This is a genomic window from Paenibacillus praedii, assembly GCF_049725345.1.
GTDB lineage: Bacteria > Bacillota > Bacilli > Paenibacillales > Paenibacillaceae > Pristimantibacillus.
In genome coordinates this window covers 113,890-171,560 of the sequence record NZ_JBMWAM010000007.1, presented here as the reverse complement: position 1 = coordinate 171,560, position 57,671 = coordinate 113,890, and the positions used below count along the sequence as shown (strand labels likewise).

Annotated in this window: 54 protein-coding genes, 3 pseudogenes and 2 riboswitches (2 of these 59 only partly in view); of the genes and pseudogenes, 19 read left to right on the top strand and 38 right to left on the bottom strand. The window is 49.2% G+C overall.

Annotation, left to right across the window (positions count from 1 at the left end; all coding sequences use genetic code 11):
- The 8 genes from ACO9K6_RS09240 to ACO9K6_RS09205 form a co-directional block, all read right to left on the bottom strand.
- Positions 1-893: the 5' portion of an RluA family pseudouridine synthase gene (locus ACO9K6_RS09240; RefSeq protein ID WP_424767264.1), read on the bottom strand. Its footprint begins 73 nt before the window's first position; 893 of the gene's 966 nt are visible here — the first part of the coding sequence; the start codon lies at positions 891-893; its stop codon lies beyond the left edge, outside the window.
- Complete coding sequence (locus ACO9K6_RS09235; protein ID WP_424767263.1) at positions 890-1,462, bottom strand: cob(I)yrinic acid a,c-diamide adenosyltransferase; 573 nt, start codon at positions 1,460-1,462, stop codon at positions 890-892. Before ACO9K6_RS09235 ends, ACO9K6_RS09240 begins: the two co-directional genes overlap by 4 nt.
- A gap of 91 nt (positions 1,463-1,553) precedes the next feature.
- Positions 1,554-2,771: an aminotransferase class I/II-fold pyridoxal phosphate-dependent enzyme gene (locus tag ACO9K6_RS09230; RefSeq protein ID WP_424767262.1), complete on the bottom strand. Its 1,218-nt coding sequence runs from the start codon at positions 2,769-2,771 to the stop codon at positions 1,554-1,556.
- A 16-nt stretch (positions 2,772-2,787) separates the two neighbouring features.
- Positions 2,788-3,279, bottom strand: coding sequence for an Lrp/AsnC family transcriptional regulator (locus ACO9K6_RS09225; RefSeq protein ID WP_424767261.1), 492 nt, complete (start codon positions 3,277-3,279; stop codon positions 2,788-2,790).
- A 106-nt stretch (positions 3,280-3,385) separates the two neighbouring features.
- Complete coding sequence (locus tag ACO9K6_RS09220) at positions 3,386-3,784, bottom strand: spore coat protein (protein WP_424767260.1); 399 nt, start codon at positions 3,782-3,784, stop codon at positions 3,386-3,388.
- Positions 3,785-3,848: 64 nt separating this feature from the next.
- The gene (locus ACO9K6_RS09215; protein ID WP_424767259.1) at positions 3,849-4,073 is read right to left on the bottom strand and encodes a hypothetical protein; all 225 of its coding nucleotides are present in this window, start codon (positions 4,071-4,073) and stop codon (positions 3,849-3,851) included.
- A 230-nt stretch (positions 4,074-4,303) separates the two neighbouring features.
- Entirely contained in the window at positions 4,304-4,969 is a 666-nt protein-coding gene (locus ACO9K6_RS09210; RefSeq protein WP_424767258.1) for a DUF2642 domain-containing protein, read from the bottom strand.
- 71 nt (positions 4,970-5,040) lie between these two features.
- Positions 5,041-5,859, bottom strand: a complete 819-nt coding sequence (locus ACO9K6_RS09205; protein WP_424767257.1) for a DUF2642 domain-containing protein — start codon at positions 5,857-5,859, stop codon at positions 5,041-5,043.
- Positions 5,860-6,295: 436 nt separating this feature from the next.
- Here ACO9K6_RS09205 and ACO9K6_RS09200 point away from each other — a divergent pair, with 436 nt between their 5' ends.
- Positions 6,296-7,366: a CotH kinase family protein gene (locus ACO9K6_RS09200; protein ID WP_424767256.1), complete on the top strand. Its 1,071-nt coding sequence runs from the start codon at positions 6,296-6,298 to the stop codon at positions 7,364-7,366.
- Positions 7,367-7,384: 18 nt separating this feature from the next.
- Here ACO9K6_RS09200 and cysK read toward each other — a convergent pair whose 3' ends face one another.
- The 5 genes from cysK to ACO9K6_RS09175 all read right to left on the bottom strand — a co-directional run bounded on the left by cysK (position 7,385) and on the right by ACO9K6_RS09175 (position 13,242).
- On the bottom strand, positions 7,385-8,302 hold the full coding sequence (gene cysK, locus ACO9K6_RS09195; RefSeq protein ID WP_424767255.1) for a cysteine synthase A: 918 nt from the start codon (positions 8,300-8,302) through the stop codon (positions 7,385-7,387).
- 21 nt (positions 8,303-8,323) lie between these two features.
- Positions 8,324-9,532: an MFS transporter gene (locus ACO9K6_RS09190; RefSeq protein WP_424767254.1), complete on the bottom strand. Its 1,209-nt coding sequence runs from the start codon at positions 9,530-9,532 to the stop codon at positions 8,324-8,326.
- A gap of 132 nt (positions 9,533-9,664) precedes the next feature.
- Positions 9,665-10,294 (bottom strand): hypothetical protein, encoded by a 630-nt coding sequence (locus ACO9K6_RS09185; RefSeq protein WP_424767253.1) that lies wholly within the window; start codon positions 10,292-10,294, stop codon positions 9,665-9,667.
- A gap of 110 nt (positions 10,295-10,404) precedes the next feature.
- Complete coding sequence (locus tag ACO9K6_RS09180; RefSeq protein WP_424767252.1) at positions 10,405-10,827, bottom strand: DUF350 domain-containing protein; 423 nt, start codon at positions 10,825-10,827, stop codon at positions 10,405-10,407.
- Between the two features lie 48 nt (positions 10,828-10,875).
- Complete coding sequence (locus ACO9K6_RS09175; protein ID WP_424767251.1) at positions 10,876-13,242, bottom strand: endonuclease MutS2; 2,367 nt, start codon at positions 13,240-13,242, stop codon at positions 10,876-10,878.
- Positions 13,243-13,421: 179 nt separating this feature from the next.
- Here ACO9K6_RS09175 and ACO9K6_RS09170 point away from each other — a divergent pair, with 179 nt between their 5' ends.
- The 3 genes from ACO9K6_RS09170 to ACO9K6_RS09160 all read left to right on the top strand — a co-directional run bounded on the left by ACO9K6_RS09170 (position 13,422) and on the right by ACO9K6_RS09160 (position 15,226).
- A complete protein-coding gene (locus tag ACO9K6_RS09170) occupies positions 13,422-13,781 on the top strand; it encodes a phage holin family protein (RefSeq protein ID WP_424767250.1) in 360 nt (119 codons plus the stop codon).
- 177 nt (positions 13,782-13,958) lie between these two features.
- Entirely contained in the window at positions 13,959-14,348 is a 390-nt protein-coding gene (locus ACO9K6_RS09165) for a cupredoxin domain-containing protein (protein WP_424767249.1), read from the top strand.
- A gap of 197 nt (positions 14,349-14,545) precedes the next feature.
- Positions 14,546-15,226 carry an SDR family NAD(P)-dependent oxidoreductase gene (locus tag ACO9K6_RS09160; RefSeq protein ID WP_424767248.1) on the top strand — a complete coding sequence of 227 codons (681 nt, stop codon included), beginning with the start codon at positions 14,546-14,548 and terminating at the stop codon, positions 15,224-15,226.
- A gap of 141 nt (positions 15,227-15,367) precedes the next feature.
- On the opposite strand, the gene ACO9K6_RS09155 is transcribed toward ACO9K6_RS09160, so the two are convergent.
- Together ACO9K6_RS09155 and ACO9K6_RS09150 are read right to left on the bottom strand one after the other, a co-directional pair.
- Complete coding sequence (locus ACO9K6_RS09155) at positions 15,368-15,688, bottom strand: winged helix-turn-helix transcriptional regulator (RefSeq protein WP_424767306.1); 321 nt, start codon at positions 15,686-15,688, stop codon at positions 15,368-15,370.
- 33 nt (positions 15,689-15,721) lie between these two features.
- Positions 15,722-16,033 (bottom strand): annotated as a pseudogene (locus tag ACO9K6_RS09150) (winged helix-turn-helix transcriptional regulator); the annotation flags it as partial.
- A 213-nt stretch (positions 16,034-16,246) separates the two neighbouring features.
- Between ACO9K6_RS09150 and ACO9K6_RS09145 the strand changes: the two are divergent.
- Positions 16,247-17,413: an iron-containing alcohol dehydrogenase gene (locus ACO9K6_RS09145; protein WP_424767247.1), complete on the top strand. Its 1,167-nt coding sequence runs from the start codon at positions 16,247-16,249 to the stop codon at positions 17,411-17,413.
- Positions 17,414-17,599: 186 nt separating this feature from the next.
- On the opposite strand, the gene zapA is transcribed toward ACO9K6_RS09145, so the two are convergent.
- From zapA to ACO9K6_RS09125, 4 genes are all read right to left on the bottom strand, one after another.
- Positions 17,600-20,206: a cell division protein ZapA gene (zapA, locus tag ACO9K6_RS09140; RefSeq protein WP_424767246.1), complete on the bottom strand. Its 2,607-nt coding sequence runs from the start codon at positions 20,204-20,206 to the stop codon at positions 17,600-17,602.
- A 92-nt stretch (positions 20,207-20,298) separates the two neighbouring features.
- Complete coding sequence (pheT, locus tag ACO9K6_RS09135; RefSeq protein WP_424767245.1) at positions 20,299-22,740, bottom strand: phenylalanine--tRNA ligase subunit beta; 2,442 nt, start codon at positions 22,738-22,740, stop codon at positions 20,299-20,301.
- Positions 22,741-22,764: 24 nt separating this feature from the next.
- Complete coding sequence (gene pheS, locus ACO9K6_RS09130; protein WP_424767244.1) at positions 22,765-23,799, bottom strand: phenylalanine--tRNA ligase subunit alpha; 1,035 nt, start codon at positions 23,797-23,799, stop codon at positions 22,765-22,767.
- Positions 23,800-24,323: 524 nt separating this feature from the next.
- Entirely contained in the window at positions 24,324-25,736 is a 1,413-nt protein-coding gene (locus ACO9K6_RS09125; protein ID WP_424767243.1) for a copper resistance D family protein, read from the bottom strand.
- A gap of 338 nt (positions 25,737-26,074) precedes the next feature.
- Between ACO9K6_RS09125 and ACO9K6_RS09120 the strand changes: the two genes are divergently transcribed.
- Complete coding sequence (locus tag ACO9K6_RS09120; RefSeq protein ID WP_424767242.1) at positions 26,075-27,454, top strand: Glu/Leu/Phe/Val family dehydrogenase; 1,380 nt, start codon at positions 26,075-26,077, stop codon at positions 27,452-27,454.
- A 148-nt stretch (positions 27,455-27,602) separates the two neighbouring features.
- On the opposite strand, the gene ACO9K6_RS09115 is transcribed toward ACO9K6_RS09120, so the two are convergent.
- Positions 27,603-28,916 (bottom strand): vWA domain-containing protein, encoded by a 1,314-nt coding sequence (locus ACO9K6_RS09115; protein WP_424767241.1) that lies wholly within the window; start codon positions 28,914-28,916, stop codon positions 27,603-27,605.
- A 152-nt stretch (positions 28,917-29,068) separates the two neighbouring features.
- Here ACO9K6_RS09115 and ACO9K6_RS09110 point away from each other — a divergent pair, with 152 nt between their 5' ends.
- Positions 29,069-29,371, top strand: a complete 303-nt coding sequence (locus ACO9K6_RS09110) for a hypothetical protein (RefSeq protein ID WP_424767240.1) — start codon at positions 29,069-29,071, stop codon at positions 29,369-29,371.
- Between the two features lie 142 nt (positions 29,372-29,513).
- On the opposite strand, the gene ACO9K6_RS09105 is transcribed toward ACO9K6_RS09110, so the two are convergent.
- The 3 genes from ACO9K6_RS09105 to ACO9K6_RS09095 all read right to left on the bottom strand — a co-directional run bounded on the left by ACO9K6_RS09105 (position 29,514) and on the right by ACO9K6_RS09095 (position 32,134).
- The gene (locus tag ACO9K6_RS09105; RefSeq protein ID WP_424767239.1) at positions 29,514-30,476 is read right to left on the bottom strand and encodes an aldolase catalytic domain-containing protein; all 963 of its coding nucleotides are present in this window, start codon (positions 30,474-30,476) and stop codon (positions 29,514-29,516) included.
- A gap of 115 nt (positions 30,477-30,591) precedes the next feature.
- Positions 30,592-31,338 carry a GTP cyclohydrolase II gene (locus ACO9K6_RS09100; protein WP_424767238.1) on the bottom strand — a complete coding sequence of 249 codons (747 nt, stop codon included), beginning with the start codon at positions 31,336-31,338 and terminating at the stop codon, positions 30,592-30,594.
- A gap of 31 nt (positions 31,339-31,369) precedes the next feature.
- On the bottom strand, positions 31,370-32,134 hold the full coding sequence (locus tag ACO9K6_RS09095) for a DODA-type extradiol aromatic ring-opening family dioxygenase (protein ID WP_424767237.1): 765 nt from the start codon (positions 32,132-32,134) through the stop codon (positions 31,370-31,372).
- 149 nt (positions 32,135-32,283) lie between these two features.
- Between ACO9K6_RS09095 and ACO9K6_RS09090 the strand changes: the two genes are divergently transcribed.
- Both ACO9K6_RS09090 and ACO9K6_RS09085 read left to right on the top strand, forming a co-directional pair.
- Positions 32,284-32,616 carry a winged helix-turn-helix transcriptional regulator gene (locus ACO9K6_RS09090; RefSeq protein ID WP_424767236.1) on the top strand — a complete coding sequence of 111 codons (333 nt, stop codon included), beginning with the start codon at positions 32,284-32,286 and terminating at the stop codon, positions 32,614-32,616.
- Positions 32,617-32,741: 125 nt separating this feature from the next.
- Positions 32,742-32,904, top strand: a riboswitch (cyclic di-AMP (ydaO/yuaA leader).
- A gap of 6 nt (positions 32,905-32,910) precedes the next feature.
- Positions 32,911-33,336, top strand: coding sequence for a hypothetical protein (locus ACO9K6_RS09085; RefSeq protein ID WP_424767235.1), 426 nt, complete (start codon positions 32,911-32,913; stop codon positions 33,334-33,336).
- A gap of 65 nt (positions 33,337-33,401) precedes the next feature.
- On the opposite strand, the gene metE is transcribed toward ACO9K6_RS09085, so the two are convergent.
- The 4 genes and pseudogenes from metE to ACO9K6_RS09065 form a co-directional block, all read right to left on the bottom strand.
- Positions 33,402-35,714: a 5-methyltetrahydropteroyltriglutamate--homocysteine S-methyltransferase gene (metE, locus tag ACO9K6_RS09080; RefSeq protein ID WP_424767234.1), complete on the bottom strand. Its 2,313-nt coding sequence runs from the start codon at positions 35,712-35,714 to the stop codon at positions 33,402-33,404.
- 194 nt (positions 35,715-35,908) lie between these two features.
- Positions 35,909-36,104: riboswitch (cobalamin riboswitch) on the bottom strand.
- Between the two features lie 209 nt (positions 36,105-36,313).
- A pseudogene (locus tag ACO9K6_RS09075) lies at positions 36,314-36,463 on the bottom strand (SDR family oxidoreductase); the annotation flags it as partial.
- 11 nt (positions 36,464-36,474) lie between these two features.
- Complete coding sequence (locus ACO9K6_RS09070; protein WP_424767233.1) at positions 36,475-37,269, bottom strand: DeoR/GlpR family DNA-binding transcription regulator; 795 nt, start codon at positions 37,267-37,269, stop codon at positions 36,475-36,477.
- Positions 37,236-37,616, bottom strand: coding sequence for a hypothetical protein (locus ACO9K6_RS09065; protein WP_424767232.1), 381 nt, complete (start codon positions 37,614-37,616; stop codon positions 37,236-37,238). The genes ACO9K6_RS09070 and ACO9K6_RS09065 overlap by 34 nt, the downstream gene beginning before the upstream one ends.
- Positions 37,617-37,797: 181 nt before the next feature.
- On the opposite strand from ACO9K6_RS09065, the gene ACO9K6_RS09060 reads away from it, so the two are divergent.
- On the top strand, positions 37,798-38,076 hold the full coding sequence (locus ACO9K6_RS09060) for a DUF2277 domain-containing protein (protein WP_424767231.1): 279 nt from the start codon (positions 37,798-37,800) through the stop codon (positions 38,074-38,076).
- 260 nt (positions 38,077-38,336) lie between these two features.
- Here the strand turns inward: ACO9K6_RS09060 and ACO9K6_RS09055 are convergent, their stop codons facing one another.
- Positions 38,337-40,310: a glycoside hydrolase family 127 protein gene (locus ACO9K6_RS09055; RefSeq protein ID WP_424767230.1), complete on the bottom strand. Its 1,974-nt coding sequence runs from the start codon at positions 40,308-40,310 to the stop codon at positions 38,337-38,339.
- Positions 40,311-40,447: 137 nt separating this feature from the next.
- On the opposite strand from ACO9K6_RS09055, the gene ACO9K6_RS09050 reads away from it, so the two are divergent.
- Positions 40,448-41,317 (top strand): AraC family transcriptional regulator, encoded by an 870-nt coding sequence (locus ACO9K6_RS09050; RefSeq protein WP_424767229.1) that lies wholly within the window; start codon positions 40,448-40,450, stop codon positions 41,315-41,317.
- 196 nt (positions 41,318-41,513) lie between these two features.
- On the opposite strand, the gene ACO9K6_RS09045 is transcribed toward ACO9K6_RS09050, so the two are convergent.
- Complete coding sequence (locus ACO9K6_RS09045) at positions 41,514-42,545, bottom strand: dienelactone hydrolase family protein (protein WP_424767228.1); 1,032 nt, start codon at positions 42,543-42,545, stop codon at positions 41,514-41,516.
- A gap of 194 nt (positions 42,546-42,739) precedes the next feature.
- Here ACO9K6_RS09045 and ACO9K6_RS09040 point away from each other — a divergent pair, with 194 nt between their 5' ends.
- Positions 42,740-43,954, top strand: coding sequence for an aspartate aminotransferase family protein (locus ACO9K6_RS09040; RefSeq protein ID WP_424767227.1), 1,215 nt, complete (start codon positions 42,740-42,742; stop codon positions 43,952-43,954).
- A gap of 237 nt (positions 43,955-44,191) precedes the next feature.
- A complete protein-coding gene (locus ACO9K6_RS09035) occupies positions 44,192-44,464 on the top strand; it encodes a hypothetical protein (protein WP_424767226.1) in 273 nt (90 codons plus the stop codon).
- A 3-nt stretch (positions 44,465-44,467) separates the two neighbouring features.
- Here ACO9K6_RS09035 and uxaC read toward each other — a convergent pair whose 3' ends face one another.
- The 3 genes and pseudogenes from uxaC to ACO9K6_RS09020 form a co-directional block, all read right to left on the bottom strand.
- Positions 44,468-45,874 carry a glucuronate isomerase gene (gene uxaC, locus ACO9K6_RS09030; RefSeq protein ID WP_424767225.1) on the bottom strand — a complete coding sequence of 469 codons (1,407 nt, stop codon included), beginning with the start codon at positions 45,872-45,874 and terminating at the stop codon, positions 44,468-44,470.
- A gap of 20 nt (positions 45,875-45,894) precedes the next feature.
- Positions 45,895-46,589, bottom strand: a pseudogene (locus tag ACO9K6_RS09025) (Gfo/Idh/MocA family oxidoreductase); the annotation flags it as partial.
- Positions 46,590-46,592: 3 nt separating this feature from the next.
- Positions 46,593-46,769: a hypothetical protein gene (locus ACO9K6_RS09020; protein WP_424767224.1), complete on the bottom strand. Its 177-nt coding sequence runs from the start codon at positions 46,767-46,769 to the stop codon at positions 46,593-46,595.
- 29 nt (positions 46,770-46,798) lie between these two features.
- Here ACO9K6_RS09020 and ACO9K6_RS09015 point away from each other — a divergent pair, with 29 nt between their 5' ends.
- From ACO9K6_RS09015 to ACO9K6_RS08990, 6 genes are all read left to right on the top strand, one after another.
- The gene (locus tag ACO9K6_RS09015; RefSeq protein ID WP_424767223.1) at positions 46,799-47,005 is read left to right on the top strand and encodes an AraC family transcriptional regulator; all 207 of its coding nucleotides are present in this window, start codon (positions 46,799-46,801) and stop codon (positions 47,003-47,005) included.
- Positions 47,006-47,153: 148 nt separating this feature from the next.
- Positions 47,154-48,158 carry a Gfo/Idh/MocA family protein gene (locus ACO9K6_RS09010; RefSeq protein WP_424767222.1) on the top strand — a complete coding sequence of 335 codons (1,005 nt, stop codon included), beginning with the start codon at positions 47,154-47,156 and terminating at the stop codon, positions 48,156-48,158.
- Positions 48,159-48,197: 39 nt separating this feature from the next.
- Positions 48,198-49,145, top strand: a complete 948-nt coding sequence (locus ACO9K6_RS09005; RefSeq protein ID WP_424767221.1) for a helix-turn-helix domain-containing protein — start codon at positions 48,198-48,200, stop codon at positions 49,143-49,145.
- 32 nt (positions 49,146-49,177) lie between these two features.
- Positions 49,178-50,257 carry a Gfo/Idh/MocA family protein gene (locus tag ACO9K6_RS09000; RefSeq protein WP_424767220.1) on the top strand — a complete coding sequence of 360 codons (1,080 nt, stop codon included), beginning with the start codon at positions 49,178-49,180 and terminating at the stop codon, positions 50,255-50,257.
- Positions 50,258-50,677: 420 nt separating this feature from the next.
- Entirely contained in the window at positions 50,678-51,313 is a 636-nt protein-coding gene (locus ACO9K6_RS08995; protein ID WP_424767219.1) for an FMN-dependent NADH-azoreductase, read from the top strand.
- 234 nt (positions 51,314-51,547) lie between these two features.
- A complete protein-coding gene (locus ACO9K6_RS08990; protein ID WP_424767218.1) occupies positions 51,548-51,721 on the top strand; it encodes a hypothetical protein in 174 nt (57 codons plus the stop codon).
- A gap of 232 nt (positions 51,722-51,953) precedes the next feature.
- Here the strand turns inward: ACO9K6_RS08990 and ACO9K6_RS08985 are convergent, their stop codons facing one another.
- From ACO9K6_RS08985 to ACO9K6_RS08960, 6 genes are all read right to left on the bottom strand, one after another.
- Positions 51,954-53,714: a glycoside hydrolase family 9 protein gene (locus tag ACO9K6_RS08985; RefSeq protein WP_424767217.1), complete on the bottom strand. Its 1,761-nt coding sequence runs from the start codon at positions 53,712-53,714 to the stop codon at positions 51,954-51,956.
- Complete coding sequence (locus ACO9K6_RS08980) at positions 53,707-54,660, bottom strand: aldo/keto reductase family protein (protein ID WP_424767216.1); 954 nt, start codon at positions 54,658-54,660, stop codon at positions 53,707-53,709. Before ACO9K6_RS08980 ends, ACO9K6_RS08985 begins: the two co-directional genes overlap by 8 nt.
- A gap of 88 nt (positions 54,661-54,748) precedes the next feature.
- Positions 54,749-55,450 carry an SDR family oxidoreductase gene (locus ACO9K6_RS08975; RefSeq protein ID WP_424767215.1) on the bottom strand — a complete coding sequence of 234 codons (702 nt, stop codon included), beginning with the start codon at positions 55,448-55,450 and terminating at the stop codon, positions 54,749-54,751.
- A gap of 31 nt (positions 55,451-55,481) precedes the next feature.
- A complete protein-coding gene (locus ACO9K6_RS08970; protein ID WP_424767214.1) occupies positions 55,482-55,937 on the bottom strand; it encodes a VOC family protein in 456 nt (151 codons plus the stop codon).
- A 216-nt stretch (positions 55,938-56,153) separates the two neighbouring features.
- Complete coding sequence (locus ACO9K6_RS08965) at positions 56,154-57,203, bottom strand: LacI family DNA-binding transcriptional regulator (protein ID WP_424767213.1); 1,050 nt, start codon at positions 57,201-57,203, stop codon at positions 56,154-56,156.
- Between the two features lie 137 nt (positions 57,204-57,340).
- Positions 57,341-57,671: the final stretch of an ABC transporter ATP-binding protein gene (locus tag ACO9K6_RS08960; RefSeq protein WP_424767212.1), read on the bottom strand. The gene runs 449 nt beyond the window's last position; only the last 331 of its 780 coding nucleotides appear in the window; its start codon lies beyond the right edge, outside the window; the stop codon is at positions 57,341-57,343.

Genomic DNA, 57,671 nt, shown 5'->3' with positions numbered 1-57,671 from the left:
CGCGTTATCGGATGTGTAAAGCCGAGTATCTCGGCATGGAGCGCCTGACGGCCCGCCGTTTCCTCCCACTCTATAACCGCGCCCTGCTTCGGACCATACATTTTGTCCCCAATCAAGGGACAGCCGATATGCTGCATATGCACCCGGATTTGATGGGTCCTTCCTGTCTCCAGCTTTAAGAGGACTGCAGCAGCAAGAGGCCTCTGCTCATCAGCCCTGATAAAGCTCATCAATGCTGTATAATGAGTTACTGATGGATAACCATCAGGCGTTACGATTCGAATGTGCGGCTCATCCGGATCACGGTCAATCGGCGCATCAACGGTACCGCTTGCCGGTTCAGGGCAACCGTACACATAGGCCCGATACTGCTTCAAAAAGCCGTTTGCCTGCATCTGCTCGGAAAGCTGCTGGTGAACATATGAGGTTTTTGCAATCGCTACGATTCCTGACGTATCCTCATCGAGGCGGTGAACGGGCCTGAAGCGTACCCGCTCTCCTTTCTGCTGCCAATGATAGACGACTCCATTAGCGAGTGTCCCCGTGTAGTGGCCATGCGTGGGATGCACGATCATCCCGGCCGGCTTATTCACGATCAGCAGCTCCTCATCCTCATACACAATCTCGATTGGAATCGGCTGAGGCAAAATATCCTCCGATATTTCCCGCTCCATCCGTAAACGAATGACATCGCCCTGAGAGACCGGCGCTGTTGTATAGGTTCTCTTCTCATTCACCGTGAGACCATGCTCCGTCAGCTTGACCTGCGACAGCAGCTTGCGGGATACACCCAGCTGCCGCTCCAGCACAGTCCGTACGGTCTTGCCGTGCTCGGCTTCGCTAACGATAGCAATAAGCGGCTTATAGTACTGCTGATCCATCGAATCCGTCATTTCCTCCGCTTCCGGAATACTTCCCCACTCCGTACATACTCCGTATCCGGCACGCCCAGCTTAGCATTCGCGACTCTTGCGGCAGCGAAGAAAAAGTCGGACAGACGGTTCAAATAGATGAGCACCTCCATATTAATCGCGTGCTCCTCTGCAAGCGTGACAACGCGGCGCTCGGCTCTGCGGCATACCGTTCTGCATACATGCAGCAGCGCAGATACGGAGCTTCCCCCCGGTAAAATAAACCGGGTAATCTCAGGCGCCTCCGTAATATAGCGATCGATCCAGCCTTCTAATCGCGATGCCGGCTCCGCATTGATTTTCAGCGGTGCGCCTTCCCGTGCATAGGCTAGATCTGATCCGCAATCGAACAACTCTTGCTGAATGTCAATGAGCCATTCCGCCATTTCCTCCAGCTGCTCATGCTTCGCAGCTTCTGCAGCGGCTTGTCCGACAAAGCAGTTCAGCTCATCGATCGTTCCATAAGCCTCCACCCGAATATCGTCCTTGCGTACTCGCCCGCCTATCAGCGAAGTCTGACCGCTGTCTCCTGTACGTGTATACAATCTCATTCTATTACCCCTTCCATTCTCTTTATTCATAGAAACAGCAGGCCGGATATACTCCTGACCTGCTGTTTGTTTCTGGCAAGCACCAATTATCCTAGCCCTGCTTCAATTTATATACGAACTGCCCAATACGATCGAGCGCTTCCGCCAAATTTGTAACCGAGGTTGCATAGGAACAGCGCAAATGACCTTCACCGCCAAGACCGAATACATCGCCCGGCACCGCTGCTACATTTGCTTCATCAAGCAGACGCTGCGCAAACTGCTCGCTTGTTAATCCTGTTGACGCAACAGAAGGGAACGCATAGAACGCGCCCTGCGGCTCATGACAGTCCAGTCCAATCTCTCGAAAGCCCTTTACGACAAGTCGGCGACGCTGATTATATGCCTCAACCATTTTATCCTTCTCTTCCAATCCATGCTGAAGCGCTTCAAGAGCCGCATATTGGGCCATGATCGGCGCGCACATCACAGTATATTGATGAATTTTGAGCATGGCTGCGATCAAATCCTGATGACCGCAAGCATAGCCCATCCTCCAGCCAGTCATTGCGAACGCTTTGGAGAAGCCGCTGACGAGAATGGTGCGATCCTTCATCCCCGGCATAGCAGCAAAGCTTACATGCTTCGTGCCATAAGAAAGCTCTGCGTATATTTCATCCGAAATCACGATAAGATCGTGCTCTTCAACGAGCTTTGCGATCGGAAGCCAATCCTCGTACGTCATCGTCCCGCCAGTCGGATTGCTTGGATAACATAAAATAAGTACCTTTGAACGTGGTGTAATAGCCGCTTTAAGCGACTCTGCCTTCAGCTTGAATTGATCCTTCGCATACGTCTCGATGCCTACCGGCTTCCCCCCACTTAGCGCAGTAATTGGCGAATAGGAGATATAACATGGCTCAGGTATCAATATTTCATCGCCTGGAGCGATTAAAGCGCGAAGCGCAAGGTCGATCGCCTCGCTGCCGCCAACGGTTACAACAATCTCACTCCCAGGATTGTATTCCACAGCGAATTGATCATTCAAATACTGACCGATCGCTTCACGCAGCTCGGGCATGCCTGCATTGGATGTATATTGCGTTTTACCGGTTTCCAGCGCATATACCGCCGCTTCACGAACATGCCAAGGTGTCACAAAGTCGGGCTCGCCTACTCCTAGAGTGATTACATCCCTGCGTGTACTGACCAAATCAAAAAACCGACGGATACCCGACGGTTTAATGCCCCGGACGAGCGGGGACAAATAATCAGCCATCGATTGATGTTGCACAGGTGTGGAGGGTTGTTTATGTTCGTCTTTAATCATTGCCATCACCCTTTATTTACGGCGAAACCATCAGCCGATGGTCACCTTCATGCTCCTCGAAGATAATGCCGTCTTGTTTGTATTTTTTCAATATGAAAAATGTTTTGGTTGATAATACCGCATCAATCGGTGACAGCTTGTTTGAAACAAATGAAGCAACCTCTTTCAGGTTGTTGCCTTGCACCTCTACGAGAAGATCATACGCTCCCGACATAAGATATACCGATTTCACTTCCGGATATAAATAAATGCGCTCCGCGATTCCTTCAAATCCGCGACCGCGCTCTGGTGTTATTTGAACCTCGATTAATGCCGTCACCTTCTGATCGTCAATCTTGCTCCAATTCACAACCGTAGCATATTTCACGATAACATGCTCATTCTCAAGCTCTGCGATCGCCTGCTTTACTTCCTGGGCCGGAACGGCCAGCATCGTTGCGATGAGATCAGCATCCCTACGAGCATCTTCTTTCAGCAGCTCTAGCACCTTCAACTGTAATTCGTTCATCGTCTAACTCCTTCCAGTAACGCCTGCGATTATAAAGAACATTTTACACCGAATTTATTGTTCCTGCAAAGAAAAAAACGAAAGACCCCGAAGGGTCTTAGACTCTTTACATATAATACGGCTGGCTGCCTTGCTGGTGCTGACCGGATGGCTGCTGCATAGACGGCGTATACATCGATTGTCCCTGCCGCTGTCCCAGATTTTGCTGCACGAACTGCATCGTTTTTTGTTTTGTTTGCTGATACTGCTTCACCTGCTTGTCCAGATCCTGACGAAGCGCCTGTGATGACGTGTTATACATATTTGCCTGCTGCATCACTTGAAACAGCTGGCCTTGCAGCGTCAGTGCGCTGTTGGTCAGCTTGGTGAACATCTGACGAATATCCTGACAAGTCGATTCTGTTGCGGCTGTTGCATATTCGCGGACGATCCGTTTCAAATCAGCAAGGATTGTGCCCGCCAAATCCTCTTCTGTCAATATAGAATGAGACTGCTGCTGATACATCGTTAAGCCCTCCTCAATGAATAGTGAATCCTGGTGATTCGTAAGTAATTAGCGACTGCTGCAATTATTGCTGCGGCTGTGTTGGAGCGATTTGCTGATGGTGCTGCAAAGCATGCATTAGCGAATCATAGTGCTGCTGATGCGTCTGCAGCATTTGCATGCTTAACTGCTGCAGGGCCGGTGTTGTTCCCGTTACCGCCAATGCGGTGCACTGCTTGATCAACAAATCCTCGTTAGACATCGAGTCTGCAATGTACTCGAGCTCTTTTGCGGTCAGTGGTTGAATCATCTGTCACCCTCCTAATAGGCTAGCTTTTCCTTTTTTCGTGCCAACCGTATTATGACCATATTTCCTTTATTTATGCGCCTAATTCCAGTCCTATTTTCCATTTTGAATAAGCTCAAACTGTATGTTACCCCGATAACCTGCTTTGAATGTTTGTTTTTGCATTTCTTAATCGTAACAAACAAAAAGACTGTCTCAAACCGCATTGCCGGCTAAGAGAACAGTCTCCCTGGTTATGGGATATGCACCGTCTTCACATGATCAAAGTGCAAAAATACAGCATCGCCGCTTGCTGTTGCCAGCTCAATCATGCTTTGATTCACGTTTTTCAGCACTCCGATTTTGTTCGAATTTTCACCTAGATCCAGAACAACAAACTCACCGATTAATTTGCGCAGCTGTTGATCGAACGTCCTTGCAAGCGTTATAGGCGAGGGCTTAAGGGGAAATTGCTCCGGCGTTAACGTGTACGGCGTGACGTTCGGATTGTAAGGAATTAAATACTTCAAATGCTGGAGCGAAATGATGACTGTATGATAGACTGGGGAATAAAAAACAAAAAAATCGTTCATAACGGACGTCAAATAACCGTGTATGGACTGATTTCCTGTGATATAAATTTCGGAAAACATGCCCTTCGCGTTCATTAATATTTTACGGTAAGAGATCGGTTCACTATAAGGCTCAAAAGGCATGTCAGGAACTTCAAATACTTCTTCTTCTTGTTTCGAAATACGCAGCTGCTGCAGATGAATAAGTGGTACATACAAAAATTGCATGCCATTATGAAGCACTAAAATGTCTTGACCAAACTCGATCATTTTGCCACGTATGGGTGCCACTTTCCCTGATATCATCAATTCGACCTGCCGATCCAGCAGCGGATGACGGTTTTTCATATGATCAACCTCCTTTCATCCGAATAGGTAGTAAAACCGGGCAACGGTCTTCACCTTTGCCCGGAAAACGCTTAACCTTTTTTAGTCGAACGTCGAGTCGTTCCTTGTGCTTGTGTTCTAGAGTTGGCATTGGAACGGCCTCTTCCGCCGTTACGATTTCTGCTGGTATGCTTGTCACCCGTGCGGTTGCCGCCAGAGCGGTTGCCGCCAGAGCGGTTGCCTCCTGTCCGGTTTCCTTGCGTTTTGTTTTTGTCATTGTTGTCGTTTTTGTCATTTTTTTCGTTTTTGTTGTTGTTTCCACCAGATTTATTACCGCCTGCTGCTTTAATCGTTTTAATATGATCGTTTTGAATTTGCAGCGCTTCTTTGCCTGCAACAAGCAGGATGGATTGATTGCCAACTTGTGCAAGGAAGCCCTCCACCTTCTCTGGGCCGCCTGAGTTTATTTGTACGAAGGTTTGGTTCATGGCACGAACTACACCCATAAAGTTGTTGGCGTTAATAAAGTCTGAATCACGTTTTCCGCTTTTATTACCACTTTTATTACCACTTTTATTACCGTTTTTATTATTGTCTTTACCGCCTTGCATCTCGGTTACGCTTTTCACATGGCTGCTAGCAATATAGACAACGCCTGCGTTTGTGCTTAATACTAAGTGATCGCTTTTGATAGCCAGCAATTTGCCTTGAAGCGATTCTGGACCGCCGCGGTTAATTTTAACCTGTTTACCTAACAGACTAGCTAGAAAATCGTCTTTGCTTTTGTGGCTCTTATGATGCTGGTTGCTTTGGCTGCTTCTGTTACTCTTATGATGCCGGTTGCTTTTCTGGCGGCCATCACTTAGATCCATCTGACCAGCAACATTATCACTGTTATACCAGTAATTCATAAATAAATCCCTCCGATAATTTCGTTAGTAAAAAAACGTATCATCACATCCGACGCCTTGACTTAAACACCAGCATAATGATTTAACTGTGGCGAGCATCCCTCCAATACTTGTTTCACCTTCATCTATCATGAGAGATGATATGTAATATATTTATATGTATCCCCTATACCTGAGGTACTAGATTACTATCTATTTATTAAAGATTAAGCATATTACCCGTTCCGGCTCATAGAGTCGATTCATAATTTATACTATCTTCATTTCGAGAGGCATACGTTCAGATCCGGCAGCACAAGAAAAAGGCAAAGCTTAGCTCTAATGATGTATGAGAAAGTTTGTTGTGACCATCTAGGCATGAGCTGAATAAGGTAAATAAGATCAAAAGCCTATCGACTAACGGTAGGCTTTATCTTTTGCCTTGGGAGATGGTGGAATGGCTACGACAACATTACCTGTCCGCTCAATACGTATTGATGATTTCGATCTTCAGGAAATCCAAGCGAATGCTTGGGGAAGAGAATTTAAGCCAGCGGAACTGGAAGCAGAGGGACAATCCTTTAAGGCAGAGCTTGGACTGCGGGGCGGTCATACGCGCAATTATTCCAAGAAATCCTATGAGATCCGTCTGAAAGATGGAAGAACGTTTCATTGGAACGCTGAATATGACGATCCTTCCATGATGAGAAACGCGCTTTCGTTCTATTTTTTCAATAAAATCGGGGTTCCTTCGCCGGAAACGGATCACTTTTGGCTAATCATTAACGACGTGCCGCAAGGTGTTTACTTAGAAATCGAAGCGGTTGATCGGTTGTTTTTTGCGAAGCGACGCATTAATTATCGATCGCTTTTTTATGCGGTTAACGACAGCGCAGATTTCAGTCTGATAGATCCCCTATCGAAAAACAGCAAGTCTTCCTTATTTGACGGGTACGAGCTGATGCACGGTAAATCCGGATCGAAAAAAAAATTAGTTTCATTCGTACGAAATCTGAATACAATGTCGGGCAAAAATCTCGTTTCCTTCACCGCCCGGAGGCTCGACATTTCCCAATATTTATTGTGGCTTGCAGGCGCAGTACTAACTGGTAACTATGATGGTTTTGATCAGAATTATGCGCTCTACGAGCACCAGACAAGTGGAAAATATCGAATTATCCCTTGGGATTATGAAGGCACTTGGGGAAGGAACTGCTATGGTAAGCCGTGTGGCAGCGATCTTGTGCGTTTTCAGGGCTATAACAATCTGACCAAAAAACTATTTATGTTCTCAGCCTGCCGCAGGCAGTATCAGAGTATTATGAGAGGGCTGTTGCAAGCTTCCTTTACCGTCCAAAAGCTGGAACCAATAATTGAAGACATGTTTCTTCGACTGTCACCGGCAATCCGCAATGATTATACAAGAAAAGCCAGCTACGATAGCTTTCTATCAGAGCCGGCCTTCATTCGAAATTATATTGTGGAAAGACGTCAAATTATAAAACAATCGCTGCGGGAATGGGTATAAATCATTCCCGCGCTTTGCTCAAAAAATATCCATGCTCATATAACGCTCACCCGTATCCGGAGCAATGCAAAGAACGCGCTTGCCAGCGCCAAGCCGCTTTGCGACTTGCATAGCCGCCCATACCGAAGCGCCCGATGACGGGCCGAGCAGCAGGCCCTCCTGTCTCGCCAAATTCCTCATCGTTGTTAAGGCATGCTCATCCGATACTTGTATGATTTCATCATATACTTTTGTGTTAAGAATTGCGGGTACAAAGCCTGGGCTCGTGCCAACAAGCTTATGAGGTCCTGGCTGTCCGCCGGATAATACCGGCGAACCCATTGGCTCCACTACCGCTACATAGAGCTGAGGAATAAGCTCCTTCAGCACCTCACCCGTTCCGGTTATCGTTCCCCCAGTTCCTGCTGTAGCAATGAAGGCGTCCAGTCGCCCATCCGTCTGTCTCATAATTTCTTGCGCTGTTGTCAATCTATGAATATTGGGATTGGCCTCGTTCTCAAACTGATTAGGAATATAGCTTCCCGGACGCTCCGCTTGCAGCTCCTGCGCTTTCCGAATCGCTCCAGGCATACGCTCGGCAGCCGGCGTCAGCACAACCTCTGCTCCATAAGCCTGCAGCAGCTTTATTCGCTCTGCCGTCATATTATCGGGCATAACCAATATCATTTTATAGCCTTTAGCCGCCGCATTCATCGCAAGTCCGATGCCTGTGTTTCCGCTCGTAGGCTCGATAATCGTATCGCCGGGACGGATTAAGCCACGATTCTCCGCATCCTGTATAAGTGAGAAAGCAGCCCGGTCTTTCACACTCCCGCTTGGATTAAACCTCTCAAGCTTTACGCACACCTCAGCGCTGCCCGCTTCAGGAAGCCGATTCAACCGAACGACCGGTGTTTCTCCGATGAGCTGTGTGATATCCGATACAATTCTAGGCATAATAATGCCTCCTTTTCAAATCTAAGTTGCCTGACGCTGCTGCTGCTTCAAGAAAGGCCTGATAAACCACCACCCAGCTATTGGCACAACGCCAACCGCAAACAACAGCCACGTTATAGCAACCGCTGAATGATTCAGCGGCAACACAATCAAATATGAGGATAAGCCGATTATTCTGCCAATGACTAGCCCTGCTTCGCGAAGCACGATCAACTCCTCGCGCTTCTTTGCGCTTTCCTCCGTCCGTCCAATGAGATCGAATACAGTGGAGGTCATTGGAATAATGTACAGAGGTATAAATAAAGAAGTGCCTATGCCGAATAGAAGCAGCGTCGTATACGTTACTTCCCAAAATAAAGGCAGTATGACAAGTGCAATCATCATGACTCCGATCAGCATAGCTAGCTTTCGATAGTTTTTTTTCAACGATTTGCCGACGATCCAAAAGCTGATTAACGCAACCAGTGAGGTTATAAGCGAATAGGTTCCCAGCTTGCTTTCGTTCTGAGTCGCAACATATACAGTTAGTCCGACCAGAAACATGAAAACACCCTCGCGCACTCCTTGTGCCGCTATAGCCGGAATTATTCGGCGCCATGGATTTCCTTTCTGCATAAGCTGCTGGAAGCCATAACTCCAGTTGTAGCTTCCTTGCCCATGCCTTTTCTTCAGCCAAAAGCTTAAAACAACACTTATTGAGAAAATGATCATGGACAGGGTGAATATAAGCCTATAGCCTTTTTCTCCAGCCATTGAAGTAATAAGCAAGCCCGAAACCCACGGGGCGACGATGCCTGCCGCAGCGCCAAGAAGTCCGGCCCAGCCGTTAAAGCGGTCCCGAGTATCAGGTTCTGTTACTTCAAAATAAACGACATTAAATGCGAGCCAGAAAAATCCGAGCGCCATACCATTCAAAATACCAAGCGGTACGCCATACGTCTTCGCTTGCTGCCCAAGCAGCAGCACCGTGCAATAAAACAAGCCGGATAACACGATGCCTATGCGGAGACTAATCATTTTATTATGCTCCTTGACCCATTTTCCAGCAATCCAAAACGTTAATCCACTCATGATATATTGGCCTAACGTAAACCAGCCGATCAACATATAGGACTGGCTGGCCTTCCATAAGTACACCGGCACAAAGGTTCCGGACAACACATTCGCCACGCCATACAGCGCTTGAACAACTAGCAGCAGCACAGCCTGTCCGCCTAAAGCTTTTACCAAAACGATTCCTCCTGTTCTATGGAGCAACACGCCTAAGCATGTATATCCATGCACACGGTTAGAATTACGTTTTGTAAGATACCCTTATAGCTGGCATGCCATGCCCGGCCATTATTGCCAGCTTTTTGATCGTTATTCGCCTGGCGTTAGACGCTTAATCATTCGCTCGCGATCCTTGCTGCTGAGCAAGGCTGACGTGTGGAAGCATGCGGGACATACATATAGGCTAAGCTCAAAAGGAGCGGTCAGCACTGGTCCGTTCAGAGAAGGAGCTATACGAGCTTTGAATTGCTGCTCGTTAAACGTATGCGTACCCGTCTCAACCATATACTCACGGCAGGCCGGGCATTCCGGCACTTCGTCCTGATCATCAGTAATTCGCTGAACCGTATCTTGAACAGCGAACCATGAGCTGTCAGCGCTGCGATAACCGCCCTCTTCCTCCTCAAGCCAACGCTTATTTTTCGAGCTCTCGGCATCATCATCGTCGTCATCCTCTTCATCCTCTTCATCTGACCAATTAGATGATTGCGATGCTGCCGTGTGATGTACATATCCAGCGGCTATATTCGTACTTGAAGGTTTGATGATCTGAGCCTCTTGCTCGTATGATTCCGAATCTTCCTCTTCATCAATACCGAGCTCTATTGTCCGATAAGCGCTGAGCTCATTGCCGCAATGCGGGCAATGCTTCTCCGGTCCAATTTCCTCATCCCACACAATATCCGTCAGACACCAAGGACAAACCAAATGATTTTCCATTCTCTTTCTTCCCCTCTAATTGTTCATTAAATAAACGATGCCAAACACAAAAAACAGCACAGATATGACAGCTAACACTTTCCATAAATATTTCATAATAACTTCCTCCGCTATATAATGACCGTTGCACCGATAACATAAGAAAGCGATATTGAAATGATCATCGCGATAAGCCCGACTGCACGGTTATCGCGAGCTATTTCATCATCAATGCGAAATACAGGCGTTAAAAACTCGAATAAAAAGTAGGCTGCTAATAAGATGACAAATCCGAACGCTCCCCAAATCAAGCTTTGGTAGACCGATTCATTAGCCTCAATTGAAAAGCGGAATATATTGCAAATACCGAATATTTTTCCGCTTGTAGCCATCGCTACGGCTACGTTGCCTTTTTTGATTTCAGTCCAGCATTTATATTTGGTAACCAACTCAAATAACGACAGAAAAACGATGAGAGACAGCACAGTAACCGATACGTATACGAGCGACGCCGCGTATGGGTTGCTTAGAAGCATGTCGACTTCATGATTCATTCACTAAAAACCTCCATCATCCAGCATTTTCATTGGCGGCGTAAAAACCTATTTAAGCTCTGCAACCGTCACTCCGACGCCGCCCTCGCCATAATTTCCTAAGCGAAAGCTTTTCACATGACTGTGCTTACGCAAATATTGCTGAATGCCAGCCCGCAGCACCCCCGTACCCTTTCCGTGGATAATAGAGACTTGACCAAGGCCCGATAAGAAGGCCTCATCAAGGAAGCGGTCGACCTCAAGTATGGCTTCCTCTAAATTCTCTCCGCGCAGATCAAGCTCCATCTTCATGCTCTCATCACGCGATCGCTTTAGGCTGGCCGCTTGCTTTGGCTGCTGTTGCTTGACGGCCGATGTTGATTTGAGCAGCTCCAAATCATCCAGCGCTACCTTCATTTTCATAATGCCGAGCTGCACCGTCGCATCCGAGCCATGAAGCTCAACAACCGTCCCCTTCTGATTCAGGCTGTATACCGTTACCTCATCGCCAGCCTCGATTTTGACAGGTTTACTTGAAGCTTTGGCTCCGCCGCGCTTTGCCTTCTGAAGTTCGGGAGCTGCGTCCTCCAGCTTCCGGCGCGCCTCAATGAGCTTATGCTCCTTAACCGAGGCGCCTTCCTCCAGCGCAAGCCTGCGGAGATCAGCAATGATCTGCTCCGCTTCACGCTTTGCCTTCGTTACAGCCTCGTGAGCTTCCTCCTGCGCCTTAAGCAGCAGCTTTTCCTTCTGCTCCTCAAACCGCTTGCGCTCTGCCTCCTGACGGGCTCTCAGCGTCTCAAGTTCGCGCCTTAGCGTTTCAGCTGTCTGCCGCTCGTTCTCCGCGCCAAGACGATTTGCTTCTAAGGAAGCGATCATGTTCTCTACACGCTGATCCTCTTCGCTTACCTCACCCCGCGCATGATCTATAATCGAACGAGGCAGTCCGAGACGCTCCGCAATTGCGAAGGCATTGCTTCGCCCCGGAACACCGACAAGGAGCCGATAGGTTGGGCTCAAGGTCGCTACATCAAACTCCATGCTGGCATTAATGACACCCTTCCGATTATAGGCATACGCCTTAAGCTCACTGTAATGAGTAGTGGCGATAATTCGGCTCTCCATGGCATGCACATGCTCCAATATCGCGATGGCTAATGCCGAGCCCTCTGCCGGATCCGTTCCCGCTCCAAGCTCATCAAGCAGCACCAAGCTTTTTGAGGTCATCGTACCTAATATGCGAATGATGTTTTTCAGATGGCTGGAAAATGTGCTGAGGCTTTGCTCTATGCTTTGTTCGTCTCCGATGTCGGCATAGATCGCGTCAAAAACGCATAGCTGGCTGCCATCCTCGGCAGGGACGAATAAGCCCGACATGGCCATCAGGCTAAGCAGTCCGATCGTTTTGAGCGATACTGTTTTACCGCCTGTATTAGGACCTGTCACGATAATCGCCGTATAATTGTTGCCAAGCTCAACGTCAATCGGCACGACCATTTCAGCGGCGATCAAAGGATGGCGTCCACGCTTAAGCTTAAGGAACCCCCGGTCATTCATGCGCGGCAAGGCTGCCTTCATTTCATGTCCAAGCCGTGCCTTGGCATAGGCAAAATCGATTTGCCCGATCAAATCGAGGTTGAACACAAGATCCTCAACATGATCAGAAGTAATCGCGGTTAGCTTTTGCAAAATTTTCTCAATTTCCCGAAGCTCTGCCGCCTTAAGCTCACGAAGCTTATTGTTCATAGCGACGATTGTCTCCGGCTCAATGAACAAAGTCGCCCCAGAGCCGGATTGATCATGCACGATACCGCCAAAATGAGACCGGTATTCCTGCTTCACAGGAATGACATACCGATCGTTGCGGATGGTTATGATCGCGTCCTGCAGCATTTTCTGGACGGATGAAGAACGTATCATCTGTTCCAGCTTCTCGCGAATTCGTGATTCGCCGCTGCGCAGCTCGCGTCGAATTGAAGCTAATTCAGAGCTTGCACTGTCCATCACCTCTGCTTGGTCGTCGATGCAATCAAAGATTGCATCCTCCAGCGGCTTATGCTCACTAATCTGTTCAGCCGTCTGCTGCAGCATAGGTATCGGATGATCATCATGCAGAACGCTAATATGCTTCTTGACGCGGCGGCCGCCGCGGGCAGTTGCTGCAATCTCAAGCAGCTCAGCAGGATTAAGCGTGCCGCCGATGCGGGCGCGGTGCAAGGATGCTTTGATATCTACTATTCCGCCGAAAGGCGCGCTCCCCTTCAGCCGATCCGCCGCATAGGCTTCATCCGTAATCTGCAGCATTCGCTTAACCAAATCAAGATCAGAAACCGGCTGCAAGGCCTCCGCAGCCGCTTTGCCTAATGATGTCGCCGCATGCTGCGTTAATCTATTTATAATTTTTGGATATTCAAGTGTTGTCAAAATTTTCGTATCCAAGCCTGAACACTCCTCTCGCCCTCCTATTATATCCGAACCGCATCCGTGATGCACGAGCGAAGCGGTGGATTCATACATAAATGATGCTCACTTGGTCACAATATAAACGATAGAACCGCCTTACAAGGTCACTTTTGCACAAAATAATAAAAAAGTTTACGCTAAGGAGGGTTTACGTTATGTCTTTTTTGGGCCACGCAGTGCGCTTTATCGTTGCAGCGCTTGTATTAATGCTAGTCGGGCTTATTGTCCCCCAATTTAGTGTAGGAGGGTTCTGGAGCGCATTATTTCTCGCTCTTGTGATTGCCGCACTCGGTTGGATTATTGAAGGTATTTTTGGCAAAAGAGTCACTCCTTTTGGCCGCGGTATTGTCGGCTTTATTGCCAGCGCTGCAGTCATTTGGATCGCTCAATTTATTGTCGGCGGTGTGCACACAACAATCCTCGGTGCTATATTGGCCGCTCTTGTGATTGGGATCATTGACCTGTTCATCCCGGTCAGCACCCCGTATGAAGCAGGCAGAAAAAACCGCGATTAAAAGCATGCTGCTATCAGCCCTTGATTGCCCGAAATGGCTGTCAAGGGCTGTTTATTGCTGCCTTCACAGCATATTCATCAGTTTGTCATACGCTTGTCACTGATTTAATGAAAAAAAAGAGTTACAATAAAAACCGTTAATAATAAAGTTGTACGATAGAAAGGGGCAGCTATACTTATGAAAAAATGGTTATTATTCGCAAGCGCCATGTGCCTTGTGATTGTGCTTGCAGCATGCGGCGCAAACAGCAATACGAACAAGGAGACGGGCAACACGGATACGACGGTTACGGATGGCGGCACAGCTACCTCAGATTTGGTCATTACAGCTTCCAATTGGAAGTTTGACCAAGAGGAATACAAAATTAAAGCCGGAGAAACGGTTAACCTGAAGCTTGATTCCATCGAAGGTATGCATGGTGTACAAATTCAAAAGACCAAATATCTCATTGCTAACAACAAAACTGTGCCTGTAAACTTTAGCGAGCCTGGCACATATGAGATGATCTGCAGTGTGCCTTGCGGAGCAGGCCATAGAGAAATGAAAGCAACACTTGTTGTTGAGTAATACAAATCAGTTTATAAAAAGGCTGCTCTGGCAGGTACAACCGTACCTGGAGCAGCTTTATTTTTTGAGACAGCTGAATTCAAACCTATAATAATTCTTTACTAATTAGGTAAAAAAGTCTGATGATTGAACCACTTCCCCTGCCGCTCCGCCTCTGATAAGATATGTACAACACAATCTGGAATGGAGGAATGGTGATGGGAGCGTTGCATAATCGAGTCGCCATTATTAGCGGAGCAGGTACGGGACTGGGGCGCGCAGCTGCAATAGCCTTTGCCCTGGAAGGCGCTGAAGTCGTGCTTCTGGGCAGACGCAAAGCGAAGCTGGAGGAAACGGCTCTGCTCGTAAAGGAACGCGCAAGCAAGGAAGCGCTTATATTGCAGGTCGATGTGTCCAATGAGCAGCAGGTGAAGGAGAGTGTCGCCACGGTTCTTCAGAGCTTGGGACGTATTGATATCATGCTGAATAACGCAGCCGTATTCGAGCCGGGGACGGTATTTGAATTAACGGCGGATGAATGGCAAAATCAGATCGCAGTCAATTTGACCGGTCCGTTCTTGCTGACCAAGGCCGTTCTGCCGGCAATGCGCAAGGAGAAATATGGGCGTATTATCAACATAACCTCTGGACTGTCCTGGAACGGAGCAGGCGGCTACGCTGCATACAGTGCAGCAAAGGCGGGGCTGGAATCATTAACCCGCACATTGGCAGATGAAGAGCATGAACATGGCATTCTCGTTAATCTCTACAACCCTGGCACGTTGCGTACCGAAATGCATGCTACTGGAAAAGACCCTGAGATTGTAACTCCTGATCTGATCCGTCTAGCCAGCCTGCCTGTTGGCGGTCCAACCGGAACGATAGTTTCCTATGGTTAGGTATTGAAGCTAACCTCAATAGAAATCTAATACCGCAGTATGAGACATTTCTCGGCCTTATATCCGCATATTTCGGAAAATTGATCCGATTTAGCGATATATGGTCTTCTTTTTCTCCGCTATACGTGTCCAGTCCCGATATTAGTTACTTTCTTTCGATATTTGCTCAAAATATTTCTTCCCCCACTCCTCCAGCATCTCCAGGATCGGCAATAAGCTTTTCCCTTTTACTGTCAAGGAATATTCAACTTTTGGAGGGACAACAGGATATGCCTCCCGATGAATCAACCCATCTTCCTCTAGCTCCCTTAGCTGATTCGTTAACATTTTTTGAGTAATGCCAGGGACTAAATTTTTAAGCTCCGTAAACCGCTTTGTCCCTTTTAATCCTAATTGACACAGAATGATTAATTTCCATTTTCCTTCTATAACAGACAAGGTTAGTTCTTTTTCGCAATGAATGTCCGGACTCTTTTCATGGCTTGGCTTAAGATTGCTCTTGCCCCATCCATTCAAAATTTCCAAGATAGGGAGTAAGCTAATCCCTAGTTCTGTTAGAGAATATTCTACTTTAGGAGGAGAAAAGGGATAAACCTCCCGATGCACCAGTCCATATTTCTCGAATTCCTTAAGTTGATTGGTTAACATTTGTTGCGTAATGGCAGGGATTAAATTTTTAAGTTCCGTAAACCGCTTTGTCCCTTTCAACCCTAGATGGCATAAAATGATTAGCTTCCATTTCCCCTCTAGGACAGCCAATGTCAATTTTTTTTCGAGATAAAGGTCTTTGCCAGTTTCACTGCACATCGTATTCATCACCCGCTTCCTTAGTATCATTTATGATACTATAACAAAAATAAGTGCCTACTTACAAAATGAATGGTTAGTATATATTATAGACTACATAGGCAACCCGCGCAGTATGAAATAAAAATAAAGCCTTTAGGCAAGCCTATATAAAAACTTCATCATTTCTGATGCAGAAAACCCATCATTTCAAACAAAAAGGAGATTATGCACATGAACCGTTTTACGATTCCTAGAGATATTTACTACGGAGAAGGATCGCTGGAAATATTGAAAACCCTTGAAGGAAATAAAGCCATGATTGTTATTGGAGGCCAATCCATTAAAAAGTCAGGATATCTAAATAAAATCGAGTCCTATTTGCAAGAAGCCGGCTTTGAAACCCAACTTTATGAAGGGGTTGAAAACGATCCTTCTGTCACTACCGTACAAAACGGCGCTAGAGCAATGGAGCAATTTCAACCAGACTGGATTATCGCAGTAGGCGGTGGTTCACCGATCGATGCTGCTAAGGCCATGTGGGTTTTATATGAGCACCCTGAATTAACATTTGAACAAATTAAAGCTCCAAATCCTTTGCCCGTATTACGGAATAAAGCTCGTTTTGCGGCGATTTCTACTACAAGCGGAACAGGTACCGATGTATCGCCTTTTTCCGTCATTACCGATCGTGAAGTCGATGTTAAATATCCGGTTTTCGGTTATGAGATCACGCCAGATATTGCGATTGTAGATGCGGAGCTAACGTACTCCATGCCGCCTAATATTGTAGCGTATACCGGAATGGACACTTTAACTCACGGACTCGAAGCATATGTCTCAACCATGCATAACCCATTTACTGATCCTTTAGCTCTGCAATCGATTAAAATGACAGTGGACAACATTGAAAAGTCATACGCAGGAGATAAAAAAGCTAGAGGGGAAATGCACATTGCACAAAGTATAGCTGGCATAGCGTTCTCAAACGGATTTTTAGGAATCGTGCACAGCTTGGCTCATAAGAGCGGCGCCATCTTCCATATTCCTCATGGCTTGGCTAATGCTCTTTATCTGCCATACGTAATAGATTTTAATAAAAAGGCTGACGGCTCACGTTTTGCAGATATTGCAAGATTCCTTGGGCTTTCCGGAAGCACAGAAGATGAGCTGATCGATTCCTTAACGAGTCTGATTCGCCGTTTAAATCAAGCGATGGATATCCCATTAACACTGAAGGATTACGGCATCAACGAGAGCGAATTCGAAAAACATTTAGATAAAATGGCAGCTGGGGCTGTAGAAGATCCTTGTACACCTGCCAACCCGCGAGAAGTATCTGTGGAGCAAATGAAACAAATTTACATCGCTGCATTTAAGGGCGAGAAAATAACCTTTTAATAAAGCCCCGACACTTACACTAGACAAAAAAGCCGCTCGATGTGAGCGGCTTTTTTGTGTTCTCATTCACTGCTTCTTTTCCTTTACGTCCTTCGAATACACGAAAAAAAACCGCAGCTGCAAGCTGTGGCATTGGTACCAAAGTCTTGATGCTGCGGTGTTTGATTGGATTTAATTACGTTGGGATCAGCTCTGCTCGATCAGCTCAATCCACTCATTGTATTCGGTCTGCAGCTTGGAGTACTCGTTCTTCAGTTTATGGTGCTGCTCGAGCAGCTGCTTATGATCCTCTGCAAGCCGCTCTGCTGATCGAGCCGTTTCTTCACGCTCATAAGCGAGCGATTCAGCCGCGCTGGCTGCCTCATCGCGTTCATTGGCTAATTGTTCAGCTCTTCGCGCTGCCTCATCACGCTCCATCGCCAGCTTCGAGGTGTACACGTTCAGCTCGTCCTTCAGCTCTGCCGCAGCTGCTGCTTCCATTATGGCGCTTTCAAGCTGTTCTCGAAGCATCTCTTCGTTTTCTGTATTCAAATGCTTCTCCAGCTCAAGCTGCTTCGCCTCCGCAGCCAATTGCTCGTTCAACTGCTGCTCGGCTTGCAGCCGTTCGCTTAGCTCTCTCTCACGAGCTGCGGCTGCTTCAAGCTGCTGCGCTGCGATACGCTCACGAGCAGCTGTAATTTCCAACTGCTCCGTCAGCTCTTCCTCTCTCGCCGTAAGCTTATCCAGCTCCGCTTTATAGCTTTGCTCGCTCTGCGCTGCAGATTCGGCGATAAGCTCCATTTGTTCAAGCTGAGCCTTCAGCTTAAGAATAGCTGACTCATAATCATGCTGCTGCTGGAGCAGAAGCTCCTCTTGATTAGCCGCCTGCTGCTTGAGCTGCTCTTCATGCTGAGCTGCCAGCTGAATCGAGCTTTCCTTGTGCTTTGCGCTCTCAAGTTTCAATAGCTCTTCATATTCGCTCGCGAGCTGACTAATACGTTCCTCATACTCGGCAGAGTAACGCCGAAGCGCTTCTTCGCGCTCTTCCGCAAGCTGCGTATGCAGCATTTCCTTTTCTGCTGCAAGCTGGTCATAGCGTTCCTTGCTTTCCGCAGCCATTTGCTTAAAGAGCTCGTCATTTTCTGCTTCGATAAGCTTAATCTGCTGCTCCTGCTCCAGTTGCAGTGATTGTATAAGCTCCTTATTTTCCTGTTCAAGCTCCTGCAGCTGCTTATGATGTGCCTCATGAATCGAGTCCCGCTGCTGCTCGAGCTGATTGTGCAGCGAAATACGGTTTTGCTCTTGATCATTCCGCCTTGCAAGCACCAGCTCCTCCTGCTCTAGCTGCAGCTGGAGCAGCTGCTCCTCAAGCTGCAGCAGCATATCTGCCTGCTGCTGCTCCCTTTCCTGGGCTTCCTTCAATTGAAGCTGTAATTCCGCTGCCCGCCTGTCCGCGGCAGACACATGATTGCGCTCATGAGCAAGCTTCTGCACAAGCTCCTTCACCTGAGTATCGGCCTCACGATTATAGTCTTGAAGCTCATGCAACTGATGATGAGCCGCTTCTAATTGTCCGCTTACTTCTTTAAGCTGATTGTTCGCTTCCTCCAATTGCAGCTCTTGCTCCTGACGCTCCTGCTCCAGCTGCGCATATGAAGTGCGGGAGGCTTCCTCCTGCTCCATCGCCAGTACGAGCTGATCTTCAGCCAAAGCGGCCCGCTGCTCCAACGCTTCCTTTTCTGATGACCATGTTTGCTGAAGCTCGGCTATTTGCGACTGCAGCCTGCTGCGCTCCTCCAACCAACCGTTTCTGCGACGCTCAAGATCAGTACGGAATGTTTGCTCCGCTTCAGCAGCCTTGGCCTGCCATGACTGCTCCCGCTCCAGAGTTTGACGCTCGTGCTCCTGCCGGTCCGCCTCATCCTGCGCCAGCCAGCTTTGCTCGCGTTCATTCCATTTGGTTTGCCAGCCTGACTCCAGCTCTATCAGCAGCTGCTCCTTCTCCGCAGCAGCAGCCTCTAGCGCAGCGGTATGGTTGGCTAATAGTGCCGCAAGCTGCTCCTCCTTCTCCTTTGACAGCAGATTAAGCTCATCCGCTTGCTCTTGCTTCAGATTGGCTAATTCTTCTGCCTTCACTCTCTCTAGCTCTGCCCGCAGCTCTTCCTTTTCCCGCTCTGACTCGGCGCGCTGCGTATCCATAGCAAGCAGCATCTCCGCCAGCTTTGCTTCCATTTCGCGCCTCAGCTCGGCAAGCTGTTCCTCCTTCTCCTTCGACAGCTGTGCCAGCTGTTCTTCCTTCTTGCTCCTAAGCGCAGCAAGCCTCTCGACATTTTCCTGAGTCAGACGAACAATCGTCTCCTCCTGTGCCTTCATTGCTTCCGCCGCCGCTGCCTGCTGGCCTGATGCCTGCTCCGCAGCAAGCTCCAGCATTTCCGCCAGCTCGGCTTCCGCAGCAGCCCTTGCCGCTTGCAATTCCTCCTCCGCCCGGCGTTTTTCCGCTTCTAATTGGGTCTGCAGCTCCGCTGCTTGCTGGCCAACCTGTTCGAGCTCCTTCTGAGCGGCATGCAGCTTCACTTCCTCTTCCTGCAGCCTCAGTATATCTCGGCGCAAACGAAATACTTCCTCCGTAATCTGCACGGCTGAAAGCACCGCCAGCTTCGGCATATCCAGCCTCGGATAACCCTTCGCAAGCTTCTTCATACTCTCGTCGATTGCCCCTGCAACCCTTTTCATATAATCCACATTGGAATGACCTTTTAGCTTATATTGAACCCCATATATATCAACAGTTACGATTGTTTGTTCAGCGTCCATTAACGTGAATCCTCCCATTATCCAAGTAGAGCAAAAAAGCCGCATCATAGCTCACTAGGAACTATTTCGATGCGGCTTTAAAGGTTTCCTGCCTACTTACGCAATTCCGCTGCAAAAGATTGTTCCAATTGTGCAACAACCTTCCCATGCAGCTCCGTTACCTCTTCGTCCGTCAATGTGCGCTCATGATGACGGTACACTAGCGACAACGCGATGCTCTTCTTGTCCGCTCCAAGCTTTTCTCCGGTATACACATCAAAAATACGAACGGACTCAAGCAATTCACCTGCAACGCTCCATGCCGTACCCGTCAGCTTATCCGCTGCCACCGTCTGATCGACGACCACCGCAATATCACGCTGCATGGCTGGATAACGAGGAAGCACCTTATAGGCAATATCGGAATCGGCCAGCTCATAAAGCAGGTCCAGTCCAATTTCGAGTACATACGTGTCAGCAAGATCCTCTTCGAGCTGCAACGCCGGATGAAGCTGGCCGACATACCCAATCACTTCCGGCCCCCTCGCCGTATCCAGCAGAACGGCTGCCGTTCTGCCCGGGTGAAAGTGCTCCGGCTGTGCCGCTTCGTACGTTACCTTGTCCGCTAAGCCCAGCACTGCGAAAACCGTCTCCAGAATGCCTTTTGCATCATAAAAATCAACTGGTGCCGCCTTCGTATTCCATGCTGCTTCCGTACGATTTCCAGTCAGCAGCGCTGCAAAACGATGCTTTTCCTGCGGCAACCGCGTCAACTGCTCCTCATCGGTATGGAACACGCTGCCGATCTCGAATACGGCGGCGGACTCATTTTTGCGATTGCGATTATAGGACGCCGTTTCCAGCAGCTGCGCAATCAGCGTGGTACGCAGTACGCTTCGATCCTCGCTCATTGGCATTGCAAGTTGAACTGGCTTCGTATCCGCGGCTAATGCCGGGAATAGCTTCGTCCGTCCAGGTCCAGTGAACGAATAGCTCACAACCTCATGAATGCCGGCATCTGTCAGCCGCTTGCGCAGCTCGCGTCTAATTGCCTGCGGCTTCGTTAACGAACCCGGAACAACATCACCATGGATAAGTGTCGTAGGTATATTATCGTAGCCATGCAAACGCGCAACCTCCTCGATCAAATCGACAGCGCGCGTAATGTCTCCTCGGCGTGAAGGCACATTCACGGTGAACACGTCGCTGTCGGACAGCGCATATTCAAAGCTCAAACGACCAAGTATCGTTTGTACCTCTAGCCGGGACAGCTCCGTGCCCAAATAGCTGTTGATTTTATCCAAAGAAACTTCCACTTTAACTGGCTGTAAGCTGCCCACAGAAGCTTCTACAATTCCTTCTGTAACAAGACCTTTCGCAAGCTCAGCGATGAGCGATGCTGCACGGTCGAGCGCCGGGATCACAACTGACGGATCAACCTCCTTCTCGAAACGAATACTCGATTCCGATCGAAGACCGAGCTGGCGGGAGGTTTTACGAATCGTACCCCCATCGAATTTCGCCGACTCCAGCAAAATATTAACCGTCTCGTCTGTTACCTCCGTGCTTGCGCCTCCCATTACGCCTGCAAGCGCTATCGGCTCCTTACCGTCAGTAATGACAAGCATATGCGGCTCCAGCTTACGCGTCTGGTCATCCAGCGTGACAATGGTCTCGCCTTCTTTGGCAAGACGGACATCAATTTTCCCGCTCGCGATGCGATCCGCATCGAAGGCGTGCAGCGGCTGACCGTACTCCAGCATAACGAAGTTCGTTACGTCAACGACGTTGTTGATTGGACGTACGCCGGCAGCCATTAAGCGGTTTTGAAGCCATTGGGGAGAAGCCCCGATTTTGACATCCTTAATATATCGGGCCGAATAATGCGAACAATGCTCCTGAGCGCTAATGCTCACGGATACGAGACTGTCTGTACGCAAGGCTGTATCATGAACTATATTATTTGGCAGCCGAACCTCCCGGCCGGTCAATGCTCCGATCTCATAAGCTACGCCCAGCATGCTAAGGCAGTCCGAACGGTTAGGCGTCAGGTCAAGCTCGAGCACCTCGTCATCGATGCCAAGAACCTCGGTAATCGGCGTACCAATCTGCGCAGACGCAGGCAGTACAAGAATGCCTTCCTGCTGCTCCTTCAGCAGCAGCTTATCATTCAAGCCCAGCTCCTTAGCGGAACAGATCATGCCCTGCGATTCAACACCGCGCAGCTTCGCACGCTTAATCTTGAAATCGCCAGGCAGCACTGCGCCAATAACGGCTACCGGAACGAGCTGGCCAGCATCGACATTTTTGGCGCCGCAGACGATTTGAAGCTCCTCGCCAGTGCCTGCATCAACCTTGCACACGTTCAGCTTATCTGCATCCGGATGTTTTTCCTTCGATTTCACATATCCGACGACAACGCCGGTTACGCCCTTATTGCGTGATTCTACGACGTCGATTTCAATACCGCCGCGCGTCATTTTCTCCGCAAGTTCTCCCCCCGTGTAACCGGACAGGTCGATATATTCGCTTAACCATTTATAGGATACGTTCATTTCTCTTCTTCCCTTCTCTCTTGACTACATTCTGGCAAATTGGTTCAAGAACCGCAGATCGTTCGTATAGAAATGACGAATGTCGTCAATGCCGTATTTCAATAGTGCGATACGCTCAACACCCATGCCGAACGCGAAGCCGCTAACCTCTTCAGGGTCATATCCACCCATTCCGAGCACGCGCGGATGCACCATGCCGCAGCCAAGAATTTCAAGCCAGCCGGTATGCTTGCACATGCGGCAGCCGCTGCCGCCGCATTGCACGCAAGTTACGTCAACCTCCGCGCTAGGCTCCGTAAAAGGGAAGAAGCTCGGACGAAGGCGGATTTGCGCCTGTTCGCCGAACATTTGCTGCACGAATTGCAGAAGCGTTCCCTTCAAATCGCTCATGCGAATGTTTTTGCCGATGACAAGCCCTTCGATCTGATTGAACTGGAACGAATGCGTCGCGTCGTCATCATCACGGCGATACACCTTGCCCGGGCAAATAACCTTGACCGGCGTCTGTCCGTTCATCGCCTTCATTGTACGTACTTGTACCGGAGAGGTATGCGTTCGCATCAGAATATCATCTGTCACATAAAACGAATCCTGCATATCGCGCGCCGGATGATTTTTTGGCAGGTTCAAAGCTTCGAAGTTGTAATAATCCTCTTCCACCTCCGGGCCCTCCGCGATCGTATAGCCAAGACCGATAAATATATCCTCAATCTCTTGGGCTACCTTGTTCAAAGGGTGTACGGAGCCTGTCGGCAATGACTTGCCCGGCAAAGTTACATCAAGTGTTTCCGCAAGCAGCCGGTTGTTCGTTTCAGCTTGTTGGAACGCTTCCTGCTTCTCATCGATCACAGTCTCGATCGCTGCGCGGACGTCATTCGCCACCTGTCCAATAATCGGACGCTCCTCTGCGCTCAAGCCGCCCATACCGCGCAAAATTTCGGTCAGCGCACCCTTCTTGCCTAAATATTTGACGCGTAAATCATTGAGCTGCTGCGGGGATTCCACATGCTGCAGCTCCTGAAGCGCTTCGCCGCGCAGGCCTTCCAATTTTTCCTTCATTCCTCTTCGCCTCCGTATCATCATCCCTAAATTAAGACACAAAAAAAGGCTCTCTCTCCCTGAAGGGACGAAAGAACCGTGGTACCACCCTAATTCGAATTACGTTCCTGACTGCCGGCGGGTCTCTAGCCTTATATGGCTATTGTCTGCCTTACATGCAGCGGATTGCAATCCCTTAAGCCCATAACGGCGGGAACCGGACCCTCCCTACTCGCGCCTGCGGCTAACCGCAGCGGCGTTTCAGGCGTCTGCTCCGGAGTGAACTTCGGCAGCCTGTTTTCACGAAGACGCTCTCAATCAACGGCATCTTCTCCCTGTATGAAGGCACTGCGTACTTTTCTCCATCATCGCTTTCGTGCGAATATGAAACAATAATCTATATTATATGCAAACTGTCAAGCCGTTGCAACAGCTAAGACTGCATTTTGCATAAAGACAGCTCCTTCAGCCAGGAATCGATGCGCATCATCATTTCCTCCAATAAGCGAATCCGGGCGAACGAAGCACGCAACAAATATTGTCATCTAATCATTGCGAAAAGTGATTTTTTTCACCGTTTCCTCACCGGCCTGATCGACGATAACAAGCTCGGCCGTCCAAGCCCCCCGGTAAGGGAGCTCAACCTCATCCGCAAAATAATCCGTTTCCTTAAAGCCGGGGAAGGTGAAGTCCTCATCCGTGTAATCGCTGACCAGAGGAACCTCTACAGCTTTTTTCTGCGGGTAGTCATCCGACCTCAGCCTTAATTGAATAGAAGCCGGAGCGCCCAACTGCTCGGGCAGCCATACCTTCAACTTAACTTGGTTGGGGCCAGGCGCATTCGGTGTGATCGCTAACGTGTAATGCAGCCGATCGCCCATTTGATGGTGAGAGAGCGGATTTCCTTCAGGCACGGGACTTATATAAGTAAATATGGCTGCGATGATCAAAATAACGCTCATCAAAAGAAAGTCCAGCTTTAGCAGCTTTCCATTAGGCAGCTCCTGCCGCTTCGCGCGTCTGCGCAAAAAAAAGCCAGTTACGGCGACGAGTACGACAAGCACTGCTTTTGCAACCAGCATAAGCCCCCAGGTCGTATACAGCAAATAACGCCAGGACGGCAGCAAAAGCGCCGTCATGCCTATTCCGCTTGCCGTCAGCGCCACAATGGACAGCCAAGCAGCCTTCGTGAAACGTTCAGCAAACCATCCGGCCTCCCTGCGATCAGCATACCAGAAGAAAAGCAGCAGCATTAAGCCGCCTGCCCACAGGGCTGAGGCAGCAAGGTGAATGAAATCGAATACGATTGCCATTGTATTCGATGGCAGCGCATTGACATGACCGTTAAAGCTTTCCGATGCAAGCAGAAGCAGCGCCCAGACCATTTTGAACGAATCCTGAAGCCGCAGAACGACAAAGCCTAACAGAGACACAGCAATTAAACCTAGCCAAGAACGACCGATCGCCGTTTCCGTCAAAATGCGCAGCCATTCATTGGCACTGCCGCCATCGTACCCCTTTAGTAAGCTGATCATATGGACAAACACGAACACAAGCACAGTAAGCAGCAGTCCTCTGATCACAGGCAGGCTCCATTTGTCCATCATTCTCCGCTGGCCTTCATTCATTCCCGCAGGAAGGGCGATTGACCAAAGCATCGCACCTGCTGTCAGCATTAGCGCAAAATAATAAAGAGCCCTAACCGTATAAAATAACACTTTTCCTAGCGTAACGCCTTCATCATGATGTCCTGACGCTGTATGATCATGACCGACCTGCTGATGCGGTTCGAAGGCGGCTGCCGCATTTTGCGGCTGTGCCGATATGTATTCAGGGGCGAGCCACAGAGATGAGCACGCCAGGCAGATTAGAATAAGCAGCACGATAGAAACGATAACCTTTAACCGCCTTCTAGGCGATAAGTGATTGGCTGTTTCTTCTTGTGATATGTAACTCACGATGTCACTTCCTTCACGTTGTTCTGCTACAGTTTACTAAACCGCTGCAAAAAGAACAATTATACATCTGCATCCAGCACAAAACCTAGATGATGTCGCTTCAGCCGCTTCACTGTCCAAGTATTATTTTACAAGAATGTTTATGCTGACGATAGGGATTAACCCCATGGATAATGTGACAAAACTGCGAATGGAGAAGGCGGGCGAGGGACTTTTGGATTAATGAACTCGTTATGGTAAAGTTATGAAGTAAGTTTTCACCGATTCGACGGAGTGATAACGATTCATACCAGCGTATAATCATCTCATTTTTGAACACAGAGGGAGGTCGTTTAGTCGTGGCTAGTCAAACCGGCGCCATCGTACAGCAGTCCTTAAGCGCTTTAATGGGAGACCCTTCATTTTTACCGAGTTTGCAAAAACAAGCGCGCGAGCAGGCTTTTATGTCGCTTGCTGCTATTCTATCAACACCTAATAAAGTACATAAAGCTTTCCTTCGCATTACCGTCGACAACGGCAATGTCGTGCGCATACCGGCTTATCGGATTCAGCATAACGATACGCTTGGACCATACAAGGGAGGCATTCGATTCCACGAGCTCGTAAGCGAGGAAGAGGTGACAAATCTCGCCGCGCTCATGACGCTTAAAAACGCGCTCCACGAGGTTCCTTTTGGCGGGGGCAAGGGCGGAGTCGTCATCAATCCGCGCGCCTATTCTACGAAAGAGCTTTATCTCATATGCAAAAAATATGTACAATACTTCAGCGATGTGCTAGGGCCCGATAAAGATATACCCGCCCCAGATATGGGAACCGGCGAGCGGGAGATGGACTGGATGATGTCCGAATTCAAGAGCATCAATCCCGGCAGTCCCTACCTCGGGAGCTTCACGGGCAAAAGCGTCATCAACGGCGGCTCGCTAGGCCGCAGAGAAGCTACCGGCAAAGGCGTCTATTTTACGTTTCGCTATATGCTGCACGATTTCCTAAAAACGCAGAGCAACTGGCTCGCTGGCAGCACAAACCCCTTCGTCCAAACCGCGCTGGCCCACTCGGATCGGCCGTTGTCAATTGCGGTGCAGGGCTTCGGCAATGTCGGCTCAGTGGCCGCATTAGAAGCGTATAAGTGCAGTTACTTGAACAATAAGGTCGTTGCAGTAAGCGACCGCAACGTAACCCTCTATAACCCGGATGGCCTGTCTATTCCGGCTTTAATTGAATACGCCGCCCGAAACCAGGGAGATTTGCCTGCCTCCGAAACGGCGCTCGCCGAGCTTGATATTAAGGCGCAAATTGTTGGACGCGAGGAAGTTCTCTATTTGGATGTGGATGTGCTGATTCTGGCTGCGCTGGAGGACCAAGTTCACAAGGACAATGTTGAGCAGATAAAAGCGAGAATCATTGTGGAAGGCGCGAATGCACCGATTACAGGCGAAGCCGACGAAGCGCTTAGCGCTAAAGGCGCCATTATCATACCGGATATATTAGCGAATGCGGGCGGCGTTATCGTCTCGTACTTCGAATGGCTGCAGGGCCGGGAAACGCAGTTTTTCATTGAAGAGCAGGTCCACAAAATGCTTTACGAAAAAATGCAAAGGACGCTGAACAGCATTCTGCCAACCTACTTCGGCGATCCCTACACGCTTCGCCAAAATTGTTATATCCACGCGGTAATGAAGCTGTCCACCGTGCTTTACAGGCAAGGCAAGCTGTACTAAGAATACCCTGGCTGCAGAACCATACAGCCGCGTAAGTGGCAGTGCTGTAAGCGCATATTTGCTCCTACGACCCTCAAACACTTGTTACTCTCGTGCTGTAGGAGCATATGCGTGATTACAGCTTCCGCTTGAACGTCCTGCCACGTCATTACTCCTGCACATAACGATTAATAACCTCAACCAGCAGATCATTCAGCAGCTTCACCTCATATTCGCCTACCGCCGGCTCAAGGTGATCCCCGCCGATGCCGCTGTCATCGGTCAGAAATAAATAGGTGCCGCCTGTGGCAACAGCCATGAACCGCAGCAAATATTCCGTATCTACGTCAACGCCGCTGGAGGCTACCGGAATGATGCGAATCCCTTGCTCCGCTGCGTCAGCCGTAAGCTTCTGCATTTCATCGATTATTTGCGGATCATCATGCGGCGGCGCATCCAGCACCAGGAACAATAGACGCGCGCGCGCTTCCTCGCTCCATTTGTGCTCATGTATGGCGTCTCTTAGCGCTTGATCGACTGCCTCAGGGTAATCTCCTCCGCCATGCGCCTCCTGCTCACTGAACTGACGAATGACTTGATTAATATCTGTGGTGAACGGATATGGCTTTACGATATAATCATCATGCTTATCCCGGTAAAAATTCGCGCTTAGCCGCATATCCAGCTGATTGGCATGCTCATCGGACACCCGCTTCACGACATCCTTGAGCTCAGCCTCCAAATAGTTCAGCTCATCCTGCATCGAGCCGGTCGTATCCACGACAAACATAACATCAACCTGATTGGAAAGCGTGTCTGCCCTCCCTAAATCAACCTTCATGCTGCCCTGCTGGGGAATTTCCAGCGGCTGCGAAGTTTTATTCTCCTGCCCCGCCCTCACCCGAACGGTAAAGCTGCCTTGATTGGCCGTATCCCGATCAAAAAGCCCTGCATACACATACGCTCTTCCTTCTGTATTCGTACGCGCTTGCCAAGCGGTTTCTTTCCCGGACAGCAGCTCGACGCTCGCATCCGAGACTGCCTTCCCATTCGCCGTTACAACGACCTCCAGCCGATGAAAATTCCAAAAGCCCCAGATCCGCTTGCTGCTGTCTGCTTCTTGGCTGTTCAGCAAATTGCCGAACCGCTCCCAAGCGGCCAGATCCTCCCATTCGCCTGCCGTGAGCTGACCCGCTTGCACCTCCTGATTGGGATTCGAATAGCTGCGGTTGCCGCCTTCCTTCTCTTTACTCGGCTCACTGCCAGGTGCCCGATTGTCTCCGTCCGAACTCGACTCCTCCTTAGCTGCTTGGTCACTCGTGGACTCGCCTGCTGAAGTATCAGAGTCCCCGCGATCGGACGCATTATTCGAAGAAGAGGAGCATGCGTTGAGCACCAGCATGAAGACAACCAGAACCGCCATTATCCAGCCTAGGCCTTTTCTTTGTCTGCCTGAAGCTATATAAGTTTGACCCGCTTTCATTCCTTCAGCCCCTTATCTTTGTATTTGCTACTCTGACGATCAGCGGCTTACAAATGTTGCATAATTAAGGCGTTACCATTACAATCGATTTCAGGCATGCGGCGAGTTCCAAGATCGACTGCATATAGCTTCATTTACAGGAGGACCTCATCGTGGAAACCTTTGAAATTATCGCTATGGAAATAACGTACCAACAACAAACGAAGGGACTATCCTTCACTTCAGCCGAGCTTGTGCGCGTTACGGAATATGGCGACCGGCTATGGTATGTCGATGTGAATGGGGTAGGCGACCGAGAGCTATTAGCTTGGTTCGGGCAAAGCGAGGACATCAGAGTACAGCTTACAGCTGTTGCAAGGAGCGGCCAAACCTTCCGCGGCATTGGCTATCTGCACCCGAATGAGCCGCATCAAGCGGCGGCCATTCGCGGAGATGGCGAGCTGCTCGAGCAATAATGCGTGATTGAAAGCAAAGGACCGCTCTTTAAAGAACGGTCCTTTGCTCTATCCTATTTCATCTTGTCCCTTCCGCTTTGTCAATAGAATCATAAAAGCCCCTGCAAATTATATTCAAAAATTTGCAGGGGCTTTTATGCTATTATTTGCTGTGCGCAATTTCAGGCGTTGTAAGACGATCGTAGAATTCCACGCCTTTATCTTTGTCTTCAGAATCGCGAAGCGCCATTGCGGAACGCGGATGCTCATCCAAGATGCCTGTGATCATGTATGGGATAATGTAGCCCCACTCTTCCTTCTCGCGAAGCGGGATCATGTATTTCTCGATCATATCGAGAACAGGACGGATGCTGTATTTCGTGTTCTGAAGCTCAGCTACAAGCAGCTCCGTGTTGCAGTTGCCCGCAGCGCGGCCCATACCGTATACGGAGGAATCAAGCAATTCAACGCCATTCTCCGCTGCAAGCAGCGTATTCGCGAATGCAAGCTGCAGATTGTTATGTGCATGAACGCCTAAACGCTTGTTCGGCAGATGCTTGCGGAACTTATCGACAAGATAGCTCATGTCGCTAGGCTTCAAGCTTCCGTAGGAGTCAACGACGTACACAACGTCTACCACACTGTTGTTGATTAGCTCGAATGCTTCGATTAACTGGTTCTCCATAACGTTCGAAAGCGCCATAATGTTCAACGTCGTTTCATAGCCACGATCGTGGAACACTTTAACAAGCTCAAGCGCCTTGTCTACATCTTGGACGTAGCAAGCAACGCGAATCAGATCAAGCAGGCTCTCGCTGCGCGGCAAAATGTCATTCTCATCGACACGACCGACATCAACAAGCGCGGAAAGCTTCGTATTGCCTTTATTCGGAATGACCTGCTTCAGAAATTCATCGTCCAGGAAGCGCCAAGGGCCTGCGCTTTCAGCGCCCTTCAATAGCTTTGGTGAGTTTTTGTAGCCGATTTCCATATAATCGACGCCGGCTTCGTTCAAGCTTTTATACAAATGCTGAACAAACTCGACACTAAAATCCCAGTTATTCACGAGACCGCCGTCGCGGATCGTGCAATCAACAATTTTGCAGTGACTCGTCTTTGAATGCATGCGTTGTTACTCCTTTATATGAACATGAGTTCAGTTTTTTCTCATTTTACTTGAAAAGGAAGAGGAACGCAAAATGTTTTTGTCGATTTATGGATGCTCGAAGCAAGCATTACACTTATTGCACGATCGACTCTGGCTTTTGACCAAAATGTCCTGAACGCTTCACCTTCGTTTGAAGGTATTTCTCGTTATATACCGAGGATTGGCCCCATAGCGGAACCCTTCCGGTCACATTCATACCCGCTTTGCCAAGTGCATCCACCTTGCGTGGGTTATTCGTAATAATGGATCCCGATCTTGTACGCAGCAGCTTTAGGACGGCAATAGCATCGCTGTAATCGCGCGTATCGTCCTCAAAGCCAAGCTCTGTATTGGCATCGACGGTATCGAGGCCATCCTCCTGCAGCAAATAAGCGATCGCTTTACTGAATAAGCCGATCCCTCGGCCTTCATGGTTAGCCAGGTAAAATAACGCACCCGAGCCATGCTCGGTAATGATCCGCATCGACTGCTTCAATTGGTAGCCGCAATCGCATCTTGCGCTGCCGAAAATATCGCCTGTATGGCATATGCTGTGCATCCGGATAAGAGAGTCGTCGCTATTTTCAAAATCACCGTAGACGAGCACGCTTGACTGCTGCATATCTGCATAAGAGCTGCGGTTCAAATCCTCTAACAGCTGCTCGACTGACAGCTCCTCGCCAGCTTCCTTGCGAAGCCAGCTGTACCAGTGAAATGTCTTCGTTTCTCCATCCAGCTCCACTGGAAGCTTGACAGGTCCAACAACGTAAATATCGTTGCTACCGCTTTTTGTCCGTTTTATTTTATCCTTAATAATGGCTGCAATATTTGGTTTAATCATGCTGATCCACCTTCTCTAAATTTATGGAATATTAAAATTGCATCGATAAGTAGCTTAAAGTGCCGAATTCATAGCTGCGATAAATAACCTTAGGTGAAGCTGCTGGATTTCCGCTTCCAAGCGCTATATATAAAGGTACGAAATGTTCCGCCCGCGGTACTGCCATTTTAGCATGCGGGGCAAGCTCTTCATACCGAAATAAGGCATTCGTGTCGTTCTCTTTCATTTTTCCGATCAGCCATTCGTCAAACTCGACCGCCCAGCTCTCCGGCTCCTTCTGACCCCACTTTACCGCACGTAAATTATGGACTGTAACACCGCTCCCGATCAGCAAAATATTTTGCGAGCTCAAGCTGCGCAGCGCTTCACCAATCTGATACTGCTCCTCTGCGGAACGGTATGGATTGACAGAAACCTGCACAACCGGTACATCCGCCTTCGGAAACATATGCTTCAGCATCGTCCATGAACCATGATCGAGTCCGCGTTCTATGTCATAAGCAACAGCTATTCCCTTATCACTTAGCAATTCGCCGACTAGCGCAGCCACCTTTGTAGAGCCCTTTGCTGGATATTTCACCTGATAAAGCTCATCTGGAAAGCCGTAGAAATCATAAATCGTTTCATACTCATCGTCCTTTGAAGAGATCGTGACGTCCTCCGCTTCCCAGTGGGCGGTAAAAATAACGATTGCATCAGGCTTTAAACTAGCTCCGGCTGCTTGCAGAAATTTACTATATTCATTTTGCTCGACGGCGAGCATCGGTGATCCATGCGCAAGAAATAAAGGGTTCATGGATGTGCCTCCTCAAAATAAAGTTACTATTTGTAACTAATTATAGTTTTACAATTTAGGATAGTCAAGTAATTAACCTTATTGATGTTAGCTTGTATAAATAAGATATTAGCGCTATACTTAGAAGGAACATAGAAGAGGTGATACGAATGGATCAATCAAACCTTTGTCCTCGTTTCCAGAAGGGAATGGACATCATAAGCAAACGTTGGACCGGCCTTATAATATTTCAGCTGCTGTCCGGCCCGCAGCGTTTCTGTGCCGTGCAATCGGCCTTGCCGATCAGCGGCAGATTGTTATCGGAACGATTTAAGGACTTAGAAAATGAAGGGATTGTTGACCGCCATGTCTATCCCGAAACTCCTGTTCGCATCGAATATTCATTAACTGCGAAGGGTCGTGCGCTTGAGCCGATCATAAGGGAAATTGAAAAGTGGTCACAAGATTGGGTGCAGCCGTCAGAAGCCGTTAAACAACTTTGAGGCTGAAGTTCCCTTTCATTTAAGAGCCGTCCGTTTTCCAGACTACAGTTATCTTAAGGACGGCCCCATTCATGTCAAGGCCTTAAATGGTTTACAATTAGTCATTTCAGGTTTAAAATAGAAATAAATCATTAACGCTGAATTTTTCTTATGAAAAAACGGGGGAACCAACGCGAACGTTCAAGCAATGGCTCGCAAGGGGTGAATCCAGGGCTTTGTATCCCTGGTAGGGCATTCTCTCTAGCCCGAATCCGACAGCTAACCTCGTAAGCGAAAAGAGGAGAGGTTTATTTTATGTTGTCTCAATCTTCAAATCATTTTCAGTTTCACACCGAACAGTCCTCTTCATTAAACGTTTCTCGCATCGAGCTTTTCATCATTCCCGCTCTCGCCATTGATTCAGCCGGTTATCGTGCATGTCTTCGTATAACAAGTGATTCAGGCATTGGCTGGAGTGAGATGTTCGTCGGTGAAACGGATGAAACGATCGACCTGGAGCGCTGGAGTGATCTTCTTGTCAGCTTCATTGGCAGCATAACTCTTCCACCCTTTCAAGATTTTCATTATGACAAGGATGATCCTGATGGACGCGTATTTGATCTATTCGCCGCTGCCGTCAATCATGTTACCGCACGCTCCGCAGATTCCGCTTCATTCGCAACGGATACGGAAGAGCATGTTCTGCGTCAACGGGCCTTGCATTATGTATCTTTAGTTTGATCAGGTTGCTTGCATGTTAAGAAGCCCGACCCTTCTCTAGCAGAAGGGTCGGGCTTCTTATATTTCTAAATCGATACAGTCACTTCATGCTGCTTGCGCACTTGATAAGTTGCCTCCATCATGTTGCGGAGGGCATCTACGGTCTCGGCTTCACCGCGCGTCTTCAACCCGCAGTCCGGATTGATCCAGAAGATGCTCGGATCAAGTACTCTTAACGCGCGCTCGATGTTTTTCACCATTTCATCGACGGCAGGCACACGCGGGCTATGAATGTCATATACGCCAAGCCCAATGCCTTGATCGTACGTGTGCTCCTCGAAGCTCTGAATCAACTCGCCATGGCTGCGTGATGTTTCTATAGAAATAACATCTGCATCAAGCGCTAGAATTGAATCGATAATGTCGTGGAATTCGCAATAGCACATATGCGTATGAATTTGTGTTGTATCGCGCACATCCGATGTCGATAGACGGAAGGCGTGTACGCCCCACTTCAAGTAGGCATCCCAATCGCTTTGCTTAAGCGGAAGTCCTTCACGCAGAGCCGGTTCATCGACCTGGATCATTTCGATTCCAGCTGCCTCGAGCGCCTTCACTTCCTCGGACAATGCCAACGCAATTTGATACGCGACCTGCTCGCGCGTAATATCGTTCCTTGGGAAGGACCAGTTCAGAATCGTAATTGGACCGGTAAGCATTCCTTTCACCGGACGATTGGTCAATGATTGCGCATAGACGCTTTCCGTAACCGTCATCGGTTCAGTGAACACGACATCCCCGTAAATAACCGGCGGCTTCACGCAGCGCGAGCCGTACGATTGCACCCAGCCGTTGCGCGTAAAAGCAAAGCCGTCCAGCTTCTCTCCGAAAAACTCAACCATGTCAGTACGCTCGAACTCGCCATGCACAAGAACGTCGATGTTAAGCTCCGTTTGAATTTCAATCCATTTTTTTATTTTTTCATTAATGAAAGAAGTGTAGCTTTCTGTGCTCAGCTCATTTTTTCTCCACTTCTGCCTAGCCTGACGAACATCCGTCGTTTGCGGAAAGCTGCCGATCGTTGTTGTCGGCAGGAACGGAAGCTGCCATTTCTCCTGTTGAAGCTTCTGTCTCTCTTCGAATGGCAGATGTCTTGCCGAAGGATGTGCGGCTACAGCTGCCGTATCTACCGCTTTTCTATTACGTGCCGGAGAAACAGACAGATTATAAATGCGCTGGCCGTTTTGCTTCAGCTCCTCCGCGAACGGACCGTCTAAGGCCGCTGCAACGCCTTCTGCACCAGCGGCTGCGCTCAGCCAAACGATCTCATCCAGCTTCTCTTCAGCGAATGCTAGCGCTTCGCGCAGCTCGGAAGGCAGATCTGTTTCATTTTTCGCCGATACTGGCACATGCAGCAAGCTGCTGGAGGATTGTAGGATAATGCGCTCCTTCGGAACAAATTCCATAATTTTCTCGATTATTGCAAGCTTCTGACGATAATCTGAACGCCAAATATTGCGCCCATCTACTAATCCGACAGCAAGCAGCTTATCCTGCGGGAAGCCGTATTGCTCCAGCGAGCTTAGGTTCTGCTCCAGACCGTGGACAAAATCAAGGCCAAGCCCTTGTACTGGCAGCGCAGCAAGCGTCTCGTAATGATCTACCGCATCGAAGTAGGTTTGCAGCAGCAAGTTAAGGCCTGGGGCAGCTTCATGAAGCTGCTGATAGATCGATTGAACGAGCTGAAGCTCATCCGTTGTAAGTGTTGTTACCAAAATCGGCTCGTCAATTTGTACCCACTGAACGCCCTCTTGCTCAAGCTCGCGCAGCAGCTGCGCATACAGCGGGATGAACTGCTCTACGAGAGCTGGAAGCTGCTTGGTCTCATAGCCTTTGGACAGCTTCAAAAAGGTATAAAGCCCAATAATGACTGGCTTGCCTTCGATTCCCAGCTTCTGCTTCGCTTCGCGATATGCTGCAAGCGGACGATTCTCCGTCAGAGAAGGCTTTGCCTCATTCAATTCAGGCACAATATAATGGTAGTTCGTATTGAACCACTTGGTCATCTCGCTCGCCTGCGCCTGCTGCGTGCCCCTTGCGATCGCATAATAGGTTTTGACCGGAACAGGACCGCCAGCATAGTCAAACCGCTTCGGAACGATGCCGAACATGGTCGCCGTATCCAGCATTTGATCATATAGCGTAAAGTCATTGACCGGAACAAACGATATGCCCTTGTCCTTCTGAAGCTGAAGATTTTTCAGACGAATAGCTTCCAGCGTCTCTAGAAAAACTGATTCCTCTAGGTCCCCTTTCCAGAAAGCTTCAAGCGCCTTTTTCCATTCCCGGTTTTCCCCTATTCTTGGATAGCCCAATACACTGCTCGAAAAATTACTCATTCCTATAATTCCTCCCGAAATAATTGTTTTTAAGACATAGCTAGCTAATAAATATAGACCGTTCTCTGTTAGAGACAATTCCAACCACACAAAAAAAGGGCGTCTATACCTTTAAAGAAGCAAAGGTAAAGACGCCCGTTGTTTCATAAACAGCGGTTCCTGTCTTTAACACCTCCCTATCTCCCGTAGGTAAAGCAGTGTCGTTCAAATAGGCAGGTCTCCTGACTCCAGCATCTTCATCTTCAGCTAACCTTCCCAATCTGGCGACAGATCAGTGGCATATACGCTAAGACTCCGCTGTTACAGTGGCGGGACCGCGCCGGTATTTCACCGGACTTCCCTTTTAAGCTCAAGACGTTACGCTAGAGCACCTATTTCCACTCATATTCAATTATTCGTCCGCTAACATACAGCAACATGAATAACTATACAGCCTATTCAATAAATATACAACACTATTTATTAAATCAGATGCAAGCTCAGCTAGCGGTAATAGATAAGAGACGTTTCACAAAGCCTTAACAATCGCTTATCTCAAGAAAAAAAGCTGTCCTCCAGCAGCCAACGCCACTTAGGAACAGCCTGCTTCTACCTATACTTTACCTAACTAACCAGCCACCGTCAACGGCTAATATATGTCCGTTCATATAATCGGAGGCCGAGGAGGCCAGAAAAACGGCCGGTCCGACCAGATTCTCGGTTGTGCCCCAGCGGCCAGCTGGAATGCGCTGCAAAATTTGTGTGCTGCGAACGGGGTTGCTCACACCTTTCCTTTCATACGTTTGCCGCCCGCCGGCAGCGCCGCCTTCAACATACGAATATTTTGCGCCTCGTACTTCGCCGCGACTTCAACGTCAATTCCATCATCCGTAATAATCGTATCGACTTCAGTCAGGCTGGCGAAGGTAATAAGCGCCCCTTTATCGAATTTGCTGTGATCCGCCAAGCAATAGACGGTTTTCGCATTTTCCATATACAGCTTCTTGAGCTTGGCCAGCTCCTCGGTAAAGATCGTAAGCCCGTATTCCAAATGAATGCCTGTCGTCGACAGGAACAGCTTATGAACATTTAAACGCTTGATCCAATCATGCGATTCGGCGCCGATCAGCAAATTGTTATGCCGGTAGCCGCCTGGCACGACAAGCCGAACCTGATCCTTCGCGGTCAGCTCGCGGATAATAAGCAGATCATTTGTGAGTACCGTTACCGGTATATTGGGAAGGAGCCTCGCCATCTCCAGCGTTGTACTGCCTGCATCAAGCGCGATAATATCGCTCTCCTCAATGCACGTCAGGGCAAGCTCGGCAATGGCCGTCTTCTCCTGCTGGTTCTTGCTGTTGGGAAATTGCAGCGGATACAGGCTGTCTTCCCCGCCCTGCTCCATGACTGCACCGCCATGCGTCCGTTTCAGAAGTCCCTTCTCCTCGAGCTTCTCCAAATCCTCGCGCACCGTCTTCTCCGTCACCTGAAACAGCTCACTCAGCTCCGACACCTTGACTGCGCTAAGCTGCTCCAGCTTTTCTATAATTTTGCGATGCCGTTCAGCAGCAAGCATAACGCACCTCCTGTAGCGAATTGTTCTATTTTAGCTCGCTTCAGCACATCCAGCTTGTTCAGCTCATAAGTCTCGCCATCTACCGAGATCAATGCCGCTCCGCCAATGTTCAAGAAGCCAACCTCGCAGCGCTCCAGAAAATACTCCGTCTTTAGCGTAGCAGCAGCCTCAAGCTCCAGCGTTTCGTTCACGGGAAATGCGCCGCCGACCACCATGCGGTCATAATGCGTGTAAGTCATCTTCATTTGATCCTGCACGAACAGGCTCTCGATCAAAAACTCGCTGCGAAGGCGCTCAGTCGTATATTGCTTAACATCCGTTGGGTTCGTTGTATGACGTACTTCCATGGGGGTAAAACCTCTTAATAAGTTCGATTATGTTTGTTTTTTATAATATCACACATTTACGAACGTAAAAAGGAAAATTTATTATTCTTAAAACCTATGTACATTCCATCGCAGCAAATTAAACTGTACAATAAAATAAATCATAAACAATAAAATCTAAAGAAAATAAAAGGAGACCGCTATGTGCAGGAATATCAAAACGTTATACAACTTCGAACCGCCAGCTACCTCGGATGAGATTCAAGCTGCCTCTCTCCAATTCGTGAGAAAGCTCTCGGGCTTCCATACGCCTTCGAAAGCGAACGAGGAGGCCTTTAATCTTGCCGTCCAAGAGGTGGCTCTGGTTGCTCAGACACTGCTCGACTCGCTGGTTACCAATGCCGAGCCCCGCAACCGCGAGATCGAAATCGAGCGCGCCCGTGCCAGATCAGCCAAAAGATTCGGAACAGGCGAAGCTTAAGCGGCGGACAATGATGTAGAAAAGCCCGACTATCGCGGGCTTTTCTCTATAAGTAGACCAGAGAACGTGTCCGATTAGATACATGAAATCCAGTTAATGGTGTGCAACGAGGAAAGCGTCCGGAACCGCACTCTCTTCGCCGCATGTAAAAAAAGCCTCTTCAGGCCGGCAGTGATGAAGTTCGTGATTCTCATGAACCTCATTACTGCCAGCCGCAAAGGGGCCTCTTTCTGCTTTTCAAACGCGTCCTACTTTCTTTATTAGATCCGTTCCTTCACCCAGACCGTCATCTCGCCCTTGTCGCGATTCGCCCATGCATAATAAGGGATGAAGGCAGCAATCGCCGGCTGAAGGCTCGCGCTCGAATCCGTGCGGTAAAGCTCTTCTCCCCACTGCTCTAACTGCAATCTTAAAGCTTGCGCCGTAATCACCTTCAGGCCACCGGCAAGCTTGGCATCGAAGGACACCTCTAGCTCAGAGTCCTGCGGCAGTAACAACTGTTGAAGCTGCGGACCGTTATCCGCCTCCTCCAGACAGTAAACAAGCGGTCCTCGCTGCAGTGCTACTTTGCCTGCGTTTGCCTTCACAAGCGGATGGCTTCTTACACGCATGATCGGCATTTCAAGCACAAGCTCCACTACGTCGCCGCTTGACCACTCGCGCTCGATCATCGCATAGCCGTCCTCCACCTTATCCGCAATGCTGAAAACCTTGCCGTTCACCCGCACCTCCGTCTTCGAGGACCAAGCAGGCACGCGAAGGGCCAGCGCAAAGGCCGTAGGCTCCTGGACGGTCACCTCGTAGCGGACCTTGCCTTCCCAAGGCATATCGGAATGCTGCTGAAGCCCAATTCTCGCTTCCCCTACCGAAAACTCCACTTGACCGCCAATATATAGATGCGAGTAAATCGTGCTGCCCTTCACCGAATATATGTATTCGCCCAGCGATGCCAGCAGCCGCGCAACGTTAGGAGGACAACATGCACAGCCGAACCATTCCTGACGGACCGGCTTCACGTGATTGAAGTTTTTATTCCTGCCTTCGCACACATCCGGCGTCACCTCAAGCGGATTGACATAGAAGAAATGCCTGCCGTCCCTGGACATACCTGCCAGCACAGTATTGTACAAGGCGCGCTCCATTACATCGGCATAGCGGCTGTTCGGCTCAAGCTGCAGCATGCGGTGCGCGAAGAAAATAAGGCCGATCGAAGCGCAGGTTTCCGAATACACCGTATCATTCGGCAGATCATAATCGAACGAGAACGCTTCGCCATGCGCCATGGAGCCGATTCCGCCCGTAATGTACATTTGCTTGTAGACAATGTTATCCCACAACCTGCGGCATGCGTCCAGCAGCGACCGGTCTCCGGTTTCGCGGGCGACATCAGCCATTCCCGCCAGCATGTACACGACACGTACTGCATGACCAGCCGCAGTCTCCTGCTCGCGAACCGGCTTGTGCGCTTGAAAATATTCATGATCGATAAAAATCTTATTTTTGCTCCAATGCGTCGTCCAGCCCCTGCGTTCGGCCTCCTCCACGAAGAAGCTTGGTTCCTGTCCCCGCTTATCGATGAAATATCGGCTGAGCTCCAAATATTTGCCCTCGCCTGTAGCTTCATACAGCTTTACGAGCGCAAGCTCGATCTCCTGATGCCCATCGTAGCCTGCGATTTGATCTGGTCCATCGCCGAACACGACCGCAATATCGTCCGCGATGCGGCATACGATGTCCAGCAAGCTCCGCTTGCCTGTCGCGCGGTAATAAGCGACACCCGCTTCAATCATATGTCCTGCCGAGTACAGCTCATGACATTCCGTCAAATTCGTCCACTTCTTATCCGGCTCCTTGATCGTAAAATAAGTGTTCAAATAGCCGCTCGGCTGTTGGGCCTTGCCGATAATCTCGATCATCTCGTCAGCAACCCGCTCCAGCTCGACATCTCGCTTCGTCTCGAGCAAATATGCTACCGCTTCCAGCCATTTGGCGACGTCGGTATCTTGAAACACAAAGCCGTAGAAATCACCCGTCTCCAGGCCCGCCGCTATTTTGAAATTGCTGACCGCGCCGCTTCGCTCCGCACCCTCTACCCGGTCATTTATCGCTTCCCATTGATAAGGCACGACGACGTCCCGAACCAAATCAATATAATAATTCCAGAAATCATCCTTGATTTGCACCTGCTTCAGCGAAACCGGCATTGCTTTATCTGCGCTTGCGGTTTGTCCCATACGATATCGCACCTCTCCAACTTGAAATTTTCATACTGCCGAATTCTATTGTATGCGTTACAATATTACAAAACTATAAATGATAAAAACCTATTTCTTATAAAATATCACACAAACAAAACAGGAGGCTTTACATCATGGAAGCATCCGAGCATGTCTATTTCAACGCGCCGCCGCTGCCGTATTTTCTGGAAAGCGGTGTGACGCTTCACGAGCCGGGCGACCAGCATCCGAGCCGCAAGCACCTTGGCGTTTTCGACCTCATTATAATAGAATCGGGGTGTTTGTTTGTTGCAGAAGAGGAGGAGCAATGGAGCTTGACCGCCGGGCAGACCGTGCTGCTGCTGCCGGATCGCTATCATTATTCCGTCAAGCCGACTGAGGAGCAGACGCGCTTTTATTGGGTGCATTTTCAGGCGCTCGGAGAGTGGCAGCAATCCGCTCAGGAGCACGTGAGCTTAAATCATGATGCCCATTACTCAAAGTTCCTGACAACGCCGTACCAGCTGCATTTACAAAAAAAATGGACGCTCCCCTACCCCGAGCAAGCGTTCCGGCTGATGCGGACGCTTAACAAAGCGGGAGGAGAGCGCCAATCGAGCGCCTTCTGGACACAGCAGCAGACCTTCGAGGAGCTGCTGCGCATGATGGATTTGCGGCAAAACGACAGCTATACGAGTCCTGTAGTTACGCTAGCGGAAAAGGCTGAGGCCTACATTAAAAACAATTACCGCTCCGAAATCACAAGCAAGACGATGAGCGACACACTAAATTTTCACTACAACTACATTACCCGCTGCATGAAGCAGGTATATGGCATGACGCCGGTCGAATATTTAACGAAATACCGGCTTGAGCAAGCGAAGCTGCTGCTGCTGAAGACCGAATGGCCCGTCGCACAAATCGCGCAGCAGGTCGGCTTCGAGAACGTCCCTTACTTCTCCAACTGCTTCACGCAGCAAATCGGACTGCCCCCGTCAAAATTTCGGAAGCAGTATATGAGCTGAAATTCGGACATTAATATGCCTATTCGTGCGCCGATACCCCAATAGGACTCTTTACCGGTCAAAGTTGTTATATGAACCAACTTAACTCATCTTCTCTAACACCGCGATCTGCTAGGCTAGTAAAATAACTATGTTGATCGCTATAATTTAAACGTGCGAATCCTCCTATCACCTATTACCTTTCGTTTGAAATACTCTATGCCCCGCCCGCCCCTAACGACCTCTTCAGCCAATCATAAGCTCTGCGCCCGCTGATTTCATGGGCTCCTGGGAACACATCCGTCTCCAGCATCGCCCCGGCTCCGTCCGCATCATAAATGGCCTGAATGTCCGCAGCCGCCTTGCGGAAGCCGTCAACCGGAAAGATCGGGTCCTTATCGCCTGACTCGAGGAACAAGGGGCGCGGCGCGATCAGGCCGATCAGCTCCGGCAGTTCGGCATGCATGAGCAAGCCAGGCGTATAGTTATCAATGCAATGATGCACGGCAAATATGCTGTCTTTAACGGCATTTGTAAACCCGGTTAAGACGACCGAGTGCATTCTCGCTTCTAATACGGCGGTGACAAAGCCGATAAGAGCACCCCCCGAAAAGCCCATCGCGCCGATGCGTCCGCTGTCGATCTCCGGTCTAGACGCCAAATAATGATAGGCCTTCAGCGCTTCGGTTACGCGCAAGCCCGTTAACGTCTTGCCCAGCATCATCAGCTGTGTTGACAGCCGGTAGCATGAGTTTGGCGCGTCCGGATTGACCGCAAGATCGGCCAGCAGTCTGCGCTCCCCGAAACCGATCACATCCGGCGCGATGACGGCCATCCCTCTCTTCACCAACTGCAGCGCAAAATGCTGATGAATGCCCGGCTGCTTCTCATCCGGCGAGCCGTCCGGCAGCAGCCCGACAATTTCACGGCTGCCGTAGCCATGGCCATGCAAAGCCAGCACGCCAGGCAGCGGACCTCTGGAGTTATTCGGGAGCAGAACATACGCCCCGAAGGTCAGCCCTGGCGTCGCGGACAACTCCACGCGCTCACGGATGTAGCCGTCACAATCTACGCGCTCTAGCAGCATAGGAGCATGTCCGGCATTACGCTCGAAGGAGCCTATCGCATCACGAAGAGCCGCCTTAAGCTTTGGTCTCCGTTCATTCGGCAGCTCTGCTTCAGACTGGCTCCTATGACAGTTAATCGCCTCCTCATACAGCTTTTCCAACAATGCGTCTCCATTCCACATTCTCGCTCACTCCTGACTTTTTGATAGATTTGCATGATCCAATTTGGACTTTATCCTAAGCTCTGTCTTTTATAGAGTCATTGTTATGGTTAGGAGCAATGATGTCATATTTATGAATTAGCGAATATCATGTTGAATTTTTATGCTTAAAGTTGTATATTTATACAATACATTGAACTAACGGGAGGCTCGTCATGATTCAAATGGAAAATTCATTAACCAGTGATTTACTCGCTACGGCAGAAAAGTCGGTGTTGTTCACGGCCAGACGGCCTGACATCGTGATGGAACGCGGCGAGGGAATGGTGTTGTGGGATACAGAAGGCAATCGTTTCTTAGATTTTGTCGGTGGCTGGGCGGTTACGAGCTTGGGGCATTCCCCCGCTGCTCTGCAGAAGGCGCTGACGCGCCAGGCTGCAACCTTGGTCCACGCCAGTCCCGGCTACTATAATAAACCTATGATTGAATTCGCTGATCAATTAACCAAAGTTAGCGGAATGGATAAAGTATTCTTCGCCAGCAGCGGAGCGGAAGCGAACGAAAGCGCCATAAAGCTGGCCAGAAAGCATGGCAAGGTCAATATGAGTGGCGCATACGAAATCATTACGCTTACGAACAGCTTCCACGGACGCACCTTAGCGACAATGTCGGCAACCGGCAAGCCGCAATGGAAGGAGCTCTACGCTCCGAAGGTGGATGGCTTCAAGCATGTGCCGATCAATGATCTGGATGCTTGCTTCGCAGCCGTGAATAACAACACCTGTGCGATTATGGTTGAGCTTGTGCAGGGAGAAGGCGGTGTTCATGAGGTCGATGAAGCTTATTTGTACGGTCTTCGCAAAATCTGCGACATGTACGGCATGCTTCTTATCTTCGATGAAATTCAGACTGGAATGGGCAGAACAGGCAAGCTGTTCGCCTACGAGCATTACGGCATTGAGCCCGATGTGATGACGCTTGGCAAAGGGATCGGCGGCGGCTTCCCGCTGTCCGCGATGCTTACCAGGAGCAAATACGATCTGTTCGAGCCTGGCGATCAAGGAGGAACGTACAGCGGTCAGCCGCTTGCCATGGCGGCAGGGCTCGCCGTTCTGAAAGAGCTGCTCGAACGAAATTTGTCCGGCAATGCGGAGGTGCAAGGTAAGTACTTGACCAAAGCACTCGCTGATCTTGCCAAGCAATACCCGATCACGAATATTCGCGGCAAAGGCTTGCTGCTGGCATTCGACGTCCCGGAAGGCGCGGGCCCGCAGCTTGCGTCGATTTGCCTGCGCGAGGGCTTGCTCATCAACGCGCCGAACCCTTCAACGGTCCGGCTGGTTCCACCGCTGATCGTCACGCAGAAGGACATCGACGACATGCTGCTCATCCTTCGCCGCGCATTCGATAAGCTGGCATCCAGTAAATAGAGGAAAGTGGGAAGGCATGCGGCTGGCCGTATGCCTTCTCTTTTATTTTCGACTGCTACCAATTCATCACATTACCGGCATAATCGATGTATTCGCACTCCGCTTCTGCCGCATTTTCCCCGCCTGCCGACAACTTCTTCTCAATCTGCTCTAATAAATAATTAAGTATGATGGATAAGCCCTGCGCATACCCTAATTACGATTGGAACGCGCTTATATGCGCAGGGAGGCTGTCATTTGGGCAAACAAGCTGCCAGTAACAAACCATTTACCGTCTACGTCATTCCCGCATGGAAGTGGAAGGAGTTTCTTGCCTTCGAGCTTATTGGCGGAGCCGCGTTTTATTTGATTTGCAGAAAAACGGCCCATTCCGAAATTTTTGGAATAGCTGCAAATATAGCAGGACCGCAAATGCTAAAGTATATGATGCAGGTTTACCGATTAGATATAAAAAAACGTTCTGCAGCATCCGCCGAGACCAAGCTGGCGGAAGTGCAGAACGCTCCTTGACCATTAAAATCCGAAGTAAGCCTTCGCGTTGCGGTAGGAGATGTTCTGAACCATATCCCCAAGCAGCTCCATATCCTGCGGCGCCTCTCCATTCTCCACCCATTCGCCTAGCAGATTGCAGAGAATGCGTCTGAAATATTCGTGTCTAGTATAGGAAAGGAAGCTGCGCGAATCGGTCAGCATGCCGACGAAGCGGCTAAGCAAACCTAAATTAGCAAGCGCATTCATTTGGTCGAGCATGCCGTTCTTCGTATCGTTGAACCACCATGCCGAGCCCAGCTGTATTTTGCCCGGAATACCGCCGCCCTGGAAGCTGCCGATAATCGAGCCAAGCACATCATTGTCCTTCGCATTAAGCGAATACAAAATTGTCTTCGGGAGCGCGTCGTCCGCATCGAGCGCTCCCAGCAGCCTGACAAGCGGATAAGCAACCGGGCTGTCATTAATGGAATCGAAGCCCGTATCCGGTCCAAGCTTGCCCAGCATGCGCGCGCTGTTGTTGCGGGCCGCGTTAATATGGAACTGCATCGCCCAGCCCCGCTCGGCATACAGCCGTCCCAAGAAGAGCAGCGTATACGTTTTGTACTGCTTTTCCTCCTCCAGGCTAACCTGCCCGCCCTTCAGCGCTTTGGCAAAGATCGCGGCAGCCTCGGCTTTCGTCGTTTCCGCATAAGCGACATAATCAAGCGCATGATCGGATACCTTGCAGCCGACCTCGTGGAAAAACTTCACTCTCGCCTCCAGCGCGTCAAGCAGCGCGTCGTAGCTGTCAATTCTGCCCGATACAGAAGCTTCAAGCTTGCCGATCCACTCCAGGAAGGTCGGACGGTTAATTTCCAGCGCTTTATCCGGGCGGAACGACGGCAGCACCTGCACGTCGAAGTCCTTCAGTCCTTTAATCGCGATATGATATTCAAGTGAGTCTATCGGATCATCGGTTGTACAAATGACTTCAACGTTAGACATTTTGATCAAATCGCGCGCTTTAAAGCTGCCGCTTGTCAGCTTCGCATTCACCTGCTCCCAAATCATAGGCGCATTCTTCTCATTAATAAGCTCGTACACATCAAAATACCGGCGAAGCTCCAAATGAGACCATTGATAGAGTGGATTGCCGATCGTCTGCGGGACAGTCCTTGTCCAAGCCTCGAAGCGCTCGTAATCGGTGACGCCAGCGCCGCCGGTAACGTATTGCTCTTCCACGCCATTCGCGCGCATCGCCCGCCATTTGTAATGATCACCGTAAAGCCAAGCCTCGGTCAAATTTGAAAAGCTTGTATTCTCATAAATTTGCTGCGGGCTCAAATGGCAGTGATAATCAATAATCGGCATGCTTTTCGCAAAATCATGATATAACCGTACAGCCGTTTCGTTCGATAGCAAAAAATTGTCGTCCATAAATGGCTTCATCCGAGCTTTCCCCCAATATCCTATCTATGAAACTTCACCAGATCGTCGATCTCTACTGTAAGGCCGGTCTGGATCGAGCGGTTCGCTGCGATGCCAGTCAGAATCGAACGCGCGCCGTCAACGTGATTAGCCGCCCGGTTCAATTTATCCTCCACCGGCGTACCGAACAAATCGTTCAGCAATACCGGATCGCCGACGCCATGACCGCCGACGCCCTCCACGACCTCAACCTCGTATGGAGAGTCAAACATCGGGAATACGTTGATCGTTTTTTCCTGAGTACGCCCATCGTATCTTCAATATTAATGCCGTCGCCGAACACGCTCTAATCGCGGCGATATCCATATTCATGCTCCGCATCCAAATACATCGCTTTCAAATGGTCATTTTTATCCAAGTGTAACGCAAAAGGATCGTTCTCGGCAATCGGGTTTCCTGTCGCGCGTTCATAAAATTGCGTTTCGCCGCGAGCTTCCGCATTTTCGCGTCCATAGAACAGCAGATCCCCGAAGGCAAATACCGACTCCGGCTGCGAGCCGATCCAGAAGTTCACGAGATCGAAGTGATGCGTCGACTTATGCACGAGCAGGCCGCCTCTGTTCTGCTTGTTGCGGTGCCATCTGCGGAAATAGTCTGCGCCGTGCTCCGTATTGAGCAGCCATTCGAAATGCACCGAAGTTACTTTGCCGATTACGCCATTGGCAATAAGCTCTCTTGCCTATTCGAGCACCAAAGCCATATTGTCCGTTTGCCGCGGCAGGAGCAGCTGGCTGTTGAGCAAATTATGCGACAGATGCTTTCGGAAATCCGTCTTAAGCCGACTGGCTATGAGCTCATTCCGAACTATGCGGTTGCCGGACTGCTGCTGAACGCGGCCAGATACCTGCAGCAGCATGAGCCTGCTCCACTCCACATGCAACACCAATGCATGCCAAAATATCCGAGGTGGTCCGTCACATCAAAGCTCACTTTGCAGAGCCTCTCCGACTTGACGCAATTGCTGAGCATTTTTTTATAAGCCCCTTTTACTTGAGCCGCATGTTTAAGGAAATAACCGGATTTACCTTCTCTGACTACATCATTAAAATAACCCATGCCTCCCCTCGCGATTATCGTAAGCATTATGTATAACCACTTAATCATGTCGTAATTTTGTATATCACTAGTCATTAAATTACACTAATAATAAGAATGCGAATATGATAAATTGTACTTGTTGTCATAAATTTATATACCATTCATTACCCTCACTTATGAACGCGCGGGGAGAGAGAGACCGATGATTCGAATTGGTAAAATCAGCTTTTGGCACGTGCACGCATGGGATTATACGAAGCAAGCGCAGGAGTATCCGGATACGGAAATCGCTGCCGTCTGGGATGAATCCGCAGAGCGCGGACAAGAGGCGGCTGAGAAGCTTGGCGTTCCGTTCTATTCGAGCCTAGAAGAGATGCTGCAGCGCGGCGATATCGATGCCGTTATCGTTGATGCGCCAACCACGATGCATCAGGAGGTTATGGTGGCTGCCGCCAAAGCGGGCAAGCATATTTTCACCGAGAAGGTCGTAGCAACGACGCTGAAGGAAGTTAACGTTATTTTGGACGAAGTATCCAAAAATAATGTAAAATTAACGGTGTCACTGCCTCGATTAAATGACGGCTATACGCTCGCCATTCGTGACATTTTATCAAAAGGTTTGCTTGGCAAGATTACGCTCGTCCGTGCCCGCTTATCGCATAATGGCGCAACCGCAGGCTGGCTTCCTGAGCATTTCTACAGCTTGGAAGAATGCGGCGGCGGCGCTCTGATCGACCTCGGCTGCCATCCCATGTACTTGACCAGACTGTTTTTAAATGAGCTGCCTCGCGAGGTATCGGCACATTTTGGTTATGTAACCGGCAAACAAGTAGAGGATAACGCGGTCGCCATCTTGTCTACTTCTTCCGGAGCGGTTGGCATCGTAGAAGCAGGGTTCGTCAATAGCCATTCTCCGTTCACTATCGAGGTGCATGGCACGGAGGGAGCGCTCATGTACGGTACACCTGACAGCAAGCTTCTGCTTCGCACATCCGTCGAAGGCGCCAATTCATCTGAGCAATGGACTCAGCAACAGATTCCAGCAAACAGAGAAGGCGCTTTCCATCAGTGGGTACAGCATATTCAGAACGATACGACAGCAGACGAAAATATTAGCCTAGCGGTCGACTTAACGAAGCTGATGGAAGCATCGAACCGGTCCGCTCGTGAGCATCGTGCTGTACAATTAGAGGAGCTTGACAAGTAATACTGTGTTATTGTGGATAAATTGCCAGGAGGAATCGACATGCCTAGCTTTCCTTATGAGGTTATGCGGGAACGCCAGGATGCGCTGGAGCGTCTGGAGCTTCGCATTCAGTGGGGAGCCTACGACATTCACGTGCTGCGCTTCCATCTGACGCAATTTCCCCCTGGCCGGATCGTAGGCTTTCATAAGCATGCGGAATATGAATTTCACTTCATTCCGCAGGGCAAAGGGAAGGTCATTATCGTGGATCAGGAGTACGAGCTCAGACCGGGCATATTTTATTTGACCGGACCTGACGTTATGCATTATCAGGAAGCGGATGCATATGAAGCGATGGATGAGCTTTGTCTTCATGTCGATATTATCGAACGTAAGACGGGTGGCGAAAGTGACGGACGACACGATTACGATGACTGGGAAGCAGCCGAAGCGCGCGATTGCATCGAGAAGCTAAGAACGCTTCCGCTGCATCCAACCTCGGACGTGCATCAAGCGATGCCGCGATTTCTCGAGGCCTACCGTGCCTGCAGCGATAACTTCGTTGGCAGCTACACCACGATTAAGCAAACGGTTGTGCAAATTTTGCTGCGGGCCGTACGAGCCTACGATACGGCAAACGAGCAAAAACAGTTTCCTACCCGAGATATGAAGGCTTATCGTTACCGGCTTGCTATGGAGTTTATTAACGCCAACTATGACGGCGCAATTACGCTGGAAGACGTTGCGGATAAGCTCAATATGAGCACAAGACATATTCAGCGGCTGTTTAAAGAGCTTCATCAGGGGCATACCTTTACTCGCGTACTGGAGGATATTCGCCTTTCAATCGTATGCCGGGAGCTTGAGAGCACCGAGCGGTCTATTGAGGCGATAGCCAAACAAGCCGGCTTTGCGGGCGGTAACTACCTTCATGCTGTTTTTCGCAAAAAGTTCGGTATAACCCCTTCCGAATACCGGAGGAGCAAGCTTCAACAAACTAGTAAATAAAAACACTTATGAAAATTCAGGAGGAACTTATGATGTCCAAAATTTATCATATTGCTATTGTTGGCTGCGGCGGAATTGCAAACGGCAAGCATTTGCCAAGCTTGAAGAAATTAAAAAACGTGGAAATCGTTGCGTTCTGTGATATCGTCCAGCAACGCGCAATTGATGCAGCGGCAACCTATGGATCTGAAGGCGCCAAAGTTTACACAGATTATAAAGAAATGCTGACGGATTCCTCCATTGATATCGTTCATGTCTGCACACCGAATGACTCGCACGCCGACATTGCGATTGATGCTTTGGAAGCTGGCAAGCATGTGATGAGCGAAAAGCCGATGGCGAAGACTGCTCATGATGCTCAGCGTATGGTCGATGCCGCACGCCGCACAGGCAAGAAGCTGACTGTTGGCTATAACAACCGTTTCCGTCCAGATAGCCAGCATTTGAAAAAGCTTTGCGCAGCAGGCGAGCTCGGAGACATCTACTACGCTAAGGCGCATGCGATTCGTCGCCGCGCGGTACCTACATGGGGCGTGTTCCTTGATGAAGAAAAGCAAGGCGGCGGTCCGCTTATCGATATCGGCACGCACGCGCTCGATTTGACGCTCTGGATGCTAGACAACTACAAGCCGAAGGTCGTTCTAGGCACCTCGTACCACAAGCTTTCGCAGCGTGAGAATGCGGCAAACGCTTGGGGCCCGTGGGATCCTGCCAAATTCACTGTCGAGGACTCCGCATTCGGAATGATCGTGATGGAGAACGGCGCTACAATCGTGCTAGAGTCAAGCTGGGCGCTGAACACGCTTGAAGTCGATGAAGCGAAATGCACCTTGTCGGGAACTGAGGGCGGAGCGGACATGAAGGATGGCCTTCGCATTAACGGTGAGAAGCACAGCCGCTTGTTTACAACAAATGTGGATTTGAAGGCTGGCGGCGTTGCTTTCTACGACGGCCAAACCGAGAGTGAAGCAGATCTCGAAATGAGAATGTGGCTGAAGGCGATCGATGAGGACACTGAGCCTGTCGTGACGCCGGAGCAAGCCTTTGTTGTCTCGCAAATTCTTGAGGCAATTTACGAGTCGTCCAAAACGGGCAAAGCAATTTATCTATAAAAAATACGTTGAAACCAAAACCAGTCAAACACGAAATTAACGTGTTTGACTGGTTTTTTTCATGACTGTATTGGCGTTTTCACGAGGAAACGCTAATCCACCACTTGCCTCTCTTCCCGATATGGGATTATAGCTATCTCATAAAGCGTTCATTTTGATCCTTTGTTTGATGATTTCGTTCTTCCCTTTTAAGAATTTCTCCCATCCCCTGAAATCAGGTGATGCCCATTAATGGGGCACTTCTTGTTCGGGTCTATTGCACTTTACATCGCCTGCGTGCGGCATAGAAATCCAAATTTTCCGGAAGTACAAATAACGCGAATAGCCGGTGGAAATATAGAAAACAATAATATATGGTTATTTGAAAATGAGCCATACTCCAATATTAAAAACATGTTCACAGAAGGGACGATTTTATTAATGGCAACTGTATTGTATATCACTGCACATCCTCATGACCATCAAACCTCGTTCAGTATGGCAGTCGGTAAAGAATTTATCGAAGCCTATAGGCAAGCCAATTCGACGGATGAAGTCATTCATTTGGATCTGTATAGATCGAACATTCCTCCTATCGATGCCGATATCTTCAGCGGCTGGGGAAAGCTGCGATCGGGTTCTTCTTTTGATCAGCTGGCCAATACGGAGAGCTCCAAAATTGCGCGCCTCAATGAAATTGTCGATCAGTATGTAGCTGCCGACAAATATGTATTTGTTACGCCCATGTGGAACTTTTCTTTCCCGCCTGTTCTAAAAGCATACATCGATGCAATATGTGTAGCGGGTAAAACGTTTAAATATACCGATAAGGGTCCCGAGGGCTTGTTAACGGGCAAAAAGGCGCTTCATATTCAAGCCAGGGGCGGGATTTACTCCGAAGGGCCTGCTGCGGGCTTCGAAAGCGGCCACAGCTACCTGCAGAAGATCATGCAATTCCATGGCGTTCCGTCTTTTGAAGGAATTTTTGTTGAAGGCATGGCCGTAACGCCCGATAAAGCCCAAGACATCAAAGAAAAAGCTATCACCCAGGCCAAAGAGCTAGCCAAACGGTTTTAAAACCTAGAAATCCACAAATGATCGAAGTAGTTTCGGGAGCTGCCAGCTGCAGCTTCCCTTTAATCAATAAATTTAAGTATAATATGGTGTATCCATAATATTGCAAGGAGCCATTCCTGTAATGCCAACGAAAGAATACGCAGATTTACGTATCTATATGAACTTCCGAGAAAAGGCTCTAAGTAAGAGCGAGAAAACAGGAGAAAACATTACTTTATAGTGGGAGGTGAAAGCATGATTGATCCAAACAAAGATTTCCCTCTTTATTATGACGGTTCCGCTCACGTTGAATTTTCTGACGAACTCACCGATAAGATGAGAACCAATACAAATGAAAAGTTAAATAACAACAATCAAGAATGGCAGCGCTTCATCGGCACGAATCTGTTCGGGATGGATACCAAGTGATTTCGTTGAATAGGATATTATAAGAAAAGCTAAGTTTCAGGCAGCTTCGATTGCCTCAACTTAGCTTTTTTTTGTTAGTAGAGTCAAATGAATAGGTAGTTATTTCTATCCCCCCCATACACGGTAAAAAGACAGAGGCATTCGCTATATTGCTGTTGATTTGCTGGAGCTATAAGATCCAGTTATCGTAATATGAGGTTAGCAAAAAGCTGATGAAGTTGATTGCACTATGTCAGCCATTCACAAAAAACGATGTCAGCATAACAACCGGCGCATTGTAGTCTATCGCATATTCATTGCTTGAAAAAGAGCCCCTTACGTCCAAATACGCCTTCGCTGGCGCAAGCCCCTCCTTGACCGCATCCAAATCCGGATCGCCTCCGTAACGGTTTGGTCCCCCAACAACCAGTCCAGGAATCGTTACTCCCGTTGCGGCATTGGTCCGATGATGAGGCGCTACCGGAAAGCGGCTGCCGATGCCGGTCACATAGCTATAGCCTGTTGCGCTGCGGCCGAATACATGATGCAGCTGTTCACGAGCAATATCTACATAGTTCTCGTCAGGCTGCATCCGATCTGCGATTAGCAGCATGCAGCCGTACGCTGCGCCTGCTTTGACCGACGCCCATGTATACTCGGTTAGCGACAACGTATTCAAGTAGCCGTCTGCCTCTGCTTGCCGGACAAGCTCCTCTGCCCGGTTTGTCACCGCCGCCCGAATTCGCTCCTTCCACTGCTCATCGGTATTCTCTGAGCTGAAGTATGCCCATTGCCCTAACAGCTGCGCATTGCCCCAATTAACCGGCTTTGGCGGCCCAGCCATTAAATCGGAATACTGCTTCGTCAGCAATTCGTTGTAGCTGGCTTTGCCTGTCGTGCGATGCAGCTCTGCCAGCGCCCACATGCGTTCTTCCTCATCCGTAGCTTTGTCATAAGGCCCCGAGCCGTTGTTCTGCCCTGGGTCCTGCCGAAAAAACGCGGACTGGTTTTTCGTTAACCAGCTCTGGGCTTTCTCTGCCGCATTCAAGAGCTGAGCGGCGAACTTCTCGTCATGCGGCATGTATATACGCGCGGCAAGCGCGGTCGCTGCCGCAAATTGGGCCGTGCCGTAGGTAGACAACCCATATACGTATCTTGTCTGCGCATCACAATCCGGTGTAACAAAACCGGGCCAGAGAGCGCCGCCTACCTTGTGATAGACAGCTCCATCCATGCGCTGCATGCGCAGCATCCAGTCCAGCTCATATTTCACCTCAACGAGAATATCAGGCATCAGCTTTCCTTGTCTTTGAGGCCTTAGTTCTTCCGGCAGCTTTAATTGTCCGATAGGAAAAGCTGCAGGATTCATATCGTAAGCAAGCAAAAGCTGGCCGACTGTCACAGCCGCAGGAGGTATGTACTTACCGAAATCGCCAGCATCATACCAGCCGCCTGAAACATCGATCACATCTCCCTTGCGAGAAACCCCATCTTCAAAGAAAAGCTCCGCCTTTGCATCCTGGGAATGACCTGCCTTCAGCTTCAAGCCTGTAACCGGATCCCTAATATCTGCATTAGACCGCTGCAGCGTATAGGAGCGCAGCATGACGGCTAATGCCTCCTCATAAGGATTAGCGCTTAATCGAAACGGATAAGAGCTCCCGGCTCCCTCTGCTGCAAGCTGATATTCGCCAGCTGTCTGAAATACGGAGAAATCCGCTCTTCTTATAATTTGCTGCGATGCCTCATCCGCAATGGGGGAGGATATGCTTCCGGTAAATACGGTCTTCCCGCTTTTGACATCGACAAGAGTGAATGCAGCTGCGTCGGGAAGAATTCCTTCGACAAGCCCGATTTTTTTATCTACTACGCCATAACCTACCTGATTCACCTTCAAACGTTCACCAACCTCGAATTCCACGCCAGCCTCCTCACTCAACTGCACGGCCTTATTAGAAGGTGCTGCTGCAGCCGCGCTTGTTGGTAGATTCTCCTGCTGCTCCACATTATTCACCCAAAATAGACTCTATACCCAACAGCAGCTCGTCAGAGAGCTTTACTTCGCTCGCTTTGCTGTTTTCAATAATTTGCTCGGGACGGCTGGCGCCTACCAAAGCGCTTGCGATATTCGGAAGGCGCAGCACCCAGGCAATCGCAAGCTGCGCGACCGAGCAGCCAGCTTCCGCTGCCAGCGCCTTAAGCTGTTCAACACGGGACAAATGCCAATCGCTCAAATAGCCGCCGATATACATATTGGAGCTGGAATCCAGCGCACGGCTGCCCTCCGGCTTTCCTGCGTTCCCGGAGCTGTATTTGCCTGTGAGCACACCCTGCGCAAGCGGAGAAAATACAACCTGACTTATGCCATTACGCTCTCCAAGTGGAATGATTTCATTCTCAATCGTGCGGTGGAACATATGATATTGCGGTTGATTGACGACAATCCGATCCAACAAATATTTGTCAGCAATCTGAAGCGCCTCCTGCATTTGCGCTGCCGTCCATTCGCTTACACCCACATAAAGAATCTTGCCCGAACGAACGAGATCCTCCAACGTCCGAAGCGTTTCATCAACCGGCGTATTGGGATCAAAACGGTGGCAATAGTAGAGATCCACATAGTCCAGACCAAGCCGCTTTAAGCTCGCATTCGCCTGCTCGAGAATATGCTTGCGAGATAGTCCTCTATCGTTGGGACCATCTCCCATATCGCCATACACCTTCGTTGCAATGACGTAGGATTCACGGGCATAGCCGCGCAAAGCTTCACCGACAACTTCCTCTGCCTTGCCTCTCATGTAGACGTTAGCTGTATCGAAGAAATTAATGCCTAAATCATAAGCCTGCGCGATCGTTCTCGCCGCTGTTCCGTCATCAACGGAGTTCCCGTAAGTTAACCAGCTGCCAAGGCTGATTTCACTAACCTTTAAGCCCGTTCTTCCAAGTCTGCGATAGTTCATAGTAACCTCCATTTAGTCAAATCATAGTTTTCTGGCTAAGCCATCCTGTAAAATCATAATCATGCAATCCGATGACAACATCCAATCCTTACATGCTCATCGGGTTTCCGTTATGATCGATAAACAACGCGTCCGAAGGCGCTTCTGTCTTCCGTTCAATGATGTTCATAATGCCAGCGGCCGCCGCGGCTGCATCGCCCGGCGCTTGCTCTCCGCCCATATCCGTACGGATCCAGCCTGGATGCAGGGCATGTACAAGGAAGCCTTGTGGTGACAGCTCGCGCCGAAGCTGAGCAGAAAACATATTTAGCGCGGATTTCGACAATGCGTAAGAATAATCTCCACCATAAGCGCCTGCAAAACTGCCCGCTTCGGAGCTAATATTAATGATTGTCTGCTGCTCCCCTTGACGAAGCAGGGGCAGGAAGTGTTTAAGCACTGCCATTGGACCGTACAAATTCGTTTGGAAGGATTCCTCCACTTGATCAAGCTCGAGCTGCTCCAGCTTCTGCTCACGTCCACGCAGAATAGCTGCGCTGTTAATGACTGCATCGAGGCCGCTAATTCGATTAGCTGCTTGCTCGAAGGCATAACGGACGGAATTCTCATCCGCAACATCCAGCGGCAAAATCATTACTTGCTGGGGAAAGCTTTGACTAAGTTCATCTAAACCATTCACAGAAGAGCCTGGTCCACGAACGCCTGCCAGCACCTGATGGCCGCGCGAGCATGCCTCGGCTGCTAATGCGAGGCCTAACCCCCGGTTAGCGCCCGTTATTAAAATTCGCATAGATATCCTTTCCTCCTATCCCATCTAGCATTTACTTATCGTTCTCTAGCAGCTCCAGCATTACTTTCAACTGCTTAAATGTATCCATATACGCATAGCGTCCGCCGGTGTACTCTCCTTTTTGGACAAGAGCCATACCGTTTTTCTCCATCAAAGCGACCTTTTCCTTCATACCGTCAACAACGAAAGCAATATGATGAGGGCCTTCCCCGTGCTTATCCAAATGCTCTCTCCAGGTGCTCGGATGCTCATCCGGCTCAATCAGCTCCAGCTGCAGCGAGCCCATATCTAAGAATGCAAGCTTTGCTCGAGCAACCGAGGATTCGCCGTTAAATTCCGTTTGCGCTACGTCTACGGTATCCGTCCAAAACCAGTTCGGTTTCTCTACGCCGAAGAAATCGGCATACGACTGTGAGGTTGCGTCAATATCGTGCACTAATAGTCCAATTTGTGTTATGGTTCGTGTTCCGAGAATATTTTTATCCATAAAATAAGCACTCCCTATAATTTATACATGGCAGCAAGCCTTATACGGTTCATAAACCAATGCGACAGCTAAAATAGTAAATAAAAACTCCCCACCAGCCTACATCCCGATCACCCCTTTCAAGCAGCGCAGTGCAGCTTTTAAATGTAAACGCGTGTTTATTTTTGTCGAAAAAAGGACTGTCGAATAGACAGCGTTATCATAAGCTTATCAAAGCTATTCCTTGGCATCTGGCCTTCTGCATGAATCCCGGACGATCAGCTGTGTTCCAGCAACGGTTGGATTGAAAGGTGCCGCACCGTTCTCGATACCTGAAATCAAGGTGCGCGTCAGATCAGCCATCATTTCCGAGAAATCGACTCTTATCGTGGTTACTGGAGGGCTATAGTGGACGCTTAAAGTATGATCATCGAATCCAATGATAGATATATCCCGAGGAACCTGTATCCCCGCTTCCTTCAGCGCGCGAATGGCTCCGAAAGCGACACTATCATTCGCAGCAAATATAGCCGTAGGCAGCTCGGAGGCCGTCTTCAACAGCTCCTTGATCGCTTTATATCCGCTTGCCTCTTCAAAATCTCCTGGCAGTATCCATTGCTCCTCGATCGGGAGACGATGTCTCTCCATCGCTAACTGGAATCCCTCCCACTTTGAAGGTCCCGAATATCTATTCATATCGCCATTAATCATTCCAATTCGCTTATGTCCCAGCTCAGCTAAATAATCAATGGCCTGGCCTACGCCGGTTATATTATCAAAATTAAAAACAATACGATTCGGCTCATGCCGGCCTGGCAAATGCTGATCCACGATTGCGATTATAAAGCCCTCTGAAACGAGCTCCTCGATAATCGGCTCATAATTGTCCGCACCAATAAATATGCCTCCGTCAATTCTACGCTGGTAGAAGCTCTCTTTAATTGTACGAGCCTCCTCCTGCTCCTTCGGGTCCCTCAAAATATGGGTCAGCACGTAGTAGCCCTGAGATGAAGCGCTCTCAATAATACGCGCAAGAAGCAGGCTTGATATCATATCGCCCGAGACGCGGCCGGAGTCGATCATGAACAGGCCAATTGTCCGCGTTCGCTTGCCTGCAAGCACTTGAGCGGACAAATTCGGATAATAATTATACTGCTCGATCACTTTCATGACCTTTTGCTTTGTTTTCTCGGGGACGTTTGCGTAATTATTAATGACGCGGCTGACCGTACTTCGTGAAACACCCGCCAGCCTTGCGATTTCCGTACTATTGATTTCCTTGCTCAACGATAAACCCTCTTCCTGTGAACGCGCGTTAATTCGTTTATCGATTATGTTACCAATGATTCACGATAGTGTCAATTTACAATCAGCATTTGCATATTTAGCTTAAACGATACAAAACAGCTTCTTATTCAAACCCTTCACATGACGGCGGCAATAAGCTGACGCGTGTACGCATGCCGATCCTCACTGAGCAGCTGTCCTCGCAGGAAACGATCAACGATTTGCCCTTCCTTCATAATGATGAACCGATCGCTCATCATGCTTACGGCGGCGATATCATGCGAGATGAATAAGTAGGCCATATCAAGTTCACCTCCCAGCTCTTTCAGCAGCTTCAGCATTTGCGCCTGCACGGATACGTCAAGACTTGAGGTAGGCTCATCGCATATGAGCAGCTTTGGGCCCAGACTGATGCCGCGCGCAATGGCGACTCGCTGCTTCTGTCCGCCGCTAAGCTCATGCGGATAA

Coding starts and splice junctions, on each gene's coding strand:
- ACO9K6_RS09235 (WP_424767263.1), bottom strand. CDS start 1,462: ATGAGATTGTATACACGTACAGGAGACAGCGGTCAGACTTCGCTGATA.
- ACO9K6_RS09230 (WP_424767262.1), bottom strand. CDS start 2,771: ATGATTAAAGACGAACATAAACAACCCTCCACACCTGTGCAACATCAA.
- ACO9K6_RS09225 (WP_424767261.1), bottom strand. CDS start 3,279: ATGAACGAATTACAGTTGAAGGTGCTAGAGCTGCTGAAAGAAGATGCT.
- ACO9K6_RS09220 (WP_424767260.1), bottom strand. CDS start 3,784: ATGTATCAGCAGCAGTCTCATTCTATATTGACAGAAGAGGATTTGGCG.
- ACO9K6_RS09215 (WP_424767259.1), bottom strand. CDS start 4,073: ATGATTCAACCACTGACCGCAAAAGAGCTCGAGTACATTGCAGACTCG.
- ACO9K6_RS09210 (WP_424767258.1), bottom strand. CDS start 4,969: ATGAAAAACCGTCATCCGCTGCTGGATCGGCAGGTCGAATTGATGATA.
- ACO9K6_RS09205 (WP_424767257.1), bottom strand. CDS start 5,859: ATGAATTACTGGTATAACAGTGATAATGTTGCTGGTCAGATGGATCTA.
- ACO9K6_RS09200 (WP_424767256.1), top strand. CDS start 6,296: ATGGCTACGACAACATTACCTGTCCGCTCAATACGTATTGATGATTTC.
- cysK (WP_424767255.1), bottom strand. CDS start 8,302: ATGCCTAGAATTGTATCGGATATCACACAGCTCATCGGAGAAACACCG.
- ACO9K6_RS09185 (WP_424767253.1), bottom strand. CDS start 10,294: ATGGAAAATCATTTGGTTTGTCCTTGGTGTCTGACGGATATTGTGTGG.
- ACO9K6_RS09180 (WP_424767252.1), bottom strand. CDS start 10,827: ATGAATCATGAAGTCGACATGCTTCTAAGCAACCCATACGCGGCGTCG.
- ACO9K6_RS09170 (WP_424767250.1), top strand. CDS start 13,422: ATGTCTTTTTTGGGCCACGCAGTGCGCTTTATCGTTGCAGCGCTTGTA.
- ACO9K6_RS09165 (WP_424767249.1), top strand. CDS start 13,959: ATGAAAAAATGGTTATTATTCGCAAGCGCCATGTGCCTTGTGATTGTG.
- ACO9K6_RS09160 (WP_424767248.1), top strand. CDS start 14,546: ATGGGAGCGTTGCATAATCGAGTCGCCATTATTAGCGGAGCAGGTACG.
- ACO9K6_RS09145 (WP_424767247.1), top strand. CDS start 16,247: ATGAACCGTTTTACGATTCCTAGAGATATTTACTACGGAGAAGGATCG.
- zapA (WP_424767246.1), bottom strand. CDS start 20,206: ATGGACGCTGAACAAACAATCGTAACTGTTGATATATATGGGGTTCAA.
- pheT (WP_424767245.1), bottom strand. CDS start 22,740: ATGAACGTATCCTATAAATGGTTAAGCGAATATATCGACCTGTCCGGT.
- pheS (WP_424767244.1), bottom strand. CDS start 23,799: ATGAAGGAAAAATTGGAAGGCCTGCGCGGCGAAGCGCTTCAGGAGCTG.
- ACO9K6_RS09115 (WP_424767241.1), bottom strand. CDS start 28,916: ATGAAAGCGGGTCAAACTTATATAGCTTCAGGCAGACAAAGAAAAGGC.
- ACO9K6_RS09105 (WP_424767239.1), bottom strand. CDS start 30,476: ATGCATTCAAAGACGAGTCACTGCAAAATTGTTGATTGCACGATCCGC.
- ACO9K6_RS09100 (WP_424767238.1), bottom strand. CDS start 31,338: ATGATTAAACCAAATATTGCAGCCATTATTAAGGATAAAATAAAACGG.
- ACO9K6_RS09095 (WP_424767237.1), bottom strand. CDS start 32,134: ATGAACCCTTTATTTCTTGCGCATGGATCACCGATGCTCGCCGTCGAG.
- ACO9K6_RS09090 (WP_424767236.1), top strand. CDS start 32,284: ATGGATCAATCAAACCTTTGTCCTCGTTTCCAGAAGGGAATGGACATC.
- ACO9K6_RS09085 (WP_424767235.1), top strand. CDS start 32,911: ATGTTGTCTCAATCTTCAAATCATTTTCAGTTTCACACCGAACAGTCC.
- metE (WP_424767234.1), bottom strand. CDS start 35,714: ATGAGTAATTTTTCGAGCAGTGTATTGGGCTATCCAAGAATAGGGGAA.
- ACO9K6_RS09070 (WP_424767233.1), bottom strand. CDS start 37,269: ATGCTTGCTGCTGAACGGCATCGCAAAATTATAGAAAAGCTGGAGCAG.
- ACO9K6_RS09065 (WP_424767232.1), bottom strand. CDS start 37,616: ATGGAAGTACGTCATACAACGAACCCAACGGATGTTAAGCAATATACG.
- ACO9K6_RS09060 (WP_424767231.1), top strand. CDS start 37,798: ATGTGCAGGAATATCAAAACGTTATACAACTTCGAACCGCCAGCTACC.
- ACO9K6_RS09055 (WP_424767230.1), bottom strand. CDS start 40,310: ATGGGACAAACCGCAAGCGCAGATAAAGCAATGCCGGTTTCGCTGAAG.
- ACO9K6_RS09050 (WP_424767229.1), top strand. CDS start 40,448: ATGGAAGCATCCGAGCATGTCTATTTCAACGCGCCGCCGCTGCCGTAT.
- ACO9K6_RS09045 (WP_424767228.1), bottom strand. CDS start 42,545: ATGTGGAATGGAGACGCATTGTTGGAAAAGCTGTATGAGGAGGCGATT.
- ACO9K6_RS09040 (WP_424767227.1), top strand. CDS start 42,740: ATGATTCAAATGGAAAATTCATTAACCAGTGATTTACTCGCTACGGCA.
- uxaC (WP_424767225.1), bottom strand. CDS start 45,874: ATGAAGCCATTTATGGACGACAATTTTTTGCTATCGAACGAAACGGCT.
- ACO9K6_RS09020 (WP_424767224.1), bottom strand. CDS start 46,769: ATGCTGCTGCAGGTATCTGGCCGCGTTCAGCAGCAGTCCGGCAACCGC.
- ACO9K6_RS09015 (WP_424767223.1), top strand. CDS start 46,799: ATGCATGCCAAAATATCCGAGGTGGTCCGTCACATCAAAGCTCACTTT.
- ACO9K6_RS09010 (WP_424767222.1), top strand. CDS start 47,154: ATGATTCGAATTGGTAAAATCAGCTTTTGGCACGTGCACGCATGGGAT.
- ACO9K6_RS09005 (WP_424767221.1), top strand. CDS start 48,198: ATGCCTAGCTTTCCTTATGAGGTTATGCGGGAACGCCAGGATGCGCTG.
- ACO9K6_RS09000 (WP_424767220.1), top strand. CDS start 49,178: ATGTCCAAAATTTATCATATTGCTATTGTTGGCTGCGGCGGAATTGCA.
- ACO9K6_RS08995 (WP_424767219.1), top strand. CDS start 50,678: ATGGCAACTGTATTGTATATCACTGCACATCCTCATGACCATCAAACC.
- ACO9K6_RS08990 (WP_424767218.1), top strand. CDS start 51,548: ATGATTGATCCAAACAAAGATTTCCCTCTTTATTATGACGGTTCCGCT.
- ACO9K6_RS08980 (WP_424767216.1), bottom strand. CDS start 54,660: ATGAACTATCGCAGACTTGGAAGAACGGGCTTAAAGGTTAGTGAAATC.
- ACO9K6_RS08975 (WP_424767215.1), bottom strand. CDS start 55,450: ATGCGAATTTTAATAACGGGCGCTAACCGGGGGTTAGGCCTCGCATTA.
- ACO9K6_RS08970 (WP_424767214.1), bottom strand. CDS start 55,937: ATGGATAAAAATATTCTCGGAACACGAACCATAACACAAATTGGACTA.